54 protein-coding genes and 1 tRNA gene (1 of these 55 cut by a window edge) are annotated in these 56293 nt (G+C 59.8%); 33 read left to right on the top strand and 22 right to left on the bottom strand.

Annotation, left to right across the window (positions count from 1 at the left end; translation table 11 throughout):
* Positions 1 to 371 carry the final stretch of a tripartite tricarboxylate transporter permease gene (locus tag ACR0LZ_RS15015; protein WP_480750651.1) on the top strand. Its footprint begins 1168 nt before the window's first position, so the window shows 371 of its 1539 coding nt (coding positions 1169-1539); its start codon lies off the left edge, out of view; its stop codon occupies positions 369 to 371.
* Positions 372 to 593: 222 nt separating this feature from the next.
* Complete coding sequence (locus ACR0LZ_RS15010; RefSeq protein WP_480750650.1) at positions 594 to 980, top strand: metallopeptidase family protein; 387 nt, start codon at positions 594 to 596, stop codon at positions 978 to 980.
* Positions 981 to 1301: 321 nt separating this feature from the next.
* On the opposite strand, the gene ACR0LZ_RS15005 is transcribed toward ACR0LZ_RS15010, so the two are convergent.
* A complete protein-coding gene (locus tag ACR0LZ_RS15005; RefSeq protein WP_480750649.1) occupies positions 1302 to 2318 on the bottom strand; it encodes a nucleotidyltransferase family protein in 1017 nt (338 codons plus the stop codon).
* A 169-nt stretch (positions 2319 to 2487) separates the two neighbouring features.
* Here ACR0LZ_RS15005 and ACR0LZ_RS15000 point away from each other — a divergent pair, with 169 nt between their 5' ends.
* Positions 2488 to 2889: an XRE family transcriptional regulator gene (locus tag ACR0LZ_RS15000; RefSeq protein WP_480750648.1), complete on the top strand. Its 402-nt coding sequence runs from the start codon at positions 2488 to 2490 to the stop codon at positions 2887 to 2889.
* 26 nt (positions 2890 to 2915) lie between these two features.
* On the opposite strand, the gene ACR0LZ_RS14995 is transcribed toward ACR0LZ_RS15000, so the two are convergent.
* Positions 2916 to 4718, bottom strand: coding sequence for an adenylate/guanylate cyclase domain-containing protein (locus tag ACR0LZ_RS14995; protein WP_480750647.1), 1803 nt, complete (start codon positions 4716 to 4718; stop codon positions 2916 to 2918).
* A 64-nt stretch (positions 4719 to 4782) separates the two neighbouring features.
* Between ACR0LZ_RS14995 and ACR0LZ_RS14990 the strand changes: the two genes are divergently transcribed.
* Positions 4783 to 5268 (top strand): hypothetical protein, encoded by a 486-nt coding sequence (locus tag ACR0LZ_RS14990; protein ID WP_480750646.1) that lies wholly within the window; start codon positions 4783 to 4785, stop codon positions 5266 to 5268.
* A gap of 45 nt (positions 5269 to 5313) precedes the next feature.
* Here the strand turns inward: ACR0LZ_RS14990 and ACR0LZ_RS14985 are convergent, their stop codons facing one another.
* The 4 genes from ACR0LZ_RS14985 to ACR0LZ_RS14970 form a co-directional block, all read right to left on the bottom strand.
* Positions 5314 to 8739: a GAF domain-containing protein gene (locus ACR0LZ_RS14985; protein ID WP_480750645.1), complete on the bottom strand. Its 3426-nt coding sequence runs from the start codon at positions 8737 to 8739 to the stop codon at positions 5314 to 5316.
* A 436-nt stretch (positions 8740 to 9175) separates the two neighbouring features.
* Positions 9176 to 10009, bottom strand: coding sequence for a DUF2182 domain-containing protein (locus ACR0LZ_RS14980; protein ID WP_480750644.1), 834 nt, complete (start codon positions 10007 to 10009; stop codon positions 9176 to 9178).
* A gap of 12 nt (positions 10010 to 10021) precedes the next feature.
* Positions 10022 to 10636, bottom strand: coding sequence for a DUF1326 domain-containing protein (locus tag ACR0LZ_RS14975; protein ID WP_480750643.1), 615 nt, complete (start codon positions 10634 to 10636; stop codon positions 10022 to 10024).
* A gap of 1493 nt (positions 10637 to 12129) precedes the next feature.
* The gene (locus ACR0LZ_RS14970; protein WP_480750642.1) at positions 12130 to 13068 is read right to left on the bottom strand and encodes a pirin family protein; all 939 of its coding nucleotides are present in this window, start codon (positions 13066 to 13068) and stop codon (positions 12130 to 12132) included.
* A gap of 139 nt (positions 13069 to 13207) precedes the next feature.
* Here ACR0LZ_RS14970 and ACR0LZ_RS14965 point away from each other — a divergent pair, with 139 nt between their 5' ends.
* On the top strand, positions 13208 to 13351 hold the full coding sequence (locus tag ACR0LZ_RS14965; RefSeq protein ID WP_480750747.1) for a metallopeptidase family protein: 144 nt from the start codon (positions 13208 to 13210) through the stop codon (positions 13349 to 13351).
* 196 nt (positions 13352 to 13547) lie between these two features.
* Here ACR0LZ_RS14965 and ACR0LZ_RS14960 read toward each other — a convergent pair whose 3' ends face one another.
* On the bottom strand, positions 13548 to 13751 hold the full coding sequence (locus ACR0LZ_RS14960; RefSeq protein ID WP_480750641.1) for a hypothetical protein: 204 nt from the start codon (positions 13749 to 13751) through the stop codon (positions 13548 to 13550).
* A gap of 1307 nt (positions 13752 to 15058) precedes the next feature.
* On the opposite strand from ACR0LZ_RS14960, the gene ACR0LZ_RS14955 reads away from it, so the two are divergent.
* Positions 15059 to 15223 carry a tyrosine-type recombinase/integrase gene (locus ACR0LZ_RS14955; RefSeq protein WP_480750640.1) on the top strand — a complete coding sequence of 55 codons (165 nt, stop codon included), beginning with the start codon at positions 15059 to 15061 and terminating at the stop codon, positions 15221 to 15223.
* Positions 15224 to 15294: 71 nt separating this feature from the next.
* Here ACR0LZ_RS14955 and ACR0LZ_RS14950 read toward each other — a convergent pair.
* Positions 15295 to 15371 (bottom strand) — tRNA-Pro (locus ACR0LZ_RS14950).
* A gap of 127 nt (positions 15372 to 15498) precedes the next feature.
* Between ACR0LZ_RS14950 and ACR0LZ_RS14945 the strand changes: the two genes are divergently transcribed.
* Entirely contained in the window at positions 15499 to 17091 is a 1593-nt protein-coding gene (locus ACR0LZ_RS14945; RefSeq protein WP_480750639.1) for a Na/Pi cotransporter family protein, read from the top strand.
* Between the two features lie 3 nt (positions 17092 to 17094).
* On the opposite strand, the gene leuB is transcribed toward ACR0LZ_RS14945, so the two are convergent.
* A complete protein-coding gene (gene leuB / locus ACR0LZ_RS14940) occupies positions 17095 to 18198 on the bottom strand; it encodes a 3-isopropylmalate dehydrogenase (RefSeq protein WP_480750638.1) in 1104 nt (367 codons plus the stop codon).
* Between the two features lie 91 nt (positions 18199 to 18289).
* On the opposite strand from leuB, the gene ACR0LZ_RS14935 reads away from it, so the two are divergent.
* Positions 18290 to 18823, top strand: coding sequence for a redoxin domain-containing protein (locus ACR0LZ_RS14935; protein ID WP_480750637.1), 534 nt, complete (start codon positions 18290 to 18292; stop codon positions 18821 to 18823).
* Here the strand turns inward: ACR0LZ_RS14935 and ACR0LZ_RS14930 are convergent.
* Positions 18820 to 19716 carry a LysR family transcriptional regulator gene (locus ACR0LZ_RS14930; RefSeq protein ID WP_480750636.1) on the bottom strand — a complete coding sequence of 299 codons (897 nt, stop codon included), beginning with the start codon at positions 19714 to 19716 and terminating at the stop codon, positions 18820 to 18822. The two genes, ACR0LZ_RS14935 and ACR0LZ_RS14930, sit on opposite strands and share 4 nt — an antisense overlap.
* Positions 19717 to 19803: 87 nt before the next feature.
* Here ACR0LZ_RS14930 and ACR0LZ_RS14925 point away from each other — a divergent pair, with 87 nt between their 5' ends.
* Positions 19804 to 20712 (top strand): Rossmann-fold NAD(P)-binding domain-containing protein, encoded by a 909-nt coding sequence (locus ACR0LZ_RS14925; RefSeq protein WP_480750635.1) that lies wholly within the window; start codon positions 19804 to 19806, stop codon positions 20710 to 20712.
* On the opposite strand, the gene ACR0LZ_RS14920 is transcribed toward ACR0LZ_RS14925, so the two are convergent.
* From ACR0LZ_RS14920 to leuC, 5 genes are all read right to left on the bottom strand, one after another.
* Positions 20662 to 21729: an endonuclease/exonuclease/phosphatase family protein gene (locus ACR0LZ_RS14920; RefSeq protein ID WP_480750634.1), complete on the bottom strand. Its 1068-nt coding sequence runs from the start codon at positions 21727 to 21729 to the stop codon at positions 20662 to 20664. The genes ACR0LZ_RS14925 and ACR0LZ_RS14920 overlap by 51 nt on opposite strands.
* Positions 21726 to 22559 carry a hypothetical protein gene (locus ACR0LZ_RS14915; protein ID WP_480750633.1) on the bottom strand — a complete coding sequence of 278 codons (834 nt, stop codon included), beginning with the start codon at positions 22557 to 22559 and terminating at the stop codon, positions 21726 to 21728. The genes ACR0LZ_RS14920 and ACR0LZ_RS14915 overlap by 4 nt, the downstream gene beginning before the upstream one ends.
* Before the next feature lie 313 nt (positions 22560 to 22872).
* Complete coding sequence (gene leuD, locus ACR0LZ_RS14910; RefSeq protein ID WP_480750632.1) at positions 22873 to 23478, bottom strand: 3-isopropylmalate dehydratase small subunit; 606 nt, start codon at positions 23476 to 23478, stop codon at positions 22873 to 22875.
* 41 nt (positions 23479 to 23519) lie between these two features.
* Positions 23520 to 24062, bottom strand: a complete 543-nt coding sequence (locus ACR0LZ_RS14905) for an HdeD family acid-resistance protein (protein ID WP_480750631.1) — start codon at positions 24060 to 24062, stop codon at positions 23520 to 23522.
* A 38-nt stretch (positions 24063 to 24100) separates the two neighbouring features.
* A complete protein-coding gene (gene leuC / locus ACR0LZ_RS14900; protein WP_480750630.1) occupies positions 24101 to 25504 on the bottom strand; it encodes a 3-isopropylmalate dehydratase large subunit in 1404 nt (467 codons plus the stop codon).
* A gap of 261 nt (positions 25505 to 25765) precedes the next feature.
* On the opposite strand from leuC, the gene ACR0LZ_RS14895 reads away from it, so the two are divergent.
* The 4 genes from ACR0LZ_RS14895 (at position 25766) to ACR0LZ_RS14880 (ending at position 28643) form a co-directional block, all read left to right on the top strand.
* Positions 25766 to 27118, top strand: coding sequence for a mechanosensitive ion channel family protein (locus ACR0LZ_RS14895; protein WP_480750629.1), 1353 nt, complete (start codon positions 25766 to 25768; stop codon positions 27116 to 27118).
* A gap of 154 nt (positions 27119 to 27272) precedes the next feature.
* Positions 27273 to 27635 carry a ribosome silencing factor gene (gene rsfS, locus ACR0LZ_RS14890; RefSeq protein WP_480750628.1) on the top strand — a complete coding sequence of 121 codons (363 nt, stop codon included), beginning with the start codon at positions 27273 to 27275 and terminating at the stop codon, positions 27633 to 27635.
* 44 nt (positions 27636 to 27679) lie between these two features.
* On the top strand, positions 27680 to 28150 hold the full coding sequence (rlmH, locus tag ACR0LZ_RS14885) for a 23S rRNA (pseudouridine(1915)-N(3))-methyltransferase RlmH (RefSeq protein WP_480750627.1): 471 nt from the start codon (positions 27680 to 27682) through the stop codon (positions 28148 to 28150).
* 7 nt (positions 28151 to 28157) lie between these two features.
* On the top strand, positions 28158 to 28643 hold the full coding sequence (locus tag ACR0LZ_RS14880) for a flavodoxin family protein (protein ID WP_480750626.1): 486 nt from the start codon (positions 28158 to 28160) through the stop codon (positions 28641 to 28643).
* Positions 28644 to 28646: 3 nt separating this feature from the next.
* On the opposite strand, the gene ACR0LZ_RS14875 is transcribed toward ACR0LZ_RS14880, so the two are convergent.
* Together ACR0LZ_RS14875 and ACR0LZ_RS14870 are read right to left on the bottom strand one after the other, a co-directional pair.
* Positions 28647 to 28994 carry a hypothetical protein gene (locus ACR0LZ_RS14875; RefSeq protein ID WP_480750625.1) on the bottom strand — a complete coding sequence of 116 codons (348 nt, stop codon included), beginning with the start codon at positions 28992 to 28994 and terminating at the stop codon, positions 28647 to 28649.
* Between the two features lie 35 nt (positions 28995 to 29029).
* Positions 29030 to 29740, bottom strand: coding sequence for a DUF599 domain-containing protein (locus ACR0LZ_RS14870; RefSeq protein WP_480750624.1), 711 nt, complete (start codon positions 29738 to 29740; stop codon positions 29030 to 29032).
* A gap of 82 nt (positions 29741 to 29822) precedes the next feature.
* Here ACR0LZ_RS14870 and ACR0LZ_RS14865 point away from each other — a divergent pair, with 82 nt between their 5' ends.
* From ACR0LZ_RS14865 to ACR0LZ_RS14840, 6 genes are all read left to right on the top strand, one after another.
* On the top strand, positions 29823 to 31262 hold the full coding sequence (locus ACR0LZ_RS14865) for an FAD-linked oxidase C-terminal domain-containing protein (RefSeq protein WP_480750623.1): 1440 nt from the start codon (positions 29823 to 29825) through the stop codon (positions 31260 to 31262).
* A 67-nt stretch (positions 31263 to 31329) separates the two neighbouring features.
* The gene (locus ACR0LZ_RS14860; protein ID WP_480750622.1) at positions 31330 to 32424 is read left to right on the top strand and encodes an FAD-binding protein; all 1095 of its coding nucleotides are present in this window, start codon (positions 31330 to 31332) and stop codon (positions 32422 to 32424) included.
* Positions 32425 to 32427: 3 nt separating this feature from the next.
* Complete coding sequence (glcF, locus tag ACR0LZ_RS14855; RefSeq protein WP_480750621.1) at positions 32428 to 33738, top strand: glycolate oxidase subunit GlcF; 1311 nt, start codon at positions 32428 to 32430, stop codon at positions 33736 to 33738.
* Between the two features lie 115 nt (positions 33739 to 33853).
* On the top strand, positions 33854 to 34666 hold the full coding sequence (locus ACR0LZ_RS14850) for a trypsin-like serine peptidase (RefSeq protein WP_480750620.1): 813 nt from the start codon (positions 33854 to 33856) through the stop codon (positions 34664 to 34666).
* Positions 34663 to 35478 (top strand): trypsin-like serine peptidase, encoded by an 816-nt coding sequence (locus ACR0LZ_RS14845; RefSeq protein WP_480750619.1) that lies wholly within the window; start codon positions 34663 to 34665, stop codon positions 35476 to 35478. Before ACR0LZ_RS14850 ends, ACR0LZ_RS14845 begins: the two co-directional genes overlap by 4 nt.
* A gap of 126 nt (positions 35479 to 35604) precedes the next feature.
* The gene (locus ACR0LZ_RS14840) at positions 35605 to 36072 is read left to right on the top strand and encodes an Hsp20 family protein (RefSeq protein WP_480750618.1); all 468 of its coding nucleotides are present in this window, start codon (positions 35605 to 35607) and stop codon (positions 36070 to 36072) included.
* A gap of 102 nt (positions 36073 to 36174) precedes the next feature.
* On the opposite strand, the gene ACR0LZ_RS14835 is transcribed toward ACR0LZ_RS14840, so the two are convergent.
* Positions 36175 to 37290, bottom strand: a complete 1116-nt coding sequence (locus ACR0LZ_RS14835) for a THUMP domain-containing class I SAM-dependent RNA methyltransferase (protein WP_480750617.1) — start codon at positions 37288 to 37290, stop codon at positions 36175 to 36177.
* A 308-nt stretch (positions 37291 to 37598) separates the two neighbouring features.
* Between ACR0LZ_RS14835 and ACR0LZ_RS14830 the strand changes: the two genes are divergently transcribed.
* From ACR0LZ_RS14830 to ACR0LZ_RS14800, 7 genes are all read left to right on the top strand, one after another.
* Entirely contained in the window at positions 37599 to 38942 is a 1344-nt protein-coding gene (locus ACR0LZ_RS14830) for a Na(+)-translocating NADH-quinone reductase subunit A (RefSeq protein ID WP_480750616.1), read from the top strand.
* Positions 38943 to 38947: 5 nt separating this feature from the next.
* Complete coding sequence (locus tag ACR0LZ_RS14825) at positions 38948 to 40156, top strand: NADH:ubiquinone reductase (Na(+)-transporting) subunit B (protein ID WP_480750615.1); 1209 nt, start codon at positions 38948 to 38950, stop codon at positions 40154 to 40156.
* The gene (locus ACR0LZ_RS14820; RefSeq protein ID WP_480750614.1) at positions 40149 to 40964 is read left to right on the top strand and encodes a Na(+)-translocating NADH-quinone reductase subunit C; all 816 of its coding nucleotides are present in this window, start codon (positions 40149 to 40151) and stop codon (positions 40962 to 40964) included. The genes ACR0LZ_RS14825 and ACR0LZ_RS14820 overlap by 8 nt, the downstream gene beginning before the upstream one ends.
* Positions 40964 to 41617, top strand: coding sequence for an NADH:ubiquinone reductase (Na(+)-transporting) subunit D (locus ACR0LZ_RS14815; RefSeq protein ID WP_480750613.1), 654 nt, complete (start codon positions 40964 to 40966; stop codon positions 41615 to 41617). The genes ACR0LZ_RS14820 and ACR0LZ_RS14815 overlap by 1 nt, the downstream gene beginning before the upstream one ends.
* A complete protein-coding gene (gene nqrE / locus ACR0LZ_RS14810) occupies positions 41617 to 42225 on the top strand; it encodes an NADH:ubiquinone reductase (Na(+)-transporting) subunit E (RefSeq protein WP_480750612.1) in 609 nt (202 codons plus the stop codon). The genes ACR0LZ_RS14815 and nqrE overlap by 1 nt, the downstream gene beginning before the upstream one ends.
* 13 nt (positions 42226 to 42238) lie before the next feature.
* Complete coding sequence (gene nqrF / locus ACR0LZ_RS14805; RefSeq protein ID WP_480750611.1) at positions 42239 to 43459, top strand: NADH:ubiquinone reductase (Na(+)-transporting) subunit F; 1221 nt, start codon at positions 42239 to 42241, stop codon at positions 43457 to 43459.
* Between the two features lie 178 nt (positions 43460 to 43637).
* Entirely contained in the window at positions 43638 to 44327 is a 690-nt protein-coding gene (locus ACR0LZ_RS14800) for a Crp/Fnr family transcriptional regulator (RefSeq protein ID WP_480750610.1), read from the top strand.
* A 50-nt stretch (positions 44328 to 44377) separates the two neighbouring features.
* Here ACR0LZ_RS14800 and ACR0LZ_RS14795 read toward each other — a convergent pair whose 3' ends face one another.
* The gene (locus ACR0LZ_RS14795; protein WP_480750609.1) at positions 44378 to 45391 is read right to left on the bottom strand and encodes an NAD-dependent epimerase/dehydratase family protein; all 1014 of its coding nucleotides are present in this window, start codon (positions 45389 to 45391) and stop codon (positions 44378 to 44380) included.
* Between the two features lie 223 nt (positions 45392 to 45614).
* Here ACR0LZ_RS14795 and ACR0LZ_RS14790 point away from each other — a divergent pair, with 223 nt between their 5' ends.
* From ACR0LZ_RS14790 to cydB, 7 genes are read left to right on the top strand one after another with little or no spacing between them, the layout of a single operon-like run.
* On the top strand, positions 45615 to 45770 hold the full coding sequence (locus tag ACR0LZ_RS14790; protein WP_480750608.1) for a DUF5993 family protein: 156 nt from the start codon (positions 45615 to 45617) through the stop codon (positions 45768 to 45770).
* A gap of 9 nt (positions 45771 to 45779) precedes the next feature.
* Entirely contained in the window at positions 45780 to 46364 is a 585-nt protein-coding gene (locus ACR0LZ_RS14785; RefSeq protein ID WP_480750607.1) for a disulfide bond formation protein B, read from the top strand.
* 28 nt (positions 46365 to 46392) lie between these two features.
* On the top strand, positions 46393 to 46752 hold the full coding sequence (locus ACR0LZ_RS14780) for a DUF3302 domain-containing protein (protein WP_480750606.1): 360 nt from the start codon (positions 46393 to 46395) through the stop codon (positions 46750 to 46752).
* 21 nt (positions 46753 to 46773) lie between these two features.
* Positions 46774 to 47919 carry an HlyD family secretion protein gene (locus tag ACR0LZ_RS14775; RefSeq protein ID WP_480750605.1) on the top strand — a complete coding sequence of 382 codons (1146 nt, stop codon included), beginning with the start codon at positions 46774 to 46776 and terminating at the stop codon, positions 47917 to 47919.
* Between the two features lie 26 nt (positions 47920 to 47945).
* Positions 47946 to 49502, top strand: a complete 1557-nt coding sequence (locus tag ACR0LZ_RS14770; protein WP_480750604.1) for an efflux transporter outer membrane subunit — start codon at positions 47946 to 47948, stop codon at positions 49500 to 49502.
* Between the two features lie 48 nt (positions 49503 to 49550).
* On the top strand, positions 49551 to 50939 hold the full coding sequence (locus ACR0LZ_RS14765) for a cytochrome ubiquinol oxidase subunit I (protein ID WP_480750603.1): 1389 nt from the start codon (positions 49551 to 49553) through the stop codon (positions 50937 to 50939).
* A gap of 1 nt (position 50940) precedes the next feature.
* On the top strand, positions 50941 to 51948 hold the full coding sequence (gene cydB, locus ACR0LZ_RS14760; protein ID WP_480750602.1) for a cytochrome d ubiquinol oxidase subunit II: 1008 nt from the start codon (positions 50941 to 50943) through the stop codon (positions 51946 to 51948).
* Between the two features lie 112 nt (positions 51949 to 52060).
* Here the strand turns inward: cydB and ACR0LZ_RS14755 are convergent, their stop codons facing one another.
* The 3 genes from ACR0LZ_RS14755 to ACR0LZ_RS14745 form a co-directional block, all read right to left on the bottom strand.
* Positions 52061 to 52384, bottom strand: coding sequence for a YidH family protein (locus ACR0LZ_RS14755; protein ID WP_480750601.1), 324 nt, complete (start codon positions 52382 to 52384; stop codon positions 52061 to 52063).
* 9 nt (positions 52385 to 52393) lie between these two features.
* A complete protein-coding gene (mprF, locus tag ACR0LZ_RS14750; RefSeq protein ID WP_480750600.1) occupies positions 52394 to 55003 on the bottom strand; it encodes a bifunctional lysylphosphatidylglycerol flippase/synthetase MprF in 2610 nt (869 codons plus the stop codon).
* A 104-nt stretch (positions 55004 to 55107) separates the two neighbouring features.
* Positions 55108 to 55983: a fumarylacetoacetate hydrolase family protein gene (locus tag ACR0LZ_RS14745; protein ID WP_480750599.1), complete on the bottom strand. Its 876-nt coding sequence runs from the start codon at positions 55981 to 55983 to the stop codon at positions 55108 to 55110.
* Between the last annotated feature and the right edge of the window lie 310 nt (positions 55984 to 56293).

Genomic DNA, 56293 nt, shown 5'->3' with positions numbered 1-56293 from the left:
TGGTGCCACCGCGTATTCTGATGCCGATCGTGGCGATGGTTAGTTTCGTTGGTATCTACGGAATCTCGGGTTCATCATTCGACTTGTTGGTCATGATTGGCTTTGGTGTGATGGGCTGGGTCTTGCGTAAGCTTGATGTGCCGCTGGTGCCGGTGATTCTGGGGACGCTGCTGGGCAACACGATGGAAAACAACTTGCGTCGCGCGGTTACGATCTCGAACGGGGACTACTGGACGCTGGTCGACAGCGGATTGTCGATTGCCCTGTGGGCGGTTGCTATCGCAGGTTTCATCTTGCCGCTTTTCGTGGGTCGCATCGTCAAGGCCCGTATGCACGCCCGCCGCGATACCGAAGGATCGACGGCGGATTGAGAAGGTGCCGAGTCTCCGTTTTAAAATGCCAAGCCGTTGTAAAGGTCTGTGCTGCGATGGCCAACCTTGTTGGTGGCACCTGGTCATGATCCCTTGGACAGCAGCCAGATGGGTTATTGAACGACGGCCAAAACCCAAGCAGAGCGGCCAACTACGGCGCTTGGTTTTGCCACATTGTGTTTCATGCTTCACTGTGCCGCTCCCAGATGCCATATCCGTGGCATGCAAAACGACCTCGACCACTTTGAGAAGATCGCCCGTGATACCATCGCCTCGCTGCCAATGGCGTTCCGTCCCGCAGCCGAGGCCGTCATCCTGCGCATCTCCGATTGGCCGACGCCCGACATTTTGAATGAACTGAGTATCGCTGATCCCCTTGAGTTGACTGGGCTCTACGAGGGGATACCGATGACCGAGAAATCGTTTTCCGATGTGGCGCTACCAGCAGATTCCGTCTGGCTCTTCCGTCAACCCATTCTGACTGAGTGGCGTGAGCGTGGTGACGTCGAACTGGACGAGTTGATCGCCCATGTCGTAATTCACGAGTTCGCCCATCATTTCGGCTGGTCCGATGAGGACATTGCCGCAATCGACCAATGGTGGGCTTAAACGCAATCTGGTCTCGATTACAGCATATGCTTGGAAAACCGTCTCAAAAGGCTCCTTGACGCCGATGACGGTCAAAAAAAGGGGCAAGTTAACAACAAACCGGAAAACAAAAAAGGCCCAGTCAGAGGCCTTGTTTTATTGGTCGGAGTGAGAGGATTCGAACCTCCGGCCCCTGCCTCCCGAAGATCGGCGCAGGTGGCCAAGTTATTGATTTCTGGTCAAAGTCACCCTGTTTTTCAAGTTGGATTTCCAAGTAAACCAACCAAATTCGGGTTCGACAGGTTCATTGAACCTAAGAGCACTGTCTACACTGGAGCCGCACTAGAGCTGGTCCAATAGCATGGCGCTCTCTCGCATCCGGCTGAGTGATCCCTCGATCCTCTCGCGCCACTTCGGTCCACGTGACATGGCGTCTTCGTAGGCGTCACGCAGCTCGTCCGGTCGGTCCTGGGCCAGCACCTCGATCAGGAAGGCCGCCTGACGCCGATCTTTCTCAGATTTCAGGGCATCGTCTCCCGTGCGCCGACGGTTCGCCACGATCAGCTTGTGAATGGCGAAGCGCTCGGGCTGAGGGATCTGGACCAGCACGCCGCTCCGGTATGTCACCGCCGCCTTGATCGGAGCGGCGATCAGGTAGTTCAGGTGGTGCAACGCCTGGGCATCGACACCAAGCGCGGGAAGTTCGCAAAATCCCTCATCCGGCTCGAAGGACGGGGTCAGAAACTCTACCAGCGTGTTGCCCCTGGTCTGCTTCCAGCGCCAGGTTCGATCCGTCTGCAGACTTGGTTGGGGCGCGAACGCAAAGTCCCGGAATACATCCTCCAGCGGTGGTGAGGCCGCATCCTCCAGCGCCAATGACAGGCGCGAAAAGCTGGCGATGTCAAGGTCATCGGTGTGTGCCATCATGTCCATGCCGAAGCGGATGCCCAATTCGCCTTCATACAGGCGGAAGGCATGGGTTCCGACGACGGTTCCACCCAGCCGAAACACACCTGATGCGGCCATGGCAGAAAGAAGGCTACCTGTCGCTGCATCCAGATTGAGGAAACCCTCGGCGCGAAGGAGGCGCACGAGGCGGGTGCGGTTCTTTCTGCGCTCACCCTCCTGATCTTTTAAGGTTTCGTGTCTCTTCAGGCGTGCCTGCAGCTCTTCGCTATCCTCGCCGATGTAGCGCTTTCTCACATCGGATCCGACGCGGTATGTGTCATACCAATAGACTTTGCTGTTCCGCTCGACGCGCGTGGGAGTGCCTCGGATGTCCGAGACGGCATCATCCTGCAGCGATCTCAGCAGGTCATGATAGGCGGCGTGTGCGACGGATGAGTGTCTTTTGAACATTTCAGAGGTGCCCTTGTTCTACAAAAGCGGGTTTTGTTGAACATATGACATGTTCAACAAAATGAAAAGGCGTTGAACATCAACGTGCTTCCCGCCACGCATTCCCATTCAGATCATCGCTATATCGAACACATGCAGCACGTGCTGCAAAACTACTAAGAGGATAGCGATGACTAGGAAACCGCATGAGGACACACGGTTGGCGAGATATGTCGAACGTCGTGTGCTTGAACTGAAACCGGTGAAATCCCAGCTGCAGATTGCAAGCGAAGCCGGATTTCCCAACCCCAACATGGTCACGATGATCAAGAACGGGACCACGAAACTGGCACTGGACCGTGTGCCGTCGATGGCGCGTGCGCTGGACTGCGATCCCGGTTACCTGATGCGCCTCGCACTTGAGCAGGCGGTAGGCGATACCTCGGCTCAGGCCATTGTCGAGATCTTCGGCACCCCCGTGACATCGAACGAATTGGGCTGGCTGGAAGTCATTCGGGAAGCTTCCGGCAACAGCGATCACCGGCTCACCGGTAGGTCGCAGGCAGCCATCAAGGCGATCTTCGGGAAGTAGGAAATCCCGACGCCTCTTCATCACGCTTATTCTGGCAGACCTACCTTGCGCAGGCCCATTGCAATGCGAGACAAGTCTGCCGGGTTACTGTAGGCCAACTCCCCAATGTATTTTGCGATGGAAAAGTTCGGATCGATCCGCAGGATGTTGGCGACGGGATTCCGAGCGTCGTCTACCCGACCCTCTTCACCGAGTATTGACGCGAGCCCAACCTGGGATGCCAAGTTATCCGGATTTCTATCGACAGCGTTTTGAAATGCGATGATTGCATTCTCGTTCCGGCCGAGAAGACGACAGGCCGTGGCCAGAACGTAGAGATACCAGCTGGGGTATATCGGGCATAGCCGCATTGCCCGCTTGATCAACTCGAAAGATCTCTCAGGTCGTCCAGACTTGCTCAGAACGACGGCGGATGTCGCAAGATTTTCGGAAAGGCTGGGAGACAACTCGACGGCTTTCTCTGTCATCATAATGGCTTTTTCGAATTCCCTTCTCTCCAGATGGCATAGCCCCAGGATCGCGTAACCGTCAGCAAAGGAGGGATCCAATTCCAACGCCTTTCGTGCGCAGGCAGCGGCAGAATCGAGTGCAGCCTCACGTTCCACCTCGGAAGCAAGTGCTGTTGAAAAATCGGCTTGATGAAAGTGAAACCAGCCAAGCGAGGCCCATCCCATCGGGTATTCCGGGTCGAGTTTTGGGGCTCTAGTAAGCAGCCTGCGGGCCTCGGCTCGGCCCTCTGGCGTCAGCGCGGTCAACGCCTCCATACCGAGACGGACGCATTCCCAAGCTTCCACGTTTCTAGTGCCGCCGGACCAGATGCGTATCTGCTCACCGCCCTTAAGATGCACATCCAGGGCCAGGGCAACTTCTCGGGTTATGTCGTCCTGGATTGCGAAAATGTCTTCCAGTTCACGGTCGTAGCGCTCAGCCCAGATATGGTGTCCGGATGTTGCGTCTATGAGCTGGGCCGTCACGCGGACGCGGCTGCCGCCCTTGCGAACGCTGCCCTCCAGCACATAGCGGACGCCCTGTTCGCGGCTGATCTGCTTCACATCGACTGCCTTGCCCTTGTAGGTGAAGCTGGAGTTCCTCGCGATCACGAGCAAGCCGCCAATCTTTGAGAGCGTGGTTATGATGTCTTCCGTGATGCCGTCAGAGAAGAATTCCTGCTCGGGATCGGTGCTCATATTGTCGAAAGGTAACACAGCTATGGACGGAGCCTCGGGCAGAGAGAGGTCGATTCCAATGCCATTTTCATCGGGCATTGCCGTTTTGGCCGGCCCAGCTTTGGAATTATGCGACGTGGTAGCCACCGGAGCCAGCGCCGCGCTGTAAACCCGTAAAGGTTCAGGAATATTCTTGACCTGGTGTTCTCCCCGATAGTCGAATGGGACGGCAACTTTTCCCTTGATATGGTCGAATACGGTGCCGGAAATCCAGACACCGCCCGGCTCGGCCAACTCCTCGATGCGAGCAGCGATATTCACTCCGTCGCCATACAGATCATCACCATCGATAATCACATCTCCGAGGTTGATGCCGATGCGTTGAACAATCCGCCGGTCCTCGGGGACGTCGGAGTTTCGTTCCGCCATCGACTTCTGGAATTCAACGGCGAAGGATACGGCGTCGACAACGCTGCCAAATTCCATCAACGTGCCATCGCCCATCAGCTTGATCACGCGACCGCGATATTTTGCAATCTTTGGTTTGATAAGCTCTGTTCGCAAAGCCTTGAGTGACGCCAACGTTGCGGTCTCTTCAACAGCCATCAAGCGGCTATATCCAACGACATCGGCAGAAAGGATCGTCGTTAACCGTCTTTCCAAGGCCAGCCTCCCTATAGGACGACACTAACCCACAGCCAATTTGGAATCTATGTGCAAAAGGAGGTTGCTCTTCAGCAACTGCCCAAGTTGGCCGGGCGGCAACCAGTGGAAGAAAAAATTCCATTGGCCAATTCGCGTGATTGGTAGCTTCTTCCTCCTTCCCGGCATCCATGGTTTGCAGAGCGTGGGTCACAATTCGATGAAAGCCCAAGGCAGCGCTTGGCGGAAATCAAAGCCCGAGCGGGCGATAAATCCGATGCAAGGTGATCTATTAGCGGCAACAGGTGAGGTTGTTAGTTGGCTGGTCGTTCATCAGCATGGTATGTATCGGTGTTCGCTGTGTTCGAGGAGATTGAATATGCAGAAGTTTTATATTCTGACGGCATTTAGCACGTTTATGGGGATTTCTGCTTGCGATGAGGTCAATACCGACTTCGAGCGTGCGGTTGTTGGCGCGGCAATTGGCTGCGCCGCCGGGGAAGTTCTCGTCGATGGCCGCTGCGTTGAGGGTGCCATCGTGGGGGCAGGCGTTGGTGTCGTAACCAACTAGAGCTCAGTGCAACCGAAAACCAACCGTCGCCAAGGTCTGGTTGGCTCAAGTCTCCGGGCCTCCAGTCAGTCGGAACACCTCCAGTGGTTCCCGAAGACCCTTCAAGCTCACCTCTCCACACGACTCGACCTGGAAATTGTCCTCCACCGCTATGCTTGCTTTCGGGCTGAGAAGGATGTCACCGTCTTTGGCTTCATCGCACAGGCGCGACGCTAAATTGATTGCGGTGCCCGAGGCTGTATAGTCGAGCCGGCCCTCGAAACCCACCATGCCGACCGTTGCATATCCCAGCGATACGCCAACCCCGAACCCCAGCCTGTAGCCCATGCGTTTCCACTTCTTGCACAGCACGGACATCCGCGCCCGCATCGCAATGGCCAGTCGCACGGCATCGCCTGTCGGGTCCTCGCAAGGCAGGGGATCATTGAACAACACCATGATCCCGTCGCCCATCCGGTGGTCAATACTGGCTCCGTGCTCGGCGATCAGCTTGCCCATTTCCTGATGATAGGTCTGCAACACTTCGATGGTTTCTTCGGGTTCCGCCGTCTCGCAGAACGCAGTAAAGCCGCGAATGTCGCAGAACAGCACCGAGACCAGTGCCCGGTGGCTCGACAGCATCTTGTCATTGCCGGACAGCACCACTGCGTCCGCGACCGCTGACGGCAAGAAGCGCTTGAGCCGTCCCATCCGCTCGATTTCACCCACTTGTTGGCTGACGCGCGATTCTAGCGAGGTGTTAAGTGACTCGACTTCCGCCGTTCTTTCTTCGAGCGCGCGGAACTGACGAACGTTCTCGATGGCGATGACGGCCTGTGCGGCAAAGGTTTCGACCAGTTCGATCTGTTCGGGTGTGAATGGACGAACTTCCCGCCGATAAAGATTAATCGTCCCGATTGCGTGCTTGTCGCGGATCAGTGGAATGACCAGATAGGTGCGGATTCGTTCCAGTTTGACAAGCTGTGCACGACGACCATCAATCGTGTCGGGCTTATCCAAGGCCGACAAGTCGTTGATTTGAATGATACGTCGGTCTTTGATCGCCCGGGATGTGGTGAGAGCGGAGCCTTCGAGTGGCTCAAGTTGCGTATCCCAGACCTTGGCCATTTCGGGACCGGCGCCACGATGTGCGGGAACTCGGAAGTGGGTGCCTTGGTCGTTCACAAGGCTCAGGAAAGCCAATGGGGCATCGCAAAGTCTGCAAGCGTTTTCAAGTATGGTATCAAAAACGGGAAGCTCATCGTCGCGTGACCCGCTGATCACCTGCAGAATCTCACGCGATGCCCTCTCGCGTTCCAGCCGTTCCTGCACTTCGTGGAATTGGCGCACGTTCTCAATGGCGATCACGGCTTGTGCAGCGAAGGTTTCGAGCAGCGCAATTTCGTCCGGGGCGAAGGGTTTGACTTCTTGCCGATAGACCGAGATGCAGCCGACGGCTCGGCGGTCGTTGAACAGGGGAACTGCAAGAAACGTCCGGATACCCAGAGAGTCGACGGCAGCGACCCGCCTTTCGTCACCGGACCGGTAGAGGTCGGTAGCAGCCATGTCATCCAGATGCACGAGTTTACCTTCTCGGACGCACAGAGCAGGCGCATTTTCGGCCTCGATCGGCCAGTCGGTTGAACCGGCCGCAAGTTGATCGGACGCCTGGTCGCCCCAGCTTGCCGTCTTGACGACGCGGTTGCCATCCTCGCTGACGAGGTTAAGGCTGGCCAGTGACGCACCGCACAGAGCCGCTGATTTGCGAAGGACAACCTCGAAGACCGGACGTTCGTCGTGGCGGCTCTGGCTGATGACGGCGAGAATTTCGCGCAGCGCCTTTTCGCGTTCGAGGCGGGTATGGACTTCTCTGAACTGGCGGACATTTTCGATGGCGATCACCGCCTGCGCAGCGAAAATCTCGATCAGTTCGATTTCGTCGTCGGCAAAGGGAGAAGGTTCGATCCGGTTTAGCACAATCGCACCGATGGCAACACCATTGCGCAGTAGCGGAACGACCAGCCGGACGCGCACGTTTTCCTTTTCGAATAGCCGGACATAGACCGGATGGCGGTCCCGGTAGGCTGCGCTCTGTTCAAGGTCGGGAATGTGGACGCTGCGCGCCTCGCGCAGCGCCTCGGCGACGGGCAGCGGATCGTTCAGGTTCCAGGTTAAATTCGGTTCCAGTGGCGTGAGTTGCGGTCCCCGGAAAGATGCCATGTGGAAACGGGTGCGTTCATCATCCAGGATCAATAGCGATCCGGATGACACGCGGCACAACCGGGCGGCAAGCTCAAGTATGATGTCGAAAATCGGCTGCTCATTGTCTCGGCTGCTGCTGATGACCTGGAGAATTTTCCGGGTGGCCGCTTCACGCTCTAATCGGGTTCGCAGTTCGCGAAATTGGCGGACGTTTTCGATCGCGATCACGGCCTGTGCGGCGAAGGTTTCAATCAGCGAGACATCATTGTCATCATAAGCGGCGACAGTGCGGTCGGTCAGAACAATGCAGCCGATCGCCTCGCCATCCCGGATCAGCGGCACCACTAGGACCGACCGGGCCTGCAGGGTGTCGATGTTGCTCACGATCTGCGGAATGCCCTTCTTGTAGCCTTCGGTTTCGCGTCCGTCGGCGACGTTGATGGTAGTCTTTTCCATGATGCAGCGGACCGGCAGCATCTCTGGGATCATGTCGATGACGATGCCGTCGGGCATCGCCGGGTTTAGTTCTCCCCAAGAGCCGATGGCGTGCAACTGGGTCTTTTCGCTATTGGTAAGCAGCAGGCGGGCACGGACAGCGCCGCACAGGCGGGCCGCGTTTTCCAGAATTGTTTCGAATACCGGCAGGTCGTCGTCGCGGCTGCTGCTGATGACCTGAAGAACCTGGCCGGTCGCAGTTTCCCGATCCAAGCGTTCCTGAAGCTCACGGAACTGGCGGACGTTCTCCACGGCGATCACCGCCTGCGCGGCAAAGGTTTCAACCAGCGCAATTTCGTCTTCGGAAAAAGGATGGACTTCTTGTCGGAACAGAACCAGGCACCCGATGCCTTTGGTCCCCGAGCGCAGCGGCACGGCCAACATGGTGCGCATGTTTTCGGTGTCGACCGCAGCAACCGTCATCGGGTTTCCGGCGCGGTAGTTCTCAGTATCACGCAGGTCGTGGACATGCATCACTTTACCGGAGCGGACCGCTTCGACATGGTAGTAGGGGCCGTCCATCGGCCAGACCCAACGATCGGAAGGGATGACGCGTTCGGCACCCCCGAAGGTCGCAACCTCGCGCAGGTGGACGCCGTCAGGGTCGACGATGTCCAGATCCGCCAAAGGCGCGTGACACAGGCGGGCCGCGCTTCTAAGGATGACGTCGAAAACCGGCCATTCATCGTCGCGGCTCTGGCTGATGACTTCAAGAATGTCCCGTGTCGCTTGCTCGCGCTCGCGCGCCCGAGCCAAATCGACCCTTACACTGTCTTGATCTGCGCCTTTCTGCATGGCTCATCTCCAGACCCTTTGCACGTCTTGGAGAACTTAGACGTGCCAGGCTTCGCTTGCCAGACAAATGAATTGCGGCGATTGGTCGGAAGTCAGTCGTGTCCCGTTATCCCGAATTCCACTGTTCACGGTGCATGTGGCACTTCTCGATGCCCATAGGCTTTTCTTAGCGGAACTCTACGCTCAGTGCGGACCTAAGATTAGTCTTCATATGACCCACATCAAAGAGCTGTTCGACTTCATATACTAAAAGTAGAATGTTAAGTGGTAAAGCTGTTCTGAGCTCTCGGCTGCCTGTCCCCAAATATCGGTCTTGTGAGCCGCAGGGTAGCTATTTGTTGAGGTTTGGGCTGACATCAGTGGGTGGTTGGTGTCAGCCCTGCTGTGTCGGACACTCGAACGCAAGATCCTTTCACATTCGCGGGCCAATTGAATTTCACGCGCCGAGCCATGTTTTCATGACAAGCGCCAGCCCCCCAGCGATCAGCGCAATCGAGGAGAGTTTTGTCAACCACGGCCGGTCTACAGCGAGTTTTTCTAGCCCTACGAAGAATGCGAGTGCCGCGATCCAGAGCAGATTCATTACACCACCGACGAAAAGAAGTGCCATCAGAACCCAGCAGCAACCAAGGCAAAACCACCCATTCTGCATTCCCATGCGAAACGCGCCGGATGCTCCTGATTTCCAATTCTGCATAAAGAAGAAAAATGGGTGCTGACAATGTCGCAGGCATGCCTGCTTGAGAGCTGAAATCTGGTAGAGACCCGCTGCAACCAGTAGCGTGCCGGCAACAGGTGCATGGGTGATTTCCATCATCCCGCTCATCTGCCCAACCGAAACAAGGATCCATTGAAGGACAGTCGCAACAAAGCTGAAAAACCCCCAGACGATCAGATACCCGGAAAGGAAAACAGAAACCGAAGCGTAGGGCTTGTCCGCCCTTTTTCTTTTTCTGGAGAGTGTCGCGTAGAGCAATACCGTTGGCGCCGCACTAGGCACCATCATGGCGATCATCATGACCCACCACATCAGGAAAACGAGCAACGTGTAGTGAGGCGTCCAATCGGCTGACGCCATCATCATGCCCGGCATCTCAATGGCCATCCTGGTCATCGCAATAGCCGACATAGGCATACCGATCCCCAGCACAGTATAGACGACCGCAAGCAGGACCACGACGGTGAGGCTAACCATTACTATGAGACGGTCACGCTTCAGGTTGCGTTCCAGTGCAGATTCAACGGCTGAGGTCACGGTGCTTTCAACCACTTTCCGAAGCGATCAGGCTGACCAGGAGAAGGGGGCAAAGTGACCGTTTCTGGAGCCGGTGGCATCGTCCCATGTCACTCCAAAGGCATTGAACTTGCTCTTCGTTGCTCGCGCGAGGGCCAGCGTTGTCGCTACTGGGTGTGGAACATTTTCTATCTTGATGGGACCGCCGCCCGGAAGTGCGCTGTTGACGGCTTCAATCTCCTGCTCGACCAGATCACCGGCTGTCACGGCTATTTTGTCTCCATCAGAGACAAAACTGATCGGACGCTTCTCGATACCTGCCACTTCGCCGACTAGCGGTCCTAAGGCCTCCATTGGACCGCCCGCCGCTCCTGTGGCGATGTCACCGATCGCTGCAGTTTGCTCGTCACTCGCGTTCTCATCGACAATCAGGCCAACTTTGATATTCCCCTCGGACATCGCACTCGGCGCATGAAGAAGAACAACAAAGGACAGTCCGTCCAGTGAAACGCCGTCCTTCTCACCTTTGGTGATCTTCATCGCAATTGCTGCCTTGCAGTCACCTTCCGTCGGGATCGCTGTCAGGTTCGACGTGATGCAAGGGCACAGGAAATCACAATTGCAGGTTTCCATGTATTCTCCTTCAATGCGCCAGCCAGCCATGATCCTTCCTCCCTAGGTTGGACTTACACTAACACGTTTTCATGTTTCACGCACTTTGCTGAATATTGGAGCCAAAATGAATGACTGGCTTGTCCAGCAATCCGCCTATAGCTCCACCTGCAGTCAACGTGGGCAGACTGGAGAAGCCGCACTTGGAAGCCTTGGCCCTCTACGGTTTTTATAGTTGCATATAAATGCCCGACATTTGAACATTCCATACACGCTGCCTGAAGATTCTCCGGCACAAAACTGCGTAATCATTTGACCCTGACAGACCTTGACGAACCTTTACATCAGCCCGCCGGTCCCACCGCTGATGTAAAGGTTCACCCCACGATTTTACCCCAAAACAGCCCTTCCAAGGCTGGCAACCTTTACATTAACTTTACCTTATCTTGACAAAAACCACCCCGAAAACGGTTTTTCTCCGGAGAATGTAAAGGTTGCGAACAGACAGACCCATAGAAACAAGACATTCTGGATCTCAGCAATCCAAAGCGAGGCCGGAAACAGCGCACACAGACGCACAATACGCACCTGATCACCTGCTACCTGGCAAACAACGGATCATGCTCGGGCCTCAGCACAGCGAACCCCAGAGCGATCCACGGCACATACGATCGCTCAAACGCAGGCCAGATCTGCTATTGAGCGATCTCGTTGCACGGAAACGGACGATTGCTCACAGAGTATAAATAGGCGAATAAGGTGCATCGGTCAGTCGTGTCGGGCAACGACCACAGCGCAAAAGATACAGATGCACAATGACCTGGAATGTGAGGTTGTCGCTACAGGTGAAGGCAACGGCATGGGATCGAAAATCGTAGAGAGGAGCGTCGGTGGCCGCCGCCTTGTCGGGATCCTTCCTTAACCGTCGATAGCCATACCTCCCATGCTCAGCAGCTTCATTCAGCAAGCAGACCCAATTCCCTGGATTGGGACCGACATGAATTCATTGTGCAGCCGGCCAACGCCCAGAGTGACAAAAGCGGAAATCTCGATCACTATTATTCCGTAGGTCCTGAACTGGGAATCTTTGCAGTTGCGGTGAATGAAAATGAGCGCGCATCCCAATCCTGAACCCGATCCCAAGCTGTCGGATAACCACTGTATCATGTTTTGGAAATATGTAGAGAACAGCAAACTTTCGATTTCTTCAGTCGGTTTGCTACCATTTTGCTTGGGTATGGCGACGACACTTGGTCTATTGGTCTTGGTGAAAAGGCTGGTGGACAGCGGGTTACTTTGACCCTTGTGGCACTATCGGATGTGAAAGTCCGGGATTGTCGATGCCAAAGGCCTTGCTACCGCTTCGCACCTAAGTGATCTACCACACTGCGAATGTTTTCTGACCGGCAGCCGCCGACTTCTCGCACCATATCCAAGTATCGCGCCAGCACACTAAAGTGGTGTAGTAGAATTCTTGAGAGCGGCAAACACAGACGGAAACGATTTCCGTCACGATCAGAAATCTTGTGTGTCCGGCAGCCTGCCTACCGGTCTGGAAGCGGGATGAACTCGACATCGTCACCGAGTGGCAGGTGGAATCTCCCGTTTTGCCAGTCTCCCGTTCGCCAGGCTTCCTTGGCCTCTTCGATGCGTTCCTGAGATGAAGCAACGAAGTTCCACCAAATAAAACGAGGTCCCTCCAGCGTCTCACCCCCGAGCAGCATAACCCGGGCACCCAACGGCCCAGCCTTGAGCGATACTCGGTCTCCAGGTCGAAACACCATCATCCGCCCAGTTTCGAAGGTCCTGCCCGCAACCTCTACTTCGCCGTCAATGACATAGACGCCCCGGTCTTCGTGTTCGTCGGGCAGGGGGATCGCCGCGCCGGGCGTAAGAGTGGCGTCGGCGTAAAACATCTCGGAAGCCGTCTTTACCGGTGCACGGCTTCCCCACGCATTGCCCAGAATGAGCCGAACTGTCTTGCCCTCGCCCTCAAGCACTGGAAGCGCATCGGCTGGTGCGTGCTCAAACTCTGGCGCTCGATCCTCATGGTTCTTGGGTAACGCGACCCATGTCTGGATGCCGAAGAACGGCATAGGGTCGACCTGCGTCTGATCATCGGTGCGTTCCGAATGGGTAATGCCGTGTCCGGCCACCATCCAGTTCACTGCTCCAGGCTCAATCCAGGCATCTGTTCCAAGGCTGTCGCGGTGATGCATCCGGCCCCTGAACAGGTAGGAAATCGTTGCGAGCCCGATATGCGGATGCGGTCTCACTTCCATGCCGCGCGTCGGCAAGAACTCGGCAGGTCCCATTTGATCGAAGAATATAAACGGTCCGACCATCTGGCGGCGCGGGGCAGGCAGCGCGCGCCGAACCTCGAACCCGCCGAGATCACGTGCACGCGGGATGATTAGGGTATCGATCACATCAATCTCGTCTCCGTTGGGGCAATGCGGGTCAAGGGCAGGGTTCCAGCTCATATTGGCTCTCCTAGTGTGGATCGCTTAAGAATCTAGTGCGGACACGAGACGCACAAAACGCTTATTTGTGCGTAGTTTTTGTTCAAAAATGAACAAAACATAACGGGATTGTTGTAAACCTGCTGGGGCTGCAAGATGTCTGCCCCTTCGTATCTACGAAGGGATAGCGACGACCGAGAAATCGGTTTTCGATATGGCAGCGCCAGCGGATGTAGCCTGGATCTTTCGCCAACCCATTTTGACCGAATGCCGCAACCAAGGTGACGTCGAATTGGACGAGTAGATCGCCCATGTCGTGATCCACGAACCCCGCATCAAATCGGCTGTTCCGACGAGGAAATTGCTGTCATCGATCAATGGTGGACTTGAATGACTATTGACCTCTGCGGGTGGATCCCGCCGACAAGCCGACGAGCCAATAAACTACACCGTGCAAAACGAGCGGCTTCGCTTTGCTGTGGTCATTCGCAGTGGAAAGGTCATCGGGCGAGAATCTTCATCGATCCTCTCAGGCGCTTCTCGGCATCCTCGCCGATGGCCATGATCTTTTTCCGAAGCTCATCTGCGTTTTCGGTGTCGTGGCGCATGTCTTGTTTGGGCGTGCCGATAGCGCCCGCCTTCCGCTTCCGGCTAGACTCATCTGCGGTGATTGCCTTGGCAGTGGGGTTCTTGGGGTGTGCCATGATCATGTTCCCTTCGCTCGGCTAGGGTAGGGCAATAGATCGCTTCAATCAATTTCGAAACGGGCATGAACCCATCGTTGCAATTTTGTGGCTTGGCTGCCTTGAACACGTGTCCTTTGCTCAATGTTTGGCTTGTTGTGGGTTATTGCAAAAAAGCGGGATCTTATCTCCGATGCCATTCGCGGAGAGGAATGGCCGAGCTTTTCGTCCTACTTATTTCGCCGGGTCCCGTTTCAATCGAAGTCCTAGGTTTTCCTTCGCTTGACGATGGGGATGCATTCCGGCGCCGCGATAGCTGGGTGGTTGAAACCTCCCATATACGAAGGTGCGTTTAACGCCACCGATCAATCACTATTTCGCAAACGCAGGTTTTAGTATTTCTTCTATCTTTCAACGTCTTGCCAAAGTTGCAGGCGTTCTCCATGTTCGGCGCATGAATCAAGTTGATGCTCTCGAAGCTCCGATAACCGCAACATCCATTCTGTCCGGACTTGGGTCTCTTGATCGCAAGGAGATTTGCACATTCCTTGCAATTCTTGAGGAAATCGACGCTGTTTCCTTGGCCAAGGGTGCTCTCGAGGACGTCGGTAAGCGCATGAGACTTATCGACGACGTTTCAGCGACGGCAATGGGCCAGGCGCAGAATAAACTAGTGAAATCGCCTGCCTCCGATGCGGTTTTACGTCACCGCCTATGGGTCCAGCTAGCAGGGGCGTTGGCGGTGCCTACTATTCTCCCATTGTCTCCTCGGTCCGCACGTAGAGCAGCGGCGGCCTTGGCAGTTCGAGCGTCAGAAAGGCTTACCCCATCTGTAAGGGCAAAACGAAAGAAGGAGAAGTTGGTCAGATCCGATGGGGGGCTTGCGGGCTTTGGGGCTCACAAGGCTTCAGAACTGTGGAATGCAGGAAAAAATAGGATCTCCGGCGAAGCGCCGTTGTCCTTTCCGGATCTGGTTCGAGAAGAGCTTTTGAACATGCTGGCAGACGAAGCGCTGGTTTCAGAAGCAGCAAGACGGTCTGATCCGGAGATCGAGGAAGCGCTACGAAATGCCCACAGTGCCGCTCGCAATGCGATCGCTGCCGGAGGTGGATGGGTCGCATTTGCCGGGATCGTTGGAAATGCGGGTTTCCTACCTTACATGCTTGCAGCGCAGCTAAGCGCATGGATCCCGATGGTTGGTGGGCCAGCGCTGGTATCACTACTCGCAACACTTGTTAACCCAATGACGGTCGTCGCCGGAGTCGGAGCCTTCGGTTGGCTCGCGGTAGGCAAGGGTTCCAAGGTTGTTCGCAGTCAGATTGCCGCACGTGCTGCGGCATACCGCGGCAGTTCACATGGCAGAGGCGGGCATCTCTATGGACGAGATCGCCCAGTATCTTGGCCATTCCGATACGCGGATCACGGCGTCCACATACGCGCGCTACAGCCCGGAACACCTTCGCAATGCGGCCAATGCGCTGGAGTTCGGCTAGCACTCAGGTTCAACGAACCTTGGACCACTGTCTAAAAAACACCAAAGGCGCCCTTGGGCGCCTTGTTTACTTGGTCGGAGTGAGAGGATTCGAACCTCCGGCCCCTGCCTCCCGAAGACAGTGCTCTACCAGGCTGAGCTACACTCCGACCGTGGCGGGTGATCTATACTCGCGGGCATACAGTTGCAAGAGGGATTCTGATAGTAGCTCGGGAAATTGCCTCTCTTGCCGGAAGGCGGCAATTGTCAGACGGTAGGCTCAATCGAGGGTCTGGCATGAACGGGAATTTATTCTATCTGGTTGGTGGCGTTGGCATGTTCCTTGTGGGCATGGAAATCATGACCAACGCCTTGCGCGAGGCTGCTGGCAGTCGTTTGCGCCGCATTCTTACGACGTTTACCACCACACCTTTGCGCGGCGTGCTGACGGGGGCGACGACGACTGCTGTTGTGCAATCCTCTAGCGCGACGACGGTCATGACAGTCGGTTTCGTGGGGGCCGGCTTGCTGACGATGCCCGAAGCTATGGGCGTGATCTACGGCGCCAATATCGGCACGACCGCGACCGGCTGGCTGGTCTCCGTTCTGGGCTTCAAGCTCAAACTGGGCAACGTGGCCTTGGCCTTGCTGTTCCCGGCCGCGCTGGTCGATTTGCTGGCACATGGGCCGGTGGCCCGGTTCGGGCGGGTGTTGTCCGGCCTGTGCCTGCTGCTCGTCGGGTTGGAACTGATGCAGACGGGAATGGGCGATCTGACCGAGACCGTGACGCCTGCCATGCTGCCGGGTGCAACCTTTCTGGGGTTGCTGACGCTGGTGGGAGCAGGTGCAGCCATCACCATTCTCATGCAATCCTCAAGCGCCGCGATGGCCTTGTCGCTGGTGATGCTGTCGGCGGGGGCGATTTCGATGATCCAGGCGGCCAGCCTTGTCATCGGCATGAACATCGGCACCACGTTCACCGCCCTGCTTGCCTCTCTGGGTGGATCGGTTCCGATGCGGCAAACGGCGATTGCCAACCTGATCTTCAACATTGCGACATCCGTGATCGCGTTTCCGTTATTGTTCCTGTTCCGTACGAATCTGGAGCATATCGCGGCGTCAACCGACGAAATGACCTCGCTCCTGGTTTTCCACACCGGGTTCAATCTGGCCGGAACAGCGTTGTTCCTACCGATAACACGCCAGTTTTCTGGTCTGGTTGCGCGCATTCTGCCCGACAAGCGGGAGCGTCTGATCGACCTTGACGAACGGCTGCTCAGCGATCCGGGTACCGCCATTCTCGCGGCGCAGACAGCCGTTTCGTCCATTGCGGCGCGGTTGTTCACTGCAATCGGATCGGCTCTGCAGCCCGAACCGGATTTGCGCCCTCTCGCGGCTCTTGGCGTATGCGCTGACGCGTTGGAGGAGTTGAGGAAATACCTTGCCGCCATTCGTCTCACCGAAGGGCGAGCGGCCGAAGAAGAAGCCTTTGCCGCCTTGCTCCATCAAATTGATCATCTGGACCGTCTGTTGCGCCGGGCCGGACAGAGAGGCCGGATGGAAACGCTGTTGTCGGACCGCCTGTTGCGCAGACCCGGCTTGGCTGCAGGCGTGGCGCTGTCGCTGGCGGCCGGCGATCTGGCGTCTCCGACGGTCGCGGTCCGCCTGCTGCGCTTGCAAGCGCTTGTCCAGCGTCGGGCCAAGCGCCACCGCCGCGCGATGATGCTGGGGGAACATGCAGGGCTTTATTCTCTGGAAGAGGTCTTTGCGCATACCGACGCGATGCGCTGGCTTGACAGGATACTGCATCATGCCGAGCGGGTGGCGCACTACCAGCCGCACAGCCCGGTCGCAGAGCCTGCGGCAGAAACATCCGCCGCAGGCCAGTAGAAATTACAGGCTGTTGTCCAACGCGGCGATGATGGCAGCGCCCATTTCCGTGGTCGACACCGGTTTGACGCCTTCATCGGCCAGCAGATCGCCGGTGCGAACACCATCGGCTAGCACCTTTTCAACCGCCGCTTCCAGACGGTCAGCCTCGGCCCCATTATCAAAACTGTAGCGCAGCGCCATGGCGAAGCTCAGGATACAGGCGATGGGGTTGGCCTTACCCTGACCTGCGATGTCAGGGGCCGAGCCGTGTACGGGCTCGTAAAGCGCCTTGGGGCGGCCATTGGCCATGGGGGCGCCCAGCGACGCCGAGGGCAGCATGCCCAGGCTGCCGGTCAGCATCGCGGCGCAATCGGACAGGATGTCACCGAACAGGTTGTCGGTCAGGATCACGTCAAACTGTTTCGGCGCGCGCACCAGCTGCATGGCGCCGTTGTCGGCGTACATGTGGCTCAATTCGACCTCTGGATAATCTTTGGCCACGCGGGTCACCACCTCGCGCCACAGAATGCCCGATTCCATCACGTTGGCCTTCTCCATAGAGCAGACCTTCTTGTTGCGGCGCATTGCCAGTTCGAAGGCCGAGCGGGCAACACGTTCGATCTCGCTTTCGGTGTAGCGCTGAGTATTGATGCCCACGCGCTCGTTGCCTTCCTCGAAGATGCCACGCGGTTCTCCGAAATAGACGCCTGAGGTCAGTTCGCGCACGATCATGATGTCGAGACCCGCGACGATGTCCTTTTTCAGCGACGAGAAATCGGCCAGCGCGTCAAAGCACTGGGCGGGGCGCAGGTTGGAATAGAGATCCATTTCCTTGCGCAAACGCAACAGCCCGCGTTCGGGCTTCACACTGAAATCCAGGTCGTCATATTTCGGCCCGCCTACGGCACCCAACAGCACAGCATCCACGTCCTGCGCCTTGGCCATGGTCTCGTCCGCCAGCGGCTTGCCGTGCACATCATAGGCTGCACCGCCCACCAGGTCTTCGCTCACGTCAAAGTGAAGACCGCGGTTTGTACCAAACCAGTCGATGATTTTGCGCACTTCGGCCATAACTTCCGGGCCAATTCCGTCTCCGGGCAGGATGAGGAGCGAGGGGTTGGGCATGAACGGTCTCCTTGCGTTTCGTTGCCATCGCCCTAGCGTGTGCGCGGCAACGGGTCAATGAGACGATCCGGCCAAAACACGAGGAAAATACATGCTGATACCGGGAAATGCGGTCCCTGAACTGAAAATCGAAATCGTGGCGCACGGAAGCTTCGACTTGGACCGGGACAAAGGGAAAAACGGAACGCTGGTGATTCAATATCGAGGCGTGCACTGTCCGATCTGCGTCCGGCAGATGGGCGAGCTGGAGGCAGCGCTGGATGACTTTGCCGAACTTGGTGTCGAAGTCATCATGCTCAGCACGGATACGGCGGAACGCGCGGCGCAAACCGTCGAAAAGGCCGGAACCTCTCGCTTGCGCGTCGGGCACGGTCTGCCGCTGGCGGCGGCGCGGGATGATTGGGGGCTGTATATGTCGAAAGGCCGTGAAGGCACCGCCGAGGCGCCCTATTTCGCCGAACCCGGCCATTTCTATGTCGCCCCGGATCGCTCTTTGTATTTTGCCTGGCAGCAATCGACACCGTTTGGTCGTCCGTCCGTGGCGGATATCAAGGGTGGCATCAAATACGCGCTGGATAACAACTATCCACCACGCGGAACTCATACTGGCCCGCTTCCGGCCTAACGGTTCAACCCAAGCAAACCCTCCGCCAACAGGTTCCATACACGGCGAATGCGGGGGGTTTGCCGCATGGCTTGCGGCGCGGCCAGCCAGACCTGCAGAGGTGGGATGGGCAGATCGAACGGCAGCTCTTGCACTGTCGGATCGGCCTGTCCCACAGAGCGCTGCGTAAAGCCGATGCCGCATCCGGCGCGCACCAGTTCCCAATAAGCGCTGTGGTTGTCGCACCGCACGACGAACATCCTGCGCGTGGCAGGCCATCCCATTTCTCGCATCGTGGTGATGATCGCCTCGTCCGCATCCAGCCCGACGAGATCATGGTCCATCAAATCTTCGATTTTCTCAGGCATTCCTGCACGTTTCAGATAGGATTTGGCGGCAAATGCGGCCAGTTCGATATCCGTGATGTGCTGTGCCACAATGTCGAGTTGCCGGGGCGGGTACATGCGAACGGCGATATCCGCCTCGCGAAACAACAGGTTTTCGGTGGCGTCGGTCGGCACCAATTCCAACTGAATTTCGGGCTCCAACTCTCGGATGCGGGCAAGGATTGGCGGAAGGTTGTGGTGGGAAGCATAGACCGAGGCTGTGATCCTGACCGTACCTGCAAGGCTCTTTGCTTCGCCTGCGGTGATCAGTGAAATCTCCTGCATGGCATCGCGCATGCGGATTGCCATGGGTAACAGTTGTGCGCCAGTATCGCTCAGCCTCAGACCACGGGTGTGCCGGTGGAACAGCGACACGCCCAGGGATTGCTCCAGAGCCTGAATCTGACGGCCCAGAGTTGGCTGGCTGCTGTTCAGATTTCGGGCTGCGGCAGACAGGGAACCGGTTTCGACGACAGCCAGAAAGCTTTGAATCAGGGACCAGTCAGCGGAAATGAGCGACTTATCCATTCAGAAATGAATACATGATCTGCGTTTTTCTGCAATTCAATAACGTAATCGAATGGGTATCTTGCCCCCGAGAAGAGGAGAATATTCATGACACAGACAGTACTTGTTCTCGGGGCCTCGGGACGGTTTGGCCGAAATGCTGTATTGGCGTTTGCAAAGGCTGGCTGGACCGTGCGCGGATTTGACCGAAAGTCAGACGACTTGCTGATTGCAGCACAAGGTGCGGATGTGATCGTAAACGCCTGGAACCCGCCCTATACAGAGTGGGCCAAGCAGGTTGTCCCCCTTCATGCAAAGGTGATCGAGGCTGCGAAACTCAGCGGTTCGACGGTGATTGTGCCGGGAAATGTTTATGTCTTCGGTGCAGATACGCCGGGGCCGTGGTCGGGCGCGACACCACATCTGGCGACCAATCCACTGGGACGAATTCGCAGGCAAATGGAAGAGGCCTATCGCGCCTCGACCGTGCGTACGATCCTGTTGCGGGCAGGGGATTTCATCGACACCGAAGCTTCGGGCAACTGGTTCGATCAGGTCATGATCAAGCCTTTGGCAAAGGGCAAATTCGTCTATCCCGGCGATCCGGACATACCGCACGCCTGGGCCTATCTGCCCGATCTTGCCCGTGCAGCCGTTGCCTTGGCGGAAATCCGGGGTGAATTGCCGCGGTTCGCGGAGGTGCCTTTTGCAGGGTTCACAGTGACCGGGCGAGACATTGCCGAGGGGTTGTCGCGGGTTCTGAGGCGACCGGTTTCGGTAAAGGAAATGTCGTGGTGGCCGCTTGAACTGGCGCAGCCGTTCTGGCCAATGGCGCGGCACCTGATCGAGATGCGGTACTTGTGGAACACGCCGAATTGTCTGGATTGTACGCATTTTGAGACCCTAGTTGGCCCATTTGTACAAACCGATTTCACGACCGCGCTGGCATCGGCGGTCCCGGCGGGACTACTCGGCCAAGAGATCCACCCAGACCAGCCGGTGACGGCTGGCGCGTGACGCGGCCTCATGCCCGTCCACATCGGGGGCGGGCCAATACACCCCGGCATCTGCCACCGACCAGTCCGAGGATGGCAAGACGTAATCGACGCGAAAGCGACCGATCCCGGGCCAGTCCACTGTGTCATGTGCGTCAGGCGAGCGGTGGTTCTGGTTTCCGGCACGCGCAGCACCGGCGCTTTGTGGAGCGGGGTCTTGCAGGCGTGGGTCGGACAGCAGGGTGCGGACGGTCTCGGTGCGACCATCGCTGTCGTGCGGGTCAAGATTTGCATCACCGGCGAGGACGAATTTCGTAGCATGGGCAGGGCCAAGCGCGCCGTCCAGATAGGCTTGCCACAGCCGGATTTCGTCACGGTTGCGAAGGCCGTTGCGATCTTCGGGGCCGTCGAAGACCGGCGGTGAGGCATGGAAGGTCATCAGATGAAACCGACCCGCTGGCGCATCGATTGGAATCGCCCAATGCGCGGTGGAAGACAGGCGTTGTTGCGCCTGTGCCTCTGCCGTGGGGAAGGGACCCGAAGCCGTCTGCGGCAGTTGCGCGCCGGGCAGGTCGCGCCACAGGAGGTTGGTGAATTCAACGACCGCCTCGTTTATGATCGGGTAACGGGACAGGACGGCCAGACCGCCTTGCCCGGAAAACTCGCCCCAACCCTGCGCGTCACCGGGGCCAAAGGTGCGGCCGTCGCCGTCAAGGTCGAGGGCGGTTTCGATGCCGCTATTGGGTTGGCTGGAATAGCGGTGGGGATAGTCGATACCTGCCTTGCTGAGCAGGTCTGCCAGGGCGTTCAGGGCCAAACCGTCATGGTCCCAGTCGATACCTTGCAGGGCAATCACATCCGGCGAAACGGTTGAAATCACCGTGACAACATCCGTGACTTGCGGGTCGCTTCGTTGAATGTCGCGCAGCAACAGGCCAGGGCCCTTGCGGCTGAGTTCGGTGTTGTAGGTTGCGATACGCAAAACATCTGCCTGTGCCAGCGATGGCAACAGCAGAAGCAGCAGAACGGCCCGGATCATGCGGTCTGGGCGGCCTCGGCGGTGGAATAGGCGCGGCGGCGTTTTTCCTCGATCAGGCCGGCGATTCGCATCATGGCCATGCCTCGCATGATGATGCTGGCGGGCAGAAAGGCCCAGGCGCTCATGGTCCAGATCAGGGTTTGCGGATTGCCCAGCGAAATCGGGTCGATGACATCGGACGCCAGCTTGATCACTGCCGGAATAAGGAAGGGCAGCAGCACGCCCACCGTGACGTTGAGCCGACCGTCGCGTTGCAACCGGGTGACGACATCGCCGCCGGTTGTCGGGTCGAAAAGAGGAAGGTTCACCCAAACGTTGAAGGCGCCGTTGCCCAGGGGCCAGCCGCGAAAGCGCAGCGCGTAGGCAAAGGTGGCCACGGTGACCAGCGCGGCGATATAGGCGATTCCCGCCGACATCCGCACCAGATTGACCAGACCGGAACTGGCATCCGGCGGCAGCATCAAGACCACCAGACGCACGGGCGAATAGGGGAAATCGACGACATTCGAGATCAGTATGCCGACACCGGCAAACAAGGTGGTCAATCCTGTGGGCGCGTAGACGTGTTTGCAGACCAATGTCAGGAAGGTGACCATCGACATCAGGCCGACGAACCGCAGCCGGTTCAAAGGCGGCGCATCACGGAATTCGATGAAGCTGGGAAAGGCGGAGTTGTATTCGGCAAACGTCAGTACAAATGCGAGAATCGCGAGGAACACCACGATCTCTGTCGCATTCGAAGCTGAACCAGGCAGGTACAACGCAGGTGTGAGCACCAAAAGCGCCACAAGCAACCCACGTATCGCCGCCCCTGTTGTGCGTGCAAACACTATCCGAATCCCTTCAAACTGGACAGGCCGGTTCTTTGCCGCACCCTTGTTCCAACTTGTGCCCGCTTTGCAAAGCGGATGCCTCTTATAGGCATATTTGTGCCGACAACAGACATCCCTCTCAAGACACTAGGGCAACAAACACATGATTTGAGGCAAAAAGATGGCAAGAGTGGTGCCGCAATGCATCAATGGTGACTCAAATTCGACGTGTGTTCATAATTTTGCACTACATTTTGTGGTTGTGTAAAATTCGGCCCCAAATGAACAAAGGCCGCGCAGGGCGGCCTTTGTGGTTAACGTAGGGTCAGTCTTACACCCAGGGACGGGATTGGGCCGCTTCTGATTCGAATTTTGCGATATGTTCCGCCTTTTTCATCGTCAGCCCGATGTCATCCAGCCCGTTCAGAAGGCAGTGTTTTCGGTGCGGATCGATGTCAAACTTGATGACCGCGCCGTCAGACGTGGTGATTTCCTGAGTTTCCAGATCGACCGTCATTCGCGCGTTCTCGCCCTTGTGCGCGTCCTGCATCAGAACCTCATGCTGGTCGGGGGTGACCACGATCGGCAGGATACCGTTCTTGAAGCAGTTGTTGAAAAAGATGTCGGCGAAGCTGGTCGAGATGACCGACTTGATGCCGAAATCCTTGATCGCCCACGGTGCGTGTTCGCGCGATGATCCGCAGCCGAAGTTGTCGCCCGCGACCAGAATTTCAGCCTCGCGATAGGCAGGTTTGTTCAGCACGAAATCGGGCTTTTCGCTGCCGTCATCGTTATAGCGCATCTCGTCGAAGAGGACGACGCCAAGGCCCGACCGTTTGATGGTTTTCAGGTGGACCTTGGGAATGATCATATCGGTGTCGATGTTGATCAAAGGCATTGGGGCGGCCACCCCGTGGACTTTTTCGAACTTTTCCATTTTTTCACTCCTGCGGGAGAGGGCCAGCCCCGTTCCCCGCGCTATCCTTGTTTGATTTGGTTTCCGGCGCCCTTGAAGAACAGCGCCATGAAGATCAGGCCGAACCCGTTGAACAGCATCTCGATACCCAGAAGGATGCCGAGCAGTTTCAGCAGCCAGGTGGGGTCTTCCGCCGCGTAGTTCCAGATGATGGCGGCGAGAACCATCGACAGAATGCCCGAGATCAGTGTGGGCCAGAAAAACTGTGTTCCGCGCATCTGGAACGACAGGATGATGCGGGCGATACCGCCGGCCATGAACAGGATCAGAACCAGCATGGCCAGCGAAATGACGCCCTGCAGCGGATGAGACAGGAATGACCAGCCCAGAAACAGCATGATCGCGCCCATGATGATGGACAGGATCTTGGCACCGGTGCCTTCGACGGTGAAGCCGCCGATGACCTGAAGCCCGCCGCCGATGAGCAGCAGGATTCCGGTGAGCGTCGCGATGGCCACGGATGCCACGACAGGCGCGCCCAGGACGATGACCCCGAACACGATGAACAGTATTCCCAAAAGGAACAGTTTCAGCCAGTCACTCATTTCAGTCTCTCCCTCAAAAATTCAATTATGAGGGCAGCTTACATCAACTCGCGCACGTCTGTCAGCCGTCCTGTGATTGCCGCTGCGGCAGCCATTGCCGGGCTCAGCAGGTGGGTGCGCCCGCCGCGGCCCTGACGGCCCTCGAAGTTGCGGTTCGAGGTGGCGGCGCAGCGTTCGCCGGGGCTGAGCTGATCGGGGTTCATGGCAAGGCACATCGAGCACCCGGCCAGACGCCACTCGAACCCGGCTTCCTTGAAGATATCCGCCAGACCTTCTTCCTCGGCCTGGGCGCGGACAAGGCCCGAGCCGGGCACGACCATGGCACGCATACCGTCCTTGATCTTCTTGCCCTTGAGGATCGCGGCCGCGGCGCGCAGGTCTTCGATGCGGCCGTTGGTGCAGGAGCCGATGAAGACGGTGTCGATTTCGATATCGCTCAGCTTCTGGCCAGCGGTCAGCCCCATGTATTCGATCGAACGGCGGGCCGCGTCGACCTTGCCGCCGGTGAAATCCTCGGGGTTTGGCACGGTTGCGGTGATCGGCAGCACGTCTTCGGGCGAGGTGCCCCAGGTCACGACGGGTGCGATGTCCTCGCCCTTGAGGGTGATGACCTTGTCGAAATGCGCGTCGTCGTCGGAGTAGAGCGTTTTCCACCAGTTCAGCGCGGCTTCCCACTGCGCGCCCTTGGGGGCGTGGGGGCGGCCCTTGACGTATTCAAAGGTGGTCTCGTCCGGCGCGATCAGGCCGGCGCGGGCACCGCCTTCGATCGCCATGTTGCAGACGGTCATGCGACCTTCCATCGACAGATCGCGGATTGCTTCGCCGCAATACTCGATGACATAGCCGGTACCCCCGGCGGTGCCGGTCTCACCGATCACGGCCAGAGTGATATCCTTGGCGGTCACGCCCGGCTGCAACTTGCCGGTGATTTCCACCTTCATGTTCTTGGACTTCTTCTGGATCAGAGTCTGGGTGGCCAGAACGTGTTCGACCTCGGACGTGCCGATGCCATGGGCCAGCGCGCCGAATGCACCGTGGGTCGCTGTGTGGCTGTCGCCGCAAACCACGGTCATGCCGGGCAGGGTCCAGCCCTGCTCGGGGCCGACGATGTGCACGATGCCCTGACGGACGTCATTCACCGGGTAATAGTGAATGCCGAAATCCTTGGCGTTCTTGTCCAGCGCTTCGACCTGGATGCGCGATTCCGGGTTTTCGATCCCGTTCACGCGGTCCGGCGTGGTGGGCACGTTGTGGTCCGGTACGGCGATGGTTTTATCCGGTGCGTGCACCTTGCGGCCCGCCATGCGCAGCCCTTCGAAGGCCTGCGGGCTGGTGACCTCGTGCACGAGGTGGCGGTCGATATAGAGAAGGCAGGTGCCATCGTCGGCCTCGTGCGCGACATGGGCATCCCAGATCTTGTCATAGAGTGTCTTGGGGGACATCGGTCCTCTCCCGTTTTTTGAGAATAGCTGGCAAATGGTGGCTGGACGCCGATTATAGGCGCGCCAGAACCGTGCGGGCAGCCCCGAAAAACCGTTCACGCAACCGCGCGCGGTCCTGAAGATACGGGTTCGGAGCCGGGTAGTGTCTCATGTGCACCAGATATAACGGGGCACAGTGGCAATCAAGGTTGATCTTGGCATCACGACGGGCCTTGCGCTTGGCCGCCCGGCCCGGCCATGCTGAGGGCAGGAGGTACGCGAATGGACCCAGACCTGTTGCCGACCACGTTCACGGACGTGATCAACGCGTTCACGACGCAAGGCGCGAAACTTGTCGATCTGTTCCTGACCCCCGGTTGGCGGCAATACCAGATGCTGATTCTGCTGGTTCTGCTGGCGATCGCCTATTGCCTGAAGGTACTGACAAAAAACCGCTGGGATGCGTGGGCACGCACCCGCGAGGGTTGGCCGAAATGGCGGCTGCGCGTGCTGGTGCAGATCATGCGCCGTCTGACGCTGGCCTATTTCGCGTTGTTGTCCTGGGCGGTCTATCTGGTGATGCAGCAGGCGACGTGGCCATCGCGGAGTTACATCATCGGGGTTTTCGCGACCCTCGCGACGGCGTGGCTGATCATTGGTTTTCTGGCGCGGCTGGTTCGGAACCGAACACTGAGGCAGATCTTCAAGTGGTCCATGTGGGTTTATGCGACACTGGTCGCACTGAATCTGACTGATGATGTGGCCGGGTTCCTGGATGGCGTCGCCATTTCTATCGGCGATCTGCACATTTCCATATTGGGTATTCTAAAGGCAACGCTGCTGATCGGTGTCCTTTTGGTGCTGACGCGACTGGTTACTCAGGCAGCCGCGCGCGGGCTTGAGCAGAATGACGACCTTACACCGTCAATGCAGGTGCTTTTGACCAAGGCGATTCAAGTGGCGCTTTATGGGTTGGTCCTGATGGTTGCGATCAGGACTCTCGGGTTCGACCTGACCGGCATAGCCCTGCTATCGGGTGCTGTGGGTGTCGGCATCGGCTTTGGGTTGCAGAAAGTGGTGTCGAACCTGATCTCGGGCATCATCATCCTGATGGACCGCTCGATCAAGCCGGGCGATGTCATCTCGTTGGGCGACACCTTTGGCTGGATCAATGCGTTGGGCGCGCGATATGTGTCGGTGGTGACGCGGGATGGCCGCGAGTATCTGATACCGAACGAGGATCTGATCACAAACCAGGTGGTGAACTGGTCGCATTCGGATCGGTTCGTGCGGTTGGACCTGAATTTTGGCACCGCCTATGATGACGATCCGCATCAGGTGCGCGCGGTGGCAATCAAGGCGGTCAAATCCGTTCGTCGGGTGCTGTCCGGGCCGGGGCATGAGCCGGTCTGTCACATAACCGGGTTCGGGGACAGCAGTGTCGATTACATCCTGCGGTTCTGGATCAGCGATCCGACGGCCGGCCTGACCAACATACGGGGCAACGTGTTTCTGGCGCTTTGGGACGCGTTCAAGGCCGAAGGCATCTCGATTCCGTTCCCGCAGCGAGAGGTTCGCCTGCTCAACGATGACGCCGGAAAAGAGACGGTTTCGCAACAACTTGCTGAAGAGTGAGCGCCCGTGACGCCGGGTTTCATTGAAATGACAAAATTTGGTTGCTAAATTCAACTTACCCCCGCGCCGGGGGGTTGGCCGGTGCTTTTCAAAGGAGGACTATGTCCTGTCTCTCAGTACACAGGCGGGTTTGCCCGCCGATAACGGGGCCGCAATGATGGCCCACTCTCAGCTTACCAGCGAAAAGCTGCTTGAGCGCATCCTTTCCTCACTATCCGATGACAAGGCCGAAGACGTTGTGCAGATCGATCTGCGCGGCAAGTCGTCGGTAGCGGATTACATGGTGATCGCGTCCGGACGTTCGACACGTCAGGTCTCGGCCATGGCGGAAAAGCTGATGGACCGCATCAAGCAGGAGTTCGGATTCACCTGCAAGGTCGAAGGCAAGGATGCCGGCGACTGGGCGCTGATCGATACGGGCGACGTGGTCGTTCATATCTTCCGCCCCGAAGTGCGGGAATTCTATCAGCTGGAAAAGATGTGGCTGCCGCAGGGTAGCAGCGCCTCGGCGAACTGAGGCGCTATCCCGGCCTGCGATTTCGGGCCGGAAGCGAGAGTTGAATGCGCGTTAGCATCTGCGCGGTCGGCCGATTGCGGGCCGGACCGGAGAAATCCATGATTGACGATTATCTGACCCGGTTCGACCGGACGGGGCGGGCGCTGGGCCTGGGCCCGGCATGTGTGATCGAGGTCGAGGACAAGAAGAACGCGGGCATGGGCGCCGAGGCGGTCTTGCTGCGCAAGGCGCTGCCCAAGGGCGCGGTGATCTGCACATTGGACGAGCGGGGCAGGACGCTTTCATCGCCCGATTTCGCGGACAAGTTGGCCGGGTGGCGTGATGCCGGGCGGCAGGATCTGGCGCTGATCATCGGCGGGGCCGACGGAATCGACGCGGGCTTGCGGGCCGAGGCGGATTTCTCGATATCCTTTGGCGCGATGGTCTGGCCGCACATGCTGGTGCGGGTGATGCTGGCCGAACAGCTGTACCGGGCGGCCACGATACTGGCCGGAAGCCCCTATCACCGGGTATGACGGGGTCATGGCACAGCTTTTGATCGTCTACCATTCACGCACGGGCGGCAGCCGGCAGATGGCCGAGGCCGCCGGGGCGGGTGCGCGCGGCGAGGCGCAGGTGGTGCTGAAACCCGCCGATCAGGCGGGGCCGGATGATTTGCTGGCGGCAGACGGTTATGTCTTTTGTTGCCCCGAAAACCTGGCGGCGATATCGGGCGTGATGAAGGATTTCTTTGACCGCTGCTATTACCCGGTTCTGGGCCGGATCGAGGGGCGACCCTATGCGCAGATGGTCTGCGCCGGGTCGGATGGCGAAAATGCGGTGCGCCAGATCGCCCGGATCGCGCAGGGCTGGCGTCTGAAGGAGGTTCAGCCCGCCATGATCGTGTGTACTCACGCGCAGACCCCCGAACAGATACTGGCGGAAAAGGTCATTCCCGAAGCCGAACTGGAACAGTGCCGCGAGCTTGGCATGGCGCTGGGCGCGGGGCTGAGCATGGGGGCGTTCTGACGTTCAGTCGAGGCTCAGGGTATAGGTCTGGCCGCTCCACCCGTCGACGAGGCAACGGGACTGGATCCGAACCTCGGTGACACCCGCAGGGATCGAAACACCGCTGAGCGAGCGGGTGAAGGGCTGTTCGTGTTCATGCGGATGCAGCAGCACGCGCAGGCTCAGTTCGTTTCCGTCGGGGTCAAGCACCCGCCAGCCGTCGGCATAATGATCCCATCCGGTATCGGGGTGGGAAAGTGTCACGTCGATTCGCCATGTGTCGCCCGAGCGGTGGGCGGTGGCGTTTTCGATGACGGGTTCATCGGCAAGGGCCGGTTGCCCCAGTAATGCGATCAGGATCAGGTATCTCATGCGGCAACCATAGGCGTGTCCGGCTGACATGGGGTTCACGACTGCGTGTGAGGTGGGCGGGTCAGCAGGATTGCGCGGGAATGCGAGGCGAATTCTCGGCGATAGAGCACCGCCAGCGTCGCCAACGTGGCAAGGATCAGCGCCAGCGGCCCCAGCAGCCAGGCGACCGTGGCCAGCGCGAAATAGGTCGTTCGCAGGGCCCGGTTGAAACTGCGGGCAGCGGTGACGCAGATCTCGGCGGCTTGCCCGGCGCGGGGATAGGCCTCGGGATGGTCCGGGTCGTTCGGGACCGCCGCCATCAGGACGGCGCAATAACCGAACAGACGATGCGCCCAGACATATTTCAGAAACGCGCTGGACAGAAACAAGAGCGTTATCAGGATCTTGATCTCCCACACCATGTCGGGTGCGGTTCCAATCGCGAGATCCTGCGCGACGCCCGCCAGCCGGTCGGTGTTGCCGATCAGCGCCAGCCCGCCGCCGATGGCGATCATCGAGGTCGAGGCGAAGAAGGTGCTGCCCTGCCGCATGCTGGCGACCAGTTGCGCGTCGAACATCCGGGGCTGGCGGGTGACCATCTCTTTCATCCAGCCGCGGCGAAAGTCGTCCATCATGCGGGCCACAGACGGTTTGCCGGGTGCGGGATTCTCGATCCGCCAGCCGATCCAGACCCATGCCCCCAACAACAGCGCGATGGCGGCATAGTCCAGCGGTGAAAACAGCAGGGCGCGGTCGATCCATGTCATGGCTGCGACAGTAAGGCTTACCGGTTGAACTTGCCAGATCGGTAAATTGGTAATATTAATTTACCAAACGGAGGAGATTGCCATGGAAATGCCGAAACCCGATACCGCGGTGCTGGCGCGCAAGGATCGGCTGCGAGAGCGGTTGGTCCAGGTACTGCCGGAGGATGCGGTGATCCATGACGAGGCCGAAACCCGCGTTTATGAATGCGATGCGCTGACCGCGTACAAATGCCCGCCGATGCTGGCGGTTCTGCCCGCCTCGACACAGGAGGTCTCGGACGTCTTGCGCATATGCCACGAGGAGGGGGTGCCGGTGGTGCCGCGCGGCTCGGGCACGTCGCTGGCGGGTGGCGCCTTGCCGACGGCGGATTGCGTGCTTCTGGGCGTTGCCCGGATGAACGAGGTACTGGAGGTCGACTATGACAACCGTTTCATCCGGGTTCAGTCGGGCCGCACCAACCTGAGCGTGACCGGGGCGGTGGAAGAGGAGGATTTCTTTTATGCCCCTGACCCCTCCTCGCAGCTGGCCTGCGCCATTGCGGGCAATATCGCGATGAACTCGGGCGGCGCGCATTGTCTGAAATACGGCGTGACCACCAACAATCTGCTCGGCGTCACGATGGTGCTGATGGATGGCTCGGTCGTCGAGATCGGTGGCGCGCATCTGGATGCGGGCGGGCTGGATCTTTTGGGGGTCATCTGCGGCTCGGAAGGGCAGTTGGGCGTGGTGACCGAGGCAACCCTGCGCATCCTGCGCAAGCCCGAGGGCGCGCGGCCGGTTCTGATGGGCTTTGACGACAACGCGGTGGCGGGGCAATGCGTGTCGGACATCATCAAATCGGGCATCCTGCCGGTGGCGATAGAATTCATGGACAAGCTTTGCATTCAGGCCTGCGAGAATTTTGCCCATGCGGGTTATCCGGACTGCGAGGCGCTGCTGATCGTCGAGGTCGAAGGATCGGAGGCCGAAATCGACAGCCAGTTGGCCAGGATCATCGAGATTGCCCGCCGTCACAACCCGGTGGAACTGCGCGAAAGCCAGTCGGCGGAGGAAAGCGCCAAGATCTGGCTGGGGCGGAAATCGGCCTTTGGCGCGATGGGACAGATAAACGATTACATGTGTCTGGATGGCACCATCCCGGTTTCGGCGCTGCCCATGGTGCTGCGCCGGATCGGCGAGATGAGCGAAGATTATGGCCTGCCGGTGGGCAACGTGTTCCATGCGGGCGACGGCAACATGCACCCGCTGATCCTGTTCGATGCCAACAAGCCTGGTGATCTGGAGAAATGCGAGGCGTTCGGGGCCGAGATCCTGAAGCTGTGCGTCGAGGCGGGCGGGTGTCTGACCGGAGAGCATGGTGTGGGGATCGAGAAACGCGATCTGATGGTGCATCAGTACGGGCGTGAGGATCTGGAGGCGCAGATGGCAGTCAAGGACGTGTTCGATCCGGCCTGGCTGTTGAATCCGGCCAAGGTGTTCCCGCTGGACAGTTCGGCAGCGCGGCGGATGGCGGCGGAATGACCGGGGCTTTGCCTCCAAACCCCCTTTGCCCCAACACCCCCAGAGTTTTTTCGAAAAGATGAATGTCATGAGACCAGAGACAGAGACCGAACTGGCCGGAATGGTGGCCGGGCTGAGTGCGCCGGTGCGGATCGTTGGCGGCGGCACCCGTGGGGTTGGCGGGCCGGGCGCGGAATTGAGCGTGGCGGGGTTGCGCGGGATCACGCTTTATGAGCCGGGGGCGCTGACGCTGGTGGCGCGGGCCGGGACACCGGTGGCCGAGATCGAGGCGGCGCTGGCGACAGAAGGGCAGCGCCTGGCCTTTGAACCGATGGATTATCGCGGGCTGCTGGCAACATCCGGCGAGCCGACTATCGGCGGGGTCGTGGCCGCCAATGTCTCGGGGCCGCGCAGGGTGCAGGCCGGGGCGTGCCGGGATTTCCTGTTGGGGGTGCGCTATGTCGACGGGCGCGGGCAGGTGATCAAGAACGGCGGCCGGGTGATGAAGAATGTGACGGGATACGATCTGGTCAAGCTCATGGCCGGGTCCTGGGGGGCATTGGGCGTTTTGAGCGAGGTGTCGCTGAAGGTTCTGCCAAGGGCAGAAATCGCCGAGACGCTGGCCGTGTCCGTGCCGGATACCCAATCGGGTGTTCAGGTGATGTCGGCCGCGCTGGGCTCGCCCTATGAGGTGAGCGGGGCCGCCTATGATCCGGTCGCGGGGAGGGCGCTGCTGCGGGTGGAGGGGTTTGCGGAGTCGGTTTCCTATCGCCTTGGGCGGCTGGCCGAATTGCTGGGGGGCGAAGCCGGGCCATTGGCGGATAGCGAAAACACCTGGCGCGGCATTCGGGATGTGGAAGCCTTTCACAAGCGACAGGGTGACGTCTGGCGGATCTCGGTCAAGCCGACAGAGGCGTCCGAGATTGCCGCGCGGGCCGGGGCGGAGGGGCTGCTGTTAGACTGGGGCGGCGGGCTGATTTGGGCGCTGGTGGCCGAAGGCACCGATCTGCGGGCGCGGCTGGGCGCGATTGCGGGGCACGCGACGCTGGTGCGCGCCTCGGCAGAGACGACCGGGCGGTTGGGGCGGTTTCAGCCGGAACCGGCGGGCGTCGCGGCATTGAGCCGTGGGCTGCGGCAGCGGTTCGACCCGAAGGGGCTCTTCAATCCGGGACTGATGGGGTAGGCGATGCAGACGACATTCACGACGGAGCAACTGCGCGACCCGGCCATCCGGCGGTCGAACGAGATATTGCGCAATTGCGTTCATTGCGGGTTCTGCACCGCGACTTGCCCGACCTACCAGGTGCTGGGGGACGAGTTGGACAGCCCGAGGGGCCGGATTTATCTGATCAAGGACATGCTGGAAAACGAGCGTGTGCCGGATGAAAGGACGGTCAGGCACATCGACCGGTGCCTGTCCTGTCTGGCCTGCATGACCACCTGCCCGTCGGGGGTGCATTACATGCATCTGGTGGATCATGCGCGCGAATACATCGAAGCGCATTACCGGAGGCCCTGGCGGGACAGGGCGCTGCGCTGGGTGCTGGCACAAATCCTGCCTTATCCGACACGGTTCCGGCTGGCGCTGCTGGGGGCGAAGATCGGCAAGCCGTTTCGGTTCCTGATGCCGGACGCGCGGCTGAGGGCGATGCTGGAGATGGCGCCCAAGGCGATCCCGCCGGTCAGCCGCAATGACGATCCGCAAAGCTTTGCGCCCCAAGGCGCGCGCCGGATGCGGGTGGCGCTGATGACGGGTTGTGCGCAAAAGGCGCTGAACACCGACATCAACGACGCCACCATCCGCCTGCTGACCCGGCTGGGCTGCGAGGTCGTGGTGGCCGAGGGGGCGGGCTGCTGCGGCGCGCTGACCCATCACATGGGAAAGACGCGCGACAGTCACCGCACGGCAGCAGCAAACATCAAAGCCTGGGCGCGCGAAATGGACGGCGACGGGTTGGACGCCATCGTGATCAACACCTCGGGGTGCGGCACGACCGTCAAGGATTACGGGCATATGTTCCGCAACGACCCGCTGGCCGGGGATGCCGCGCGGGTGTCAGGGATCGCGATGGATGTCAGTGAATTGCTGATGCGGCTGGAGGTGCCGGAGGGCGAGGAGAAAGGGCTGACAGTTGCCTATCATGCGGCTTGTTCGCTGCAGCATGGGCAGAAGGTCAAGACCTTTCCCAAGGACCTGCTGAAGAAGGCGGGGTTTAGGGTGGTTGAACCGGCAGACAGTCACCTGTGCTGTGGCTCGGCGGGAACCTATAACCTGATGCAGCCCGAGATTTCCGGCAAACTGAAGGCACGCAAGGTGCAAACGCTGGAGGCGAAGCGGCCCGACGTCATCGCTGCGGGCAACATAGGCTGCATGATCCAGATCGGGTCGGGTACCGGTGTTCCGGTGGTGCACACGGTCGAGTTGCTGGATTGGGCCACAGGCGGGCCGAAACCGCGCGCAATGTCGGAAATGGCCGGGGTGCCGAACCTTCGCTGAGCAGGATCGGCCACTGATGCAGCGCGGCATCAGTTGCGGGCCTTGATGGGCGCGCCCTATTTTTGCCGCAGCTCTTCGGTATCACTCTGGCCTTGTGGCAAGGCCGGAGGAACAGGTGAGGAACTGGGTCAAAGCTTTCATCGTGGCGCTGTTGCCGGTGGCAGCGGTGGCACAGGATTCGGCGTTGGAAAGCCTTGAAACCTCGGATGCGGGACGCGAATGGTTGGGGGTCGGGCGTCTGGATATCGGGGGCACGGGGTTTTGCACCGGCTCGCTGATCGGCCCGAATCTGGTGCTGACGGCGGCGCATTGCCTGTACGACAAGGAAACCAAAGAGCGAGTTGATCCGGCGCGGATCGAGTTCCTGGCGGGCTGGCGGCGGGGTCAGGCCTCGGCCTATCGGTCGGTTCGGCAGGCGGTGGTGCATCCGGCCTATCGCTTTGATGGTGAGGCCTCGACCGCACGGGTGCGCCATGACGTGGCGTTGATCGAACTGTCGCAACCTATCCGGAACACCACGGTTTTGCCCTTTGACACCGGCCGCAGGCCCAAGCGCGGCGAGGGCGTCGGCATTGTTTCATACGCCAAGGACCGGGCCGAGGCGCCATCGCTGCAGGAGGTCTGTTCCGTCATGGCGCGGCAGCGCGGCGTGCTGGTGATGTCGTGCGACGTCGATTACGGCTCGTCCGGGGCGCCGGTCTTTTCGTTTGATGGCGAGCGTCCTCGCATCGTGTCGGTGGTCTCGGCCAAGGCCGAACTGGATGGCCAGCGGGTGGCGCTGGGCACCGCGCTGGAGGAATCGCTGGAATTGCTGCAAGCCGAGTTGTCGGCGGGACGCGGGTTCGCAAAAACCCCGGTCAACGGTGCCAGCCGGATCAGTGTCGGAAGCGTGCGCAACCAGAACGGGGCCAAGTTCCTGAAACCATGACCCGTCTGATTTCTGTCCTGATTGCGATTTGCGTCCTGTCCACGCAAGGCCTTGCCCAGAACAGCGGCCAGCGCCGCCTGTCGGATCGCGAGGATCTGCTGGGCTGGGAGGCCGTCGGGCGGCTGGATCTGGGGGATACGGGGTTTTGCACCGGAACGCTGATTGCGCGGGATCTGGTGCTGACCGCAGCCCATTGCGCGTTTGACGCAAGAACCGGAAAACCGTTTGAGTCCGGGGCCGTGACCTTTCGCGCCGGGCTGCATGACGGCAAGTCGGTGGCCGACCGCAAAGTGGTGCAGATCGCCGTGCCGCCTGATTTCACGGCCCGGGCCGGGGTGTCGGCAGAACGGGTCAAGCGGGATGTGGCGCTGATGCGGCTGGACGCGCCAATCGGGTTTGGCGAGGCGAATGCCTTCGCGCTGCATCAGGGCGATATCTCTGGCTCTGAGGTCAGTGTGGCCTCTTATGGCCGGGGGCGGTCCGAGGCGATTACGCGGCAGCGGTCCTGCAATATTCTGCGGCGGGGCGAAGGGCTGATCGCCTTTGACTGCAACATCACTTTTGGGTCTTCCGGGTCTGCCATATTGGCCAGATCCGGGCCGCGATGGCAGATTCTGTCGGTGGTGTCGGCGGGCGGGTCGATTGGCGGGCGCACCGTGGGGTTCGGCATGGAACTGCCCCGTATCGTGTCCGAGTTGAAAGCGATCCTGCGCCGGGACGCGCCGCGGCCACAGCCCACGATCAAGCGGCTTGGCGTGGGGGCGGAAAAATCCCTGGGCGGGGCCAAGTTCATTGGCTCAAGCGGGTCTTGAACTCGATCATCTGACTTCCCATTTCCTGAGTATCGGATCGCCGCTTTCGGGGTCCGGTATATCGTAACCGCCCGTCCGGACGGAGGGCACAACTCGGAAATCGCTCCAGAGATGAGGATGACGAATATGCGTACGTTTGATTTTGCACCCCTGCACCGCGCCACCATCGGTTTTGACCAGATCGCCGACATGATGGATCGCGTTATGAGCAGCGACGTGGCTCAACCGAGCTATCCCCCTTACAACATTGAAAAAACTGCAGCAGACGCTTACCGGATTTCGGTGGCGGTCGCCGGTTTCGCCGAGAATGACCTGTCGGTCGAGATGAAAGAGAATTCACTGGTAGTTGCCGGTCGCAAGGCCGACGAGGACAACGAGCGCACCTATCTGCATCGCGGTATCGCCACCCGCGCGTTCGAGCGCCGGTTTGCACTGGCCGATCATGTACGTGTGACCGGGGCCAGCCTGGAAAACGGCATGCTGCATATCGAACTGAAGCGCGAGGTGCCCGAGGCGCTGAAACCGCGCCGGATCGAGATCGCGTCGGCCAAGGCCATCGAGAAGGACGTTGTGGACGCCAAGGCCGTGAACTGAGGGTCCATCGAACCCAAGGCGTAGAGATCGATCCCTTCCTCGATTGACGCCTCATGCGCCCCGCGCCCGGAAAGCGTGGGGCGCTTTGCGTTTGCGGGCGGGTCAGGGCAGGGGATCGGTCCGATAAAGGCGGATCTTTGTACCACCGTGATCGACAATTGGCCCCGGCGCCAGCAGCGGCAGCCGGGTCGACCGTGCCAACCCCTGATTGCTGGTCACAATGCCCACGCGCCAGCCCTTGAAGCGGTCCATCAAGACTTTGCCCAGCGCGCCATAGAGCGAGCGCAGGCGCTTTTCGTCCCCGATCCGTCCGCCATAGGGCGGGTTGACGATGACCAGGCCGGTGGGGCCTTCGGGCGGCTTCAGATCGCTGATGGTGCGGTTGTGAAACCGGGTGATCCGGGCCACCCCGGCGCGGTCGGCATTGGCGCGGCTGGCCTCGATCGCGCCTGCGTTGCGGTCCGATCCGTGGAACAGTTGATCGGTTTGCCGCGCTTGGCCGGCGGCGCGCATTTCGGCCCACGCCTGAGGCTGAAACGAGGCAAGCTGTTCGAAGGCAAAGTTGCGGGAGCGTCCGGGATCAAGCCCCAGCGCGATTTCCGCTGATTCGGTGACGAAGGTGCCCGAGCCGCACATCGGGTCGAGCACCGGTTCGGTGCCGTCGAAGCCGCATTCCCGCAGGAACATCGCCGCCATGGTCTCGCGCATGGGGGCCTTGGCCACGGCCTCTTTGTGGCCGCGCTTGTGCAGCGGCTCTCCGGAGGTGTCCAGCGAGAAGGTGCACAGGTCTTTTTCGATGCGCAGCATGACCCGGACCCCGGCTTCGGGATCGATCGGCACGCCCAATGATTCGGAAATTGCCGTTTCCACCCGCTGGCGCGCGGCGCCGGCGTGGTAGATGCGCGACTTGCGGCTTGTCGCCTCGACCCGGACCGGCATGTCGGGGCGCAGAACGTCGGCCCAGGGAAACTTGCGGGCGCGTTTGTCGAGTTGCGCCAGATGGACGGCGGGAAAGGCGCCGATACGCGCCAGCACCTTGTTTGCACCGCGCAGTTGCAGATTGGCGCGCCAGATTTCAGACCAGTTGCCGCTGCAGACCACGCCGCCGGGCACTGCGCGTGGCTTGGCGAAGCCCTTTTCGGTGGCCTCGGCGCAGAGCGGCTGTTCCAGGCCGGGTGTGGCCACCAGAAAGATTTCCATGTCGTCATCTGTTGTCATGTCCGCTGCATATACCGGGCCGGATTGCCGTGCGAGGGTGATTTGCGTTGGGGCGCGACGAAAGCGCCCGATTGCGGCGCAATTCGCCAAAAAACGGCGGCCGAACGATTTGTTGAGCGGTAACAGGTTTGCGTTCGAGAGCGTCCCCGCGTAAACGGACCCCCAAACCAACGCGATACCTGCGGATTCCCGCCCGTTTCTGGCGGATTTGACAGGCCTTTGGCCTGCGCTTCCCGGTATCAGCATTGCTGACATCGACCAGTAGGGACACACTGGCTTGGAACAAAGGCTTGGAAGAACGTAGCGACATGCAAACTTTCAAACTGAAAAAGGGGCTGGACCTGCCGGTCGAAGGCGCGCCCGAACAGAAGATCCACGAAGGCCCCGAAGTTTCGACGGTTGCGGTGGTGGGGGCCGATTACATCGGACTGAAGCCGCGCATGCTGATCGAAGAAGGGGACGAGGTACAGCGCGGTACACCGCTGTTCTGTCACAAGGATGCCCCCGACGCGATGATGGTCGCCCCGATGAGCGGCAAGGTCGTCGCCGTCAACCGGGGTGCGCGGCGGGTGCTGCAAAGCGTGGTGATCGAAGTTGGCGACGCCAGTGACGCTGGCCTCGATTTCTCGGGTGTGGGCGATGCCGACACGGCCCAGGGCGTGACCGCCAGGCTGTGCGCCGCCGGCCTGTGGACGGCGTTCCGTACCCGTCCCTATTCCAGGATGCCACAGCCGGGTGCCGCGCCCGAGGCGGTCTTCGTCACCGCGATGGACAGCGAACCGCTGGCCGCCGACGCGGCCCTGATCATCGGCGAGGCGCAAGAGGCGTTTGCCGCCGGTCTTGCCGCCGTATCGAAGCTGACCGAGGGCAAGACCTATCTGTGTCACAAAGACGGGGACCAGATCGCCGGCGCTGACTTGCCGGGGGTCGAGGCGGCCGCCTTTGCCGGGCCGCACCCGTCGGGGCTGGCCGGCACGCATATCCATTTTCTGAAACCGCTCAGGGCCGAGTCGCAGGTCTGGACCATCGGCTATCAGGACGTGATCGCCATTGGTCGGCTGATGTTGACCGGGCATCTGGATCCGAGCATCGTGGTGGCCCTGTCGGGCCCCGCCGCGCGGCAGCCGCGTCTGATCCGTACCGTCATGGGTGCCTCGACCGAGGAACTGACACGGGGAGAGGTTGCCTTGGATGGCCCGGTACGGGTCATTTCGGGGTCGATCCTGTCGGGGCGTCATGCCGAGGGTGCGTTTGCCTATCTGGGCCGGTTTGCGCGGCAGGTGGCCCTGATCCGCGAGGATCGCGAACAGATCCCGATGGGCTGGATCCGTCCGATGCCGTCGAAATACGCGGTGCAGCCGGTGCTGGGGTCGGCCTTTGCCAAGAAGGTTTATGCCTTCACCAGCAACCTCAACGGCGGTCGCCGCGCGATGGTGCCCACGGGCACGTTCGAAGAACTGATGCCGCAGGACTACCTGCCGACACAGCTTTTACGCGCACTTCTGGTGATGGACACCGACACCGCGCAGGCGCTGGGCGCGCTGGAGCTGGACGAAGAGGATCTGGGCCTTGTGGGCTTTGCCTGTCCGGCCAAGTACGAATACGGGCTGGCGCTGCGCGACTGCCTCAGCAAGATTGAAAAGGAGGGCTGAGCCGGATGGGATTGCGCAGCTTCTTTGACCGGATCGAGCCGCATTTCACCAAGGGCGGCCGGTACGAAAAACTCTTTCCAGTCTACGAGATGGTCGAGAGTTTCATCTATACGCCGAAAACCGTGACCTCGGTCGCGCCTCATGCGCGGTCTTACGTGGATATGAAACGGATCATGACCTATGTCGTGATCGCCACCATCCCGTGTATCCTGTGGGGACTGTGGAACACCGGCTATCAGGCCAACTCGGCGCTTGCGGTGATGGGGCCCGAGGCCGCGACCGGCTGGCGGATCGCCCTGTTGCAGATGTTCGGCATTTCGCTGGACCCGACCAGCATGTTTGCCAATTTCATGCACGGATTGCTGTATTTCCTGCCGATCTACATCGTCACGCTGGTGGCAGGCGGGATTTTCGAGGTGATCTTTGCCACCGTGCGCGGGCACGAGGTGAACGAGGGGTTCCTTGTGACCTCAATGCTTTATGCGCTGATCATGCCCGCCACGACGCCCTTGTGGCAGGTGGCGCTGGGGATCATCTTTGGCGTCGTGATCGGCAAAGAGGTGTTTGGCGGTACCGGCAAGAACTTCCTCAACCCGGCATTGGTGGGGCGGGCGTTCCTTTATTTTGCCTATCCTGCGAACATGTCGGGCGATGCGGTCTGGACCCCGGTCGACGGGTTTTCCGGTGCGACGGCTCTGGCGGTGTCGGCCGCCGAAGGATATCAGGCGCTGGCCGCTGACGGCATTACCTGGTGGAGCGCGTTTTACGGCACCATCCAAGGCAGCATCGGGGAAACCTCGACACTGGCCTGCATGATCGGTCTGGCCTTCCTGCTGATTACCAAGATCGCCAATTACCGCCTGATATTGGGCTGTCTGGCGGGCACCATCGCATTCACCTGGCTGCTGAACCTGATCGGGTCCGAGACGAACCCGATGTTCGCAATGCCGTGGTACTGGCACGTCGTGCTGGGCGGCTACGCCTTTGGCCTCGCCTTCATGGTGACCGAGCCGGTTTCGGCCAGCCACACCAATGTGGGCCGATACGTCTATGGCGCGCTGATCGGTGTCATGGTTGTGTTGATCCGTGTGGTGAACCCGGCTTTCCCCGAAGGCATGATGCTGGCCATCCTGTTCGGCAACGTCTTTGCGCCGCTGATCGACTATTTCGTGGTGCAGGCCAATATCAAACGGAGGGCGCGTCGCCATGTCTGATACGCAATCCCCTGAACCCAAGGGCGCGATTGCCCGGTTTCTGGCGGCCTCGCCGGATTCGGTGGGCAAGACGATCTTCATCGCCGTGGCGGTCTGCCTTGTTGCTTCGATGATTGTGTCGGCCGCGGCAGTGAGCCTGCGCCCGGTGCAGGAGGCCAACAAGCTGAAGGACAAGCAGGTCAACATCCTGCAGGTGGCGGGGGTGTATGAACCCGGCGTCAATATCACCGAAGCATTTGCCGCATTCGAGCCGCATGTGCTGGATCTGGCAACGGGCGATTTTGTGGACGATCAGTTTGACCCGGCCACCTTTGATGATCTGGCCGCTGCCGGTGATCCGGACCTGAGCGTCGCGCTTGACGACGACCCTGCAAGCATTGGCCGCAAGGCCAAATACCGGGTGATCTATCTGCTGCGCGACGACGCGGGGGCGTTGGACAAGGTGATCCTGCCGCTGCATGGCTATGGGTTGTGGTCCACTCTGTACGGTTTCATCGCGCTGGAGAATAACGGCAACGATATCTATGGCCTGCAATTCTATCAGCATGGTGAAACGCCCGGTTTGGGTGCCGAGGTGGACAACCCGCGCTGGAAGGCACTGTGGAACGGCAAGAAGCTGCGCGACGACGCGGGTGTGTTGCAGATCACCGTCGCCAAGTCGCAGCCTGCGGCCGGGCCGGATTATTACGTCGACGCCCTGGCAGGTGCGACCCTGACCACTGTCGGTGTCGACAACCTGGTGAGATTCTGGATGGGCGACGCGGGTTACGCGCCGTTCCTAGCCAAACTGCAAGCAGGAGAGATCTGATGTCGCAGACCAAGAAAGAGCTGTTGGTCGACCCCCTTGTCGACAACAACCCGATCACCCTGCAGGTTCTGGGCATCTGTTCGGCGCTGGCGGTGACTTCGTCGTTACAGGTGGCCTTTGTCATGGCGCTGGCGGTGACCTTTGTGACCGCGTTTTCGTCGATGTTCATCTCGATTTTGCGCAACCAGATCCCGGGCTCGATCCGGATCATCGTGCAGATGGTGATCATCGCGTCGTTGGTGATTCTGGTGGATCAGATCCTCAAGGCCTATGCCTTTCAGATTTCCAAGACGCTGTCGGTGTTCGTTGGCCTGATCATCACCAACTGCATCGTTATGGGCCGCGCCGAGGCATTCGCCATGAAGAACCCGCCGGTGGCGTCGTTCATCGACGGTCTGGGCAACGGCATGGGCTATGGCCTGATCCTGATGCTGGTGGGCATCATCCGCGAGTTGTTCGGATCGGGCAGCCTGTTCGGCGTTACGATCCTGCAGACGGTAAACAATGGCGGCTGGTACGTGCCTAACGGGTTGCTGCTGCTGCCGCCGTCGGCGTTTTTCGTGATCGGCCTGCTGATCTGGGCTTTCCGTACGTGGAAGCCGAACCAGGTCGAAGAACGTGATTACAAAATCCAGCAGGTAGAGGCGCACTGATGGAAGGGCTTATCTCTCTGGCCGTGAAGGCCGTCTTTATCGAAAACCTTGCGCTCAGCTTTTTCCTTGGCATGTGTACCTTCATTGCCGTGTCGAAAAAGATTTCGACGGCGCTGGGGCTGGGGATTTCGGTCATGGTGGTGCAGGCCATCACCGTGCCGGCCAACAACCTGTTGCTGTCCTTCCTGCTGAAACCGGGCGCTTTGGCATGGGCCGGGTTCCCGGATGTGGACCTGACTTTTCTCGGGCTGATTTCCTATATCGGCGTGATCGCGGCGATGGTTCAGATCCTCGAGATGATCCTCGATAAGTATTTCCCACCGCTCTACAACGCGCTGGGGATCTTCCTTCCGCTGATCACGGTGAACTGCGCCATTCTGGGCGGGTCGCTGTTCATGGTCGAACGCGACTATAACTTTGCCGAGGCGGCCACCTATGGCGTATCGTCCGGGTTCGGCTGGGCGCTGGCGATTACCGCGATGGCGGGGGTGCGCGAAAAACTGAAATACTCGGACGTGCCGGACGGGCTGCAGGGGCTGGGCATTACCTTTATCACCGCCGGGCTGATGGCGATGGCCTTCATGTCCTTCTCGGGCGTGAAACTGTAAGGGGGGCGTGAGAATGGAAACCTTTTCGCTCGGCGTTGTCCTGTTCACCCTGATCGTTCTGGCGCTTGTGGCCATCATCATGGCCGCACGGTCCAAGCTGGTATCGACCGGAAACGTCAACATCACCATCAACGGTGAGAAAACCATATCGGTTCCTGCGGGCGGCAAGCTGTTGCAGACACTGGCGGCCGAGAAACTGTTCGTGCCATCGGCCTGCGGTGGTGGCGGTACTTGCGCGCAATGCCGTGTGCGTGTGCATTCCGGTGGCGGTTCTATCCTGCCGACCGAAGAAAGCCATATCACCAAGCGCGAAGCATCCTGTGGCGACCGTCTGTCGTGTCAGGTTGCGGTCAAGCAGGATATGGAGATCGAAGTTCCCGAAGAGGTCTTTGGCGTCAAGAAATGGGAATGCACTGTTCGCTCGAACGACAACGTTGCGACCTTCATCAAGGCGCTGACGCTGGATCTGCCCGAGGGCGAGGACGTGAACTTTCGCGCCGGGGGCTATATCCAGATCGAAGCGCCCGCGCACCAGCTCTCCTATACTGATTTCGACGTGCAGGAGGAGTATCGCGAGGATTGGGACAAGTTCAATCTGTGGCAGTACAAGTCGGTGGTGAATGAGCCGATCGAACGTGCCTATTCGATGGCGAACTATCCCGATGAGCGCGGCATGATCATGCTGAACGTTCGCGTCGCCTCGCCGCCGCCGGGGGCCGAAGGCATCCCGCCGGGGCAGATGTCGTCTTATATCTTCAACCTGAAACCGGGTGACAAGGTCACCATTTCCGGCCCGTTCGGCGAGTTCTTTGCCCGCGATACCGACAAGGAGATGGTGTTCATCGGCGGTGGCGCGGGTATGGCGCCGATGCGCAGCCACATCTTCGACCAGCTCAAGCGACTTGGTTCCAAGCGGAAAATTTCGTTCTGGTACGGCGCGCGGTCCCGAAAAGAGATGTTCTTTGTCGAGGATTTCGACACGCTGGCCGCAGAGAACCCGAATTTCGAATGGCACGTGGCGTTGAGTGATCCGCAGCCGGGCGATGACTGGGAAGGCTATACCGGCTTCATCCACAATGTGCTGTTCGAGGAATACCTCAAGAACCACCCGGCACCCGAGGATTGCGAATATTACATGTGTGGTCCGCCGATCATGAACCAGTCGGTCATCAACATGCTGCTGGATCTGGGCGTGGATCGCGAAGACATCATGCTCGACGATTTCGGCGGGTAAGAAAGGACACCGGCGCGACATGCGCCGGTTTTTCGTCGTCGGCGACGGAACCTCTGTTTACGACCGCGCCGCCATTTGATTCCGGTGCGTCGATACTTTCTGGTCAATTTGATCTGGCTCAATACGAGACCTTGAAAATCTCCCTAGCACTCCGAATGCGAACAGGAGATTCACACGCATGGCAAGTTATGCGCCGCAAGGTTCTATTTTCGAACAACTTTCTGCAAAGGTCAGGGATTGCCTGCTGGCCAAGGCGCGCACGCGAACCTTTGATCGCGGCTCGACGATCTGCCTGCAGGGCGAGGCCACAAGAACGCTCAAGGTCGTGCAATCGGGCTGGGTGAAGCTGTATCGAATCTCTCAAAACGGCGGCGAAGCCATCCTTGCGACTCTGAAGGAAGGGCAAAGCTTTGACGAGATCGCCTCGCTGCAGGGCAGGCACAGTTCGGCATCGGCTCAGGCTGTCAGCGATTGCACAATTCTGTATCTCGATCCGTCGAGCGTCTTTGCATGTCAGGACGCGCATCGTGAGATCATGACCGTCGTGCTGGCGGCCGCATCGGGCCATATCGAGGCGCTGATGGACGATGTCGAGCGGCTGAAGGTCAAAACAGGTGTCGAGCGGCTGTCCGACTATCTGCTCAGCCTGGCCGAAAGCTCGGCAGAGAACGGGGACATCGAGCTGCCGTTCGAGAAAAACCTGCTTGCGGGCAAGCTGGGTATGAAACCGGAAAGCCTGTCGCGGGCGTTCGGTCGTCTCAAGCCGTTTGGCGTGGCGATTCAGCAAAGAAAAGTGACGATCAAGAGTGTCGATGCGCTCCGGTCATTTTCCGAAGGCGTGGAAGGCGGGATGCTTTCGGTGCATTGACCTCTGAATGCACCGAACCTTTGGTTCCCCGCCGAACCGGCGAGAGGGGACTATTTGCCGTAATAGTCGCGATACCAGTCGACGAATTCGGCAAGTCCCTTGCGGATATTGGTCTCGGGCCGATATCCGGTCAGGCGCTGCAGCAGGCTGGTATCGGCCCAGGTGGCGGGCACGTCGCCCTTTTGCATCGGCATATAATTGCGAACGGCCTTCTTGCCGAGCGCATCCTCGATCGCTTCGATGAAATCCAGCAGGCGCACCTTGTCGGAATTGCCGATATTGACGATCCGGAAGGGCGCGATAGGCGAGAGGCTGTCGCCATCCTCGATATCGGCAGTGCTTTCGGGGCGCACCGGCACCGCGTCGATCAACAGGCGGATACCGCGCACCAGATCTTCGACATAGGTAAAATCGCGATACATGTCGCCGTGATTGTAGACGTCGATGGGGCGGTCGTTCAGGATTGCGTCGGTGAACTTGAAATAGGCCAGATCGGGGCGGCCCCAGGTGCCATAGACGGTGAAGAACCGAAACATGGTGGTGGGCAGGTTCCACAGATGGGCATAGGAATGGCCCATCGCCTCGTTCGCCTTTTTGGTCGCGGCATAGATGGTGAGCTGATTGTCGGCCTTGTCCAGTTCGGTGAACGGCATGTCCTCGTTGGCGCCATAGATGGACGAGGTCGAGGCCATCAACAGGTGTTCCACCTGAAGGGTGCGCGCCACTTCCATCACGTTGAAGGTGCCGACGACATTCGATTCGACATAGCTGCGCGGGTTTTCAAGGCTGTAGCGCACCCCCGCCTGGGCGGCGAGATGGATGATGACATCGGGATGAAATTCCTCGGCTACCCGCATCAGGCGCTCGTGATTTTCCAGCATGTCTTCGGTCGCGGTAAATCCCGGTGTCTGCATCAGCATCTGGTGCCGACGGCGTTTCAGGGCGACATCATAGTAATCGGTCATTCCGTCATAGCCGTGCACCCGGAATCCTTCGGCCAAAAGGAGCCTGCACAAATGAAAGCCGATAAACCCCGCAGAACCAGTAACCAGTATGTTTTTCATTTTGTCCCTCATGCCATTGGGCAACCTTGTGAGCCAATTCCTGCGGTTTGGTCAATGTACGGTCGAAATTTTCTTCAGATGTATCCAGCGCAGCGGCGGACCCGCCGTGGCGTTTCACGGGCATTTGGGGCGCAATGTCAGCAGGCTTGCCACAACAGAACCGGACTGCCACTATGGCGGGACTGGTTACAGGTGTTTTCGCCCGAGACAGGAGGTCGGAGCGATGATTGCGTTGCTTTTCGCGCTTTTGGTTGTTTGCATGATCCTTTCATTCTTCGCGCTGAACCGCGTTGCCTATTCCGTGTTTGCGGTCACGTTTCTGCTCAGCCTCTATTGGTTGAAATACCACGCAACTTCTGTCCTCACGATTCAGTTGTAGGGTGTGCGTATGACGTTGAGTTTTGAAACTTCACGCAATCTGAACGCAGTCGGGATGCTGGCGGTTTGCCTTGTGCTGGCGCTGGCGCTTATCTTTCAGCTTTGGCTTTATGAACTGCCATGCCCCCTATGCCTGTTGCAAAGGGTCGGATTTGTTCTGGTTGGGTTCGGGATAGGCCTGAACCTTCTCTACGGTCCGCGCGCGCGCCACTATGCGCTGATGCTGATCGCCGCGGTCTATGGTGGCAGCGTGTCCATCCGCCAGATTCTGCTGCATATCGTGCCGGGCACCGGGCATTACGGGTCACCGGTTCTGGGGCTGCACTATTATACCTGGGCGGGGATCGCGTTCTTTCTGGTCATTGTGGGCACATCGGTGATGTTGTTGTCCGAAGGGCAATATGAACGGCCCGCCGATCCGCAATCCGCAAAGCGCTTTGGCGGCAACAGGCTGGCAAAGATTGCTTTCTTCACGATGCTTGCGCTGGCTGTGCTGAACGCAGGCTCGGCGCTTCTGGAATGCGGGCCGACGGTCTGTGCCGATCCGCCGACGGATTACAAGCTGCTGGAGGATGCGGGCACAAGCGGGTCGTGACGCACCCAGGACAAAGAGGAGGAGACGGATGGGATTACTGGGACAACCGTTGGGGTATTATGACTACCTGACCTTTGCGGCGCTGATCCTGTTGCTGGTCGCGTTCATGGCGCTGGTGCTGTTCATCATGGGATTGCCCGGCCGCATCGCCATCAGCCGCAATCACCCTCATGCCGAAGCGGTCAAGATCATGGGCTGGATGGGGTTTCTGGCGGTGGTGCCGTGGGTGCATGCCTTTATCTGGGCCTTCCACGAGGGCGTCACCGTCGATATTCGCCGCAACCCCGATCAGGAGCGCGACGCGATCCGCAAGGAAATCGAACGGCTTGGCGGAAAGGTGAAGCCTGAATATCAGGACCCGCCAACCGACGAAGAGTCCAAGGCGTAACCAGTAGTGAGTTGACCCCATATGTTCGTCGCCGTTGGCATCACCCTTTTCTACATCATTTTCGTCTGGTTCATCTTCTTCAAGGCGAAACTGCTGACATTCAACATCTACTGGGGCGTCGTCTCGTTCTGGGTGGGTGCGCATCTGCTGTTGATCTTTCTGGTCGCTCTGCGGTTTTTCCAGCCCTTCTCGGTCGATGCGCATGTGGTGCGTTCGACGATCCAGATTGTGCCCAAGCTGACGCAACCGACGATCCTGAGCGAAGTGCTGGTGACGCCGAACCAGCCGGTCAAGAAGGGTGATCCTCTGTATCGGTTCGACAAGACGATCTTTGAGCTGGCGGTGAATTCGGCCAAGGCGCAACTGGCCGCCGCCGAGCAGAACGTCAAGATCATGGAACAGGATGTAAAGGCCGCGACCGAGGCGGTCGAACGGGCGACGGCACAATTGGGATATGCAGTCAATCAGCGTCAGCGGTACGAGAAACTGGTGCCCGCCGGTGGCGCGCGGCAGGATGAACTGGAACGCTGGGTCGAACAGGTGACCGAGGACGAGGCGCAGGTTCGGCAGGCCGAGGCCAACCAGAAAAAGGCCGAATTGGCACTGGAATCCAATATCGACGGGGTGAATACCGGGGTGGCGCAGGCCCGTGCGCAACTGGCCGAGGCCGAGTACTTTCTGCAGAACACGACGATCTATGCGCCCGAGGATGGAATGATCGTGTCGCAGCAGGCCCGGCCCGGTCTGGTGGTGGGCGACGTCCGCCTTGGGGCCATCGCCAGTTTCGTAACCGACGACAACCCGTACATTCTGGCCACATACCGCCAGCAAAACCTGAAATTCGTGGAGCCGGGGCAGGAGGTCGAGGTCGCCCTTGATCTCTATCCGGGCGAGATACTGCCCGGCAAGGTCGAAGCGGTCTGGTGGGCCACGGCGCAGGGGCAGTATCTGCCGTCAGGGCGTCTGCCCGAGTTTGTGCTGCCCAAGCTGCCGGGCCGGATTGCGGTGCAGATCACGGTGGACCTGCCCGAGGGGCACGAGCTTCCGGCGGGCGGCCATGCGGCGGTGGCGATTTACACGGGGCAGGGGAAAAGCTTTGAGTTTCTGCGCCGGATCAACATACGCTTGTACAGCTTTGCCAACTTTATCCGGCCACTGGATATCTGATGGAGTTTTTTTCGGATGAACCTGGGATGGTGAGACGCGTTCGGGTCAAATTAGCGGGGCTGTGCCTCATGGCGGCGGTGGCCTGTACCCCGGTGGGTCCGAATTTCGTTCGTCCGAACTCGCCGGTCATGAAACAGTGGATCGAGGCCAACAGTCCCGGCGCCAGCCAGCAAAGCGGTTTGACCGCCCGCAGCGCGCCGGTGGTGAAATGGTGGGAGACGTTCAACGATCCGACGCTGAACAAGCTGGTGGCCGAGGCCTATGCCCAGAACCTGACGCTACAGATTGCCGGCGCGCGCGTGTTGCAGGCGCGGGCGCAGTTGGGCATCGCCTTTGGCGAGCTTTACCCGCAATCGCAGGTCGTCGGCGCCTCGGCCACGCGGCGCGAGATCAGCGACAATATCGGCCCGGTGCGCGATATCCGCCGCGTCATTCCGCTGGATACGGAATTTGCGACCTCGGAAGTCGGGTTCGACGCACAGTGGGAACTGGATGTCTGGGGCGCGCAGCGTCGGGGCACGCAGGCGGCCAAGGCCAATCTGGCAGCACAGGTGGCCAATTACGATGATGCGCTGGTAACGCTGACCGGTGATGTCGCGGCGATCTATGTCAACATCCGTGCATTGCAAGAGGCGCTGGCGGTTGCCCGCAGGAATGTCGAACTGCAACAGCAATCCTCTGATCTGGCGCAGCTGCGGTTCAACAACGGCGTCACCACGGAACTGGACGTGCAGGAGGCCACGGCGCTGCTCAACAACACCAAGGCGCTGGTGCCGGGGCTGGAAAGCGATCTGCAGCAGGCCAAGAACGCCCTGGCGGTGCTGCTGGGGGCGCCGCCGTCGCGGATGACCGGCCTGTTGGGCAATTCCGGTCGTATCCCTTCGGGCCGGGCCAATGTGGCGGTCGGCGTTCCGGCCGAGTTGCTGCGCCGCCGCCCTGATATCCGCGCGGCAGAACTGGAGGCCGCCGCGCAATCGGCGCAGGTCGGCATCGCGATGGCGGACCTTTACCCGCAATTCATCCTGACCGGTTCCATCGGCTTGCAGGCGTCGTCGGGCAATGACCTGTTCAGTTCCTCCAGTGGCACCAGTCTGGCAAGCGCCGGGGTGGTGTGGAATGTGCTCAACTATGGCCGGATCAAGAACAACGTGCGGGCGCAGGACGCAGCGTTTCAGGCCTTGGTGGCGAATTACCAGAACACGGTTCTGGTTGCGTATTCCGAGGTCGAAAACGCCATGGTCGCCTATAGCGAGGCGCGCAAGCAGGTGGGGTTCTATCAGAAAAGCGTCGAGGCGGCGAAACGCGCCGCCGACATTGCCGTGGCGCAATACGGCGACGGGACGGCGGATTATTCGCGGGTGCTGAACGCGCAGACGGCCCTGCTGCGGTCCGAGGCGGATCTGATCGATGCGCGGGCCTCGGTGTCGGAGAACCTGATCGCCATCTACAAGGGATTGGGCGGCGGCTGGCAGATCCGGCAGGGGCGCGAGTTTTTGCCCGATACGGTTCTGGCCGAGATGGCCTATCGCACCGACTGGGGCGATCTGTTGGAGAAAACCCCGACGGGGGTGAGTTTTGACTGAGGCGGGTGCGGTACGTGACCGGGTTCCTGTCGGGAAAGTGAGGCTTGGATGTTTGCCAATCTGACCGCCGAAACCCTGGCGCGGATGCAGTTTGCCTTTACCGTCTCGTTCCACATCATATTTCCGGCTCTGTCCATCGGGCTGGCGAGTTTTCTGGCAGTGATGAATGCGCTCTGGCTGACCACAGGCGAGCAGGTCTATCGCACCCTGTTCGATCACTGGCGACGGATATTCGCGGTTGCCTTTGGCATGGGCGTAGTGTCGGGCGTGGTGATGTCGTTTCAGTTTGGCACCAACTGGGCCGGGTTCGCCGACAAGGCCGGCCCGGTGATCGGGCCGCTGATGGCCTATGAGGTTCTGACCGCCTTTTTCCTCGAAGCCGGCTTTCTGGGCATAATGCTGTTCGGGCGCGATCGTGTGGGCAACGGGCTGCATATGTTTGCAACGGCCATGGTGGCGTTTGGCACGCTGTTGTCGGCCACGTGGATTCTGTCGGTGAATTCCTGGATGCAGACGCCTGCGGGGTTCACTACCAACGACGTCGGGCAATTCGTGCCGACCGATTGGGGAGAGGTCATTTTCAACCCCTCGTTCCATTACCGGCTGAGCCACATGGTGCTTGCGGCGTTCCTGACCACCTCGTTGGTGATTGGTGGTGCGTCGGCCTGGGTGTTGCTGCGCGACCGGGCCGACCCGGCGGCGCGGCGCAGTTTTTCGATGGCGATGTGGGCGGTGATCATCCTGGCACCGCTGCAGATGTTTGCGGGCGACGCGCAGGGCCGCAACACGCTGGTTTATCAGCCGGTCAAGGTCATGGCGATCGAGGGGCATTTCGAAAGTTATCCGGATGGCGCACCGCTGGTTCTGTTCGGCATTCCCGATCAGAAGAATCAGCGCATCGACTATGACATCTCGATCCCCAAGCTTTCGAGCCTGATCCTGAAACACGACCTGAACGCGCCGCTGGACGGGCTGGACACGGTGCCTCTTGAAGATCAGCCGCCGGTCGGCATCGTCTTTTTCAGTTTCCGCATCATGGTGGGGCTGGGCGTGACGATCCTGCTGCTGGGTCTTTGGGGCGTGTGGGCGCGCTGGCGCGGGGGGTTGTTTCAGTCCGCATGGCTGCTTCGTGCCGCAGTAGCGCTGGGGCCCGCCGGGTTCGTGGCAATACTTGCGGGCTGGGTCACGACCGAGGTCGGGCGGCAGCCTTATACCGTTTACGGGGTGTTGCGCACGTCGGATTCGGTGTCGCCGGTCGAGGCTTCGGCGGTTGCCTCCAGCCTGACGGGGTTCATCGTCGTCTATGGTTTGGTATTCGCCGCAGGCGTCACCTATATCCTCCGCCTCATGTCCTCAGCGCCCGATGTGGGTCTGCCGGAACATGCGGGCAAGCCGGTGAACGTGGCCAGCCGTCATCCGCTGGACAGGAGGGGCTGAGATGCTGGGGATCGAGCTTTCGACCATCTGGGCCGCGTTGATCGCATTCGGGGTTCTGGCCTATGTGGTGCTGGACGGGTTCGACCTTGGGGTAGGAATCCTGTTCCCGGCGGCAAGATCGGCGCGCGAACGGGCGCTGATGATGGATTCGGTCGTGCCCGTCTGGGATGGCAACGAAACATGGATCGTTCTGGGCGGAGGCGGTTTGTTCGCGGTGTTTCCGCTGGCCTATTCCGTGATCATGCCCGCACTTTACCTTCCGATTTTCGGGATGCTTCTGGGGTTGGTTCTGCGCGGCGTCGCGTTCGAATTCCGCTGGCGCACGCAGAACTGGCGCTGGTTCTGGGACGCCGCGTTCTGGTGGGGGTCGCTGCAAGCGGGCTTTCTGCAAGGCGTCGTTCTGGGCGGCCTGGTTCAGGGCATATCCGTTACGGGCCGCAAATTCTCCGGGGGGACGTTTGACTGGCTGACTCCGTATTCGATCCTGTGCGGGGTGGCGGTGGTCACGGGCTATGCCCTGCTGGGATCGACCTGGCTGAACCTCAAGCTCGAAGGGGAGTTGCAGGCCCGGATGCGCCATCTGGCGCGCCGTCTGACTTTTGCGGTTCTTGCCTTTATAGCCCTGGTTCTTTGGCGCACCGCCTTGCTGGAGCCGCAGTATCTGGACCGCTGGCTGAGCTGGCCCGCCGCCGCTTATTCGGTTGCGATGCCGCTGCTGGTTCTGGGCACGGGCTGGCGGTTGTTGCATGGCCTTGCGAGCGGGCGGGACCTGAGGCCGTTCCTGTCGGCGCAGTTGTTGTTCGTGATCTGCTATGTCGGGGTCTGTATCAGTTTCTATCCCGACATGGTGCCGCCCTCGCTGAGCATCGCCGAGGCGGCCGCGCCGGACAAAAGCCTGAGGTTCGCGCTGATCGGGGCGCTGATCCTGGTGCCGGTCATCCTGGCCTATTCCGGGTTTTCCTATTGGATCTTCCGGGGCAAGGTCGATCCGTCAAAGAGCTATGACTGATGGGCAGACGTCGTACGTTCACCCGTCTGGGCTGGTTCGCTCTCTATTGGGCGGGAGGAGTCGTGGTGCTGGGAGCGGTGACGCTGCTGATCCGCTGGGCGATCGGCTGACATTACTGAGATACGTGCAGCGCAAAGGCGCCAAGCAGGCCAAACAGGAACACGATCAAAAGCAGCAGCAACGCATCTGCCACCAGCGTGTCGTCCTCGACGTTGTCCTTCGATGCGATGTTCCTTTTGATGTGTCGCATGCGCAAATAGGCGAGCACCAGAACCACACCTCCGGCGCCCAGCATCGAGGCCTCGGACCAGAAGGCCGCCTTGTCGCTTCCCAGCCGCGCGGCAACCAGTCCAAATCCGATGATCCCGATGACCGTCCGAACCCAGGCCAGAAAAGTGCGCTCGTTGGCGGCGTGGTCGCGAAATTTGTCGATCATCGCCGCCTCCTATTTGGCCAGTCCGCGCAGGCCGCCGGAAATCAGGATATTGACCTCGTACAGCACCTGCGCGGCGGCCAGACCGCCGGGACTGGCCAGATAGTTCGGCGTCCATTCCGGGTCGAATTTCTGTTTGAAGGCGCGCAGCCCCTCGAAGTGATAGAAATGCTCGCCATGCTCATAGACCAGCCCGCCGATCCGATTCCAAAGCGAGGCCAGCTGCCGGTTCTCGATCCCGGAGAACGGCGCGGCACCCAGCGAGAACCAGTGAAACCCCTGCTGTGACCCCCACAGCATCATTTCGGCAAACAGTGCGTCCATGACAAAGCTCGGCGCGTCGGGTTCATAGCGCATCAGGTCAAGCGACAGCTCGCTTTTGTGCCCGCCCTGAAACAGGTTGGCAAAGGCTACGATCCTGCCATCCTCGCCATTGCGCAGGACCGCGTGGTCGAAATTGGACATATAGGCATTGGTGAATGCCCCAAGGGCAAAACCCTTTTCCTGGCCTTGCTTGTTGGTCAGCCACCTGTCCGAGATACCGTGCAGTTCGGATAGGATCGCAGGCACGTCCCTGCGCGGCACCACTTCGAACACATAGCCTTCACGCTCGGCCCGGTTGCGGGCTTGCCGGAACCGTTTCTTGGACGAGCCGTCCAGCGTGAACCCGGTCAGATCGACCCGCGCCACCTCGCCGATTTTCAGGATCGACAGCCCGAGGTCGAGGAAAGTGGGCAGGTACCGGGGCGATACGCTGTAAAAGGCGCATTTCTTGCCTTCGCGGTCGGCCATTTCGCGCAGCTGCCAGATCAGCTGACGCCCGGCCTCTTCGTCGCCGACAGGTTCGCTTTTGGAAATCAGCGAGGCGCCGGTATCGGCATAGGCTAGAAAGGCCGTTTCGTCTGGCGAAATCAGGAACAGCTTGTCGCCGGACAGCGAGATCTGCGACTCGGTATCGGGGCTTTCCAGCGCCAGTTTCCGCACCACCTCGGGGATTTCCGCCGGCGCACTGGTCTTGACCGGCTTGCTGAGGAACGAGTTGAAGGCAACCGCAACCAGGATGATCGCCACTACAAGGCTGGAGCGCAGGAACCGGGAGGCATCGCCGTGCCACGCGAAATCCCACCAGAGCGCATTCTGATAGGCCACGTGGCCATAGGCATACATACCGATCCAGAAGATCGCCGCCATCAGGGCGAGGATGCCGATGAACCACGGGATGTTCAGGCGAAAGATCGACGCGCCGGACACCCGATAGAACGCGCCTCGAAAAAGGCCCAGCAGGGTGATGCTGAACAACATGCAGATGGCTTCTTCGGCATCCAGCCCCTTGTTCAGAGACAGAACAAACCCCACCGCCATCAGCAGCATCGCCACCACCCAGGCGCGGTAAAGCTTGCGGTAAAGGCCGCGCGATACCAGAACCAGCAACAGGCCGACCACGCTGCCCAAAAGGTGCGAGGCTTCGACAAAGGACAGGGGCAGAAAATCGCGCAGCACACCCAGCCGACTGGTGTCGGCGGGCAGCGCGCCGGAAATCAGCAGGATCACTCCGGCCAGCATCGCCACCGCCGCTGCCGCCATCGGAACCACCGGGCGGGTCATGCGATAGGCCCATGTGGCCGCGCCCTTGACCGCATGTCGTCGGGCGATGGCGCTGGTTATGGCGATGGTAGTGCAGGCCACGAGGAAGGGCACGAACGTATAGACCAGCCGGTAGAGCAGCAGCGCGGCGATCACGTCGGACCGGCCCGACGCGCCCAGCCCGGCAATCAGCGTGGCCTCGAACACGCCGATACCGCCCGGTGCGTGGCTGAGGATGCCGAGTGCGATGGCGGCAATGAAGATGGTGAAGAAATACGGAAAGCTCGAAACCAGATCTGCGGGCATCAGCACCTTGAGCGTCAGCGCCGCCCCCAGGACATCACCGATGGCCGCCAGCGTCAGCAGGGCAGCCAGCCGGAATCCCGGCAGGTCAAAGCCGAAGCCCAGAAAATCGAACCGCCGCGCGCCGCCGGTCAGCCAGCCAAAAAGCAGCGCCAGCGCCACCAGAAAGCCGATGCCGATCACGGTCTCGATCATGTCCGACAGTGGCAGGACAGTGGACAGACCGCTGGGGTGCAGAGTCAACAGAACCCCCAGTATCAGGCACAGCCCCATCCAGAACGCCACCCATGAGGTGGCGATCACCCCCGCCACGCGGCCAAGATCCAACCCGAGCGAGGCATAAATGCGATACCGGACGGCAGTGCCGGTGATATAGGAAAAGCCCAGAAAGTTGGAAATCGCATATCCGCTGGCCCCGGCGATCCCGGCCACGCGGGCCGGAACCTGGCCATCGGCCACGCTGCGCACGGCCAGAATGTCGTAAAACGAGATCGACAGGAAACTGACCGCCGTCCAGACCAGCGCCAGCGCCAATGTGCTCCATTTGCTGTCGGCGACATCCGCCTTGACGTCCGTCCATTTGACATGCGCCGACAGGTCCCGCAGCACGACAAAGGCGATGGCCACGATCACCAGCGGCATCACCAGTTTCAGCAGCGGATGTGCCAGCAGACGGGAAACCCGACCGGGCAGGTCAAGGGGCGGTGTGTCCTGTGTCTGTTCGGTGTTACTCAACGATCATACCCGGTTCCTGCGCTACAAGTGCCGCCCCTGCGCGGGCGCGAGACCTGCAAGCCGTTGGCATCGAAGGTTATCCTCGCACAGTTGACGCAACCTGCCTAGTGTTCGCCGATTGTGGTTCCGGGGGCCTGGTCCGCCGAGACAAGCCGCTGTCGCTGAACGCCCAGGCCTTCGACACCCAGTTCCACCACATCGCCCGGTGACAGATACACTTGCGGATTTTGTCCCATCCCGACACCCGGTGGCGTGCCCGTACTGATCACGTCGCCGGGATGCAGGCTCATGAACTGCGAGACGTAAGAGACAAGCTCGGCCACGCCAAAGATCATCGTGGCCGTGTTGCCGTTCTGGCGGGCCGTCCCGTTGACGTTGAGCCAAAGCTTCAGGTTCTGCGGATCCGGCACTTCGTCAGTTGTCACCAGCCACGGGCCGATGGGGCCGAATGTGTCGGCGCTCTTGCCTTTGACCCACTGGCCCCCGCGCTCCATCTGAAAGCTGCGCTCGGATAAGTCGTTGGCAACGCAATAACCGGCGACATGGTTCAGCGCCTCGGCGACAGGCACATATTGCGCCGCGCGGCCGATCACCACCGCAAGCTCGACCTCCCAATCCGTCTTGACGGATCCCCTCGGGATGATCACGTCGTCATTGGGCCCGCAGATGCACGACGTGGCTTTCATGAACAGAATGGGTTCCGTCGGTACCGGCAGCCCCGATTCCGCCGCATGGTCGGAATAGTTCAGGCCGATGCCGATGAACTTGCCCGGCCCGGCAACACAAGGGCCGATTCTTTCGGTATTCGGCAAGACGGGCAGTCCTGCCAGCACCGCCTGACCCAGTTCCGCGAGTTTGGTCGGCTCGAGGTTCGATCCCCCCCAATCCGCCACCAGAGATGAGGCGTCCAGCCGCCGCCCGTCATCGTCCAGAATCGCCGGCTTCTCCTGCCCCGGCTGCCCGATACGCATCAGTTTCATTTCGTCATGTCCGCCTTGCTGTCGACTGTCCCGGCAACCCTAGGGAATTAGGGGCGTCTGGCAAATACTTCCGGGCGCATGCGGGGCCGAAACCGACAGGCCCGATGCAAAGTGCTGCGGTAAAACCGACTCGCGGTACTTGCAGGTGGAGTGGATTCTTGTGCCGCCAAGATGGGCGTCCACAACATATGGTGCGATGGTCCGATTGTTTGGGGTTTTGTTTTGTTATTTTTTGGGCTGTGAGTTTTTGGTGTTTGTTTTTTTGGTTTGATTTGGGTGGGTGTATTTCTTGTAAGGTTTTGAAAACAGG

The organism is Ruegeria sp. CI1 (assembly GCF_056536925.1).
The sequence above is the reverse complement of the archived record's forward strand: the minus strand, read 5'-3'. Positions and strand labels throughout refer to the sequence as shown.

Bases quoted from the DNA above. Each gene is read 5' to 3' on its own strand.
- ACR0LZ_RS14860 (WP_480750622.1), top strand. From the start codon at position 31,330: ATGAGACCAGAGACAGAGACCGAACTGGCCGGAATGGTGGCCGGGCTG.
- ACR0LZ_RS15010 (WP_480750650.1), top strand. From the start codon at position 594: ATGCAAAACGACCTCGACCACTTTGAGAAGATCGCCCGTGATACCATC.
- ACR0LZ_RS14745 (WP_480750599.1), bottom strand. From the start codon at position 55,983: ATGAAACTGATGCGTATCGGGCAGCCGGGGCAGGAGAAGCCGGCGATT.
- leuB (WP_480750638.1), bottom strand. From the start codon at position 18,198: ATGCCCAACCCCTCGCTCCTCATCCTGCCCGGAGACGGAATTGGCCCG.
- ACR0LZ_RS14785 (WP_480750607.1), top strand. From the start codon at position 45,780: ATGACGTTGAGTTTTGAAACTTCACGCAATCTGAACGCAGTCGGGATG.
- ACR0LZ_RS14770 (WP_480750604.1), top strand. From the start codon at position 47,946: ATGGTGAGACGCGTTCGGGTCAAATTAGCGGGGCTGTGCCTCATGGCG.
- ACR0LZ_RS14945 (WP_480750639.1), top strand. From the start codon at position 15,499: ATGAACGGGAATTTATTCTATCTGGTTGGTGGCGTTGGCATGTTCCTT.
- ACR0LZ_RS14975 (WP_480750643.1), bottom strand. From the start codon at position 10,636: ATGGCTGGCTGGCGCATTGAAGGAGAATACATGGAAACCTGCAATTGT.
- ACR0LZ_RS14960 (WP_480750641.1), bottom strand. From the start codon at position 13,751: ATGGCACACCCCAAGAACCCCACTGCCAAGGCAATCACCGCAGATGAG.
- ACR0LZ_RS15000 (WP_480750648.1), top strand. From the start codon at position 2,488: ATGACTAGGAAACCGCATGAGGACACACGGTTGGCGAGATATGTCGAA.
- ACR0LZ_RS14755 (WP_480750601.1), bottom strand. From the start codon at position 52,384: ATGATCGACAAATTTCGCGACCACGCCGCCAACGAGCGCACTTTTCTG.
- glcF (WP_480750621.1), top strand. From the start codon at position 32,428: ATGCAGACGACATTCACGACGGAGCAACTGCGCGACCCGGCCATCCGG.
- ACR0LZ_RS14905 (WP_480750631.1), bottom strand. From the start codon at position 24,062: ATGAGTGACTGGCTGAAACTGTTCCTTTTGGGAATACTGTTCATCGTG.
- ACR0LZ_RS14800 (WP_480750610.1), top strand. From the start codon at position 43,638: ATGGCAAGTTATGCGCCGCAAGGTTCTATTTTCGAACAACTTTCTGCA.
- ACR0LZ_RS14780 (WP_480750606.1), top strand. From the start codon at position 46,393: ATGGGATTACTGGGACAACCGTTGGGGTATTATGACTACCTGACCTTT.
- ACR0LZ_RS14970 (WP_480750642.1), bottom strand. From the start codon at position 13,068: ATGAGCTGGAACCCTGCCCTTGACCCGCATTGCCCCAACGGAGACGAG.
- cydB (WP_480750602.1), top strand. From the start codon at position 50,941: ATGCTGGGGATCGAGCTTTCGACCATCTGGGCCGCGTTGATCGCATTC.
- ACR0LZ_RS14870 (WP_480750624.1), bottom strand. From the start codon at position 29,740: ATGACATGGATCGACCGCGCCCTGCTGTTTTCACCGCTGGACTATGCC.
- ACR0LZ_RS14985 (WP_480750645.1), bottom strand. From the start codon at position 8,739: ATGCAGAAAGGCGCAGATCAAGACAGTGTAAGGGTCGATTTGGCTCGG.
- ACR0LZ_RS15005 (WP_480750649.1), bottom strand. From the start codon at position 2,318: ATGTTCAAAAGACACTCATCCGTCGCACACGCCGCCTATCATGACCTG.
- ACR0LZ_RS14815 (WP_480750613.1), top strand. From the start codon at position 40,964: ATGTCGCAGACCAAGAAAGAGCTGTTGGTCGACCCCCTTGTCGACAAC.
- nqrE (WP_480750612.1), top strand. From the start codon at position 41,617: ATGGAAGGGCTTATCTCTCTGGCCGTGAAGGCCGTCTTTATCGAAAAC.
- ACR0LZ_RS14820 (WP_480750614.1), top strand. From the start codon at position 40,149: ATGTCTGATACGCAATCCCCTGAACCCAAGGGCGCGATTGCCCGGTTT.
- rsfS (WP_480750628.1), top strand. From the start codon at position 27,273: ATGATGGCCCACTCTCAGCTTACCAGCGAAAAGCTGCTTGAGCGCATC.
- ACR0LZ_RS14795 (WP_480750609.1), bottom strand. From the start codon at position 45,391: ATGAAAAACATACTGGTTACTGGTTCTGCGGGGTTTATCGGCTTTCAT.
- ACR0LZ_RS14875 (WP_480750625.1), bottom strand. From the start codon at position 28,994: ATGAGATACCTGATCCTGATCGCATTACTGGGGCAACCGGCCCTTGCC.
- ACR0LZ_RS14935 (WP_480750637.1), top strand. From the start codon at position 18,290: ATGCTGATACCGGGAAATGCGGTCCCTGAACTGAAAATCGAAATCGTG.
- ACR0LZ_RS14765 (WP_480750603.1), top strand. From the start codon at position 49,551: ATGTTTGCCAATCTGACCGCCGAAACCCTGGCGCGGATGCAGTTTGCC.
- ACR0LZ_RS14845 (WP_480750619.1), top strand. From the start codon at position 34,663: ATGACCCGTCTGATTTCTGTCCTGATTGCGATTTGCGTCCTGTCCACG.
- ACR0LZ_RS14835 (WP_480750617.1), bottom strand. From the start codon at position 37,290: ATGACAACAGATGACGACATGGAAATCTTTCTGGTGGCCACACCCGGC.
- ACR0LZ_RS14925 (WP_480750635.1), top strand. From the start codon at position 19,804: ATGACACAGACAGTACTTGTTCTCGGGGCCTCGGGACGGTTTGGCCGA.
- ACR0LZ_RS14840 (WP_480750618.1), top strand. From the start codon at position 35,605: ATGCGTACGTTTGATTTTGCACCCCTGCACCGCGCCACCATCGGTTTT.
- ACR0LZ_RS14930 (WP_480750636.1), bottom strand. From the start codon at position 19,716: ATGGATAAGTCGCTCATTTCCGCTGACTGGTCCCTGATTCAAAGCTTT.
- ACR0LZ_RS14830 (WP_480750616.1), top strand. From the start codon at position 37,599: ATGCAAACTTTCAAACTGAAAAAGGGGCTGGACCTGCCGGTCGAAGGC.
- ACR0LZ_RS14865 (WP_480750623.1), top strand. From the start codon at position 29,823: ATGGAAATGCCGAAACCCGATACCGCGGTGCTGGCGCGCAAGGATCGG.
- nqrF (WP_480750611.1), top strand. From the start codon at position 42,239: ATGGAAACCTTTTCGCTCGGCGTTGTCCTGTTCACCCTGATCGTTCTG.
- ACR0LZ_RS14790 (WP_480750608.1), top strand. From the start codon at position 45,615: ATGATTGCGTTGCTTTTCGCGCTTTTGGTTGTTTGCATGATCCTTTCA.
- ACR0LZ_RS14880 (WP_480750626.1), top strand. From the start codon at position 28,158: ATGGCACAGCTTTTGATCGTCTACCATTCACGCACGGGCGGCAGCCGG.
- rlmH (WP_480750627.1), top strand. From the start codon at position 27,680: ATGCGCGTTAGCATCTGCGCGGTCGGCCGATTGCGGGCCGGACCGGAG.
- leuC (WP_480750630.1), bottom strand. From the start codon at position 25,504: ATGTCCCCCAAGACACTCTATGACAAGATCTGGGATGCCCATGTCGCG.
- ACR0LZ_RS14895 (WP_480750629.1), top strand. From the start codon at position 25,766: ATGGACCCAGACCTGTTGCCGACCACGTTCACGGACGTGATCAACGCG.
- ACR0LZ_RS14920 (WP_480750634.1), bottom strand. From the start codon at position 21,729: ATGATCCGGGCCGTTCTGCTGCTTCTGCTGTTGCCATCGCTGGCACAG.
- ACR0LZ_RS14825 (WP_480750615.1), top strand. From the start codon at position 38,948: ATGGGATTGCGCAGCTTCTTTGACCGGATCGAGCCGCATTTCACCAAG.
- ACR0LZ_RS14775 (WP_480750605.1), top strand. From the start codon at position 46,774: ATGTTCGTCGCCGTTGGCATCACCCTTTTCTACATCATTTTCGTCTGG.
- leuD (WP_480750632.1), bottom strand. From the start codon at position 23,478: ATGGAAAAGTTCGAAAAAGTCCACGGGGTGGCCGCCCCAATGCCTTTG.